The organism is Mycobacterium simulans, assembly GCF_900232995.1.
Taxonomy (GTDB): domain Bacteria; phylum Actinomycetota; class Actinomycetes; order Mycobacteriales; family Mycobacteriaceae; genus Mycobacterium; species Mycobacterium simulans.
In genome coordinates this window covers 1,950,932-2,008,602 of sequence record NZ_OCVX01000003.1, presented here as the reverse complement: position 1 = coordinate 2,008,602, position 57,671 = coordinate 1,950,932, and the positions used below count along the sequence as shown (strand labels likewise).

At 64.8% G+C, this 57,671-nt stretch carries 36 protein-coding genes and 2 pseudogenes (2 of these 38 running past the window's edge); 15 read left to right on the top strand and 23 right to left on the bottom strand.

Annotated elements, in window-relative coordinates:
* Window positions 1-2,506, top strand: partial view of an arylsulfatase gene (locus MSIMFI_RS09745; protein WP_191497052.1) — the 3' portion only. 404 nt of this gene lie to the left of the window's left edge; the window shows 2,506 of its 2,910 coding nt (coding positions 405-2,910); the start codon falls outside the window, past its left edge; it ends in the stop codon at window positions 2,504-2,506.
* A gap of 10 nt (window positions 2,507-2,516) precedes the next feature.
* On the opposite strand, the gene MSIMFI_RS09740 is transcribed toward MSIMFI_RS09745, so the two are convergent.
* On the bottom strand, window positions 2,517-2,828 hold the full coding sequence (locus tag MSIMFI_RS09740; RefSeq protein ID WP_191497051.1) for a DUF732 domain-containing protein: 312 nt from the start codon (window positions 2,826-2,828) through the stop codon (window positions 2,517-2,519).
* Window positions 2,829-2,978: 150 nt separating this feature from the next.
* Between MSIMFI_RS09740 and pstS the strand changes: the two genes are divergently transcribed.
* The 3 genes from pstS to MSIMFI_RS09725 all read left to right on the top strand — a co-directional run bounded on the left by pstS (window position 2,979) and on the right by MSIMFI_RS09725 (window position 6,242).
* Window positions 2,979-4,088 (top strand): phosphate ABC transporter substrate-binding protein PstS, encoded by a 1,110-nt coding sequence (pstS, locus tag MSIMFI_RS09735; protein WP_191497050.1) that lies wholly within the window; start codon window positions 2,979-2,981, stop codon window positions 4,086-4,088.
* Window positions 4,089-4,172: 84 nt separating this feature from the next.
* Window positions 4,173-5,291: a PPE family protein gene (locus MSIMFI_RS09730; protein ID WP_191497049.1), complete on the top strand. Its 1,119-nt coding sequence runs from the start codon at window positions 4,173-4,175 to the stop codon at window positions 5,289-5,291.
* 30 nt (window positions 5,292-5,321) lie between these two features.
* Window positions 5,322-6,242, top strand: a complete 921-nt coding sequence (locus tag MSIMFI_RS09725; protein WP_191497048.1) for an alpha/beta hydrolase family esterase — start codon at window positions 5,322-5,324, stop codon at window positions 6,240-6,242.
* Between the two features lie 15 nt (window positions 6,243-6,257).
* On the opposite strand, the gene nei2 is transcribed toward MSIMFI_RS09725, so the two are convergent.
* The 4 genes from nei2 to amaB all read right to left on the bottom strand — a co-directional run bounded on the left by nei2 (window position 6,258) and on the right by amaB (window position 13,943).
* Window positions 6,258-7,022, bottom strand: a complete 765-nt coding sequence (gene nei2, locus MSIMFI_RS09720; protein ID WP_191497047.1) for an endonuclease VIII Nei2 — start codon at window positions 7,020-7,022, stop codon at window positions 6,258-6,260.
* 3 nt (window positions 7,023-7,025) lie between these two features.
* Window positions 7,026-11,597, bottom strand: coding sequence for an ATP-dependent helicase (locus MSIMFI_RS09715; RefSeq protein ID WP_191497046.1), 4,572 nt, complete (start codon window positions 11,595-11,597; stop codon window positions 7,026-7,028).
* A 34-nt stretch (window positions 11,598-11,631) separates the two neighbouring features.
* Complete coding sequence (locus MSIMFI_RS09710; protein ID WP_186241919.1) at window positions 11,632-12,306, bottom strand: TetR/AcrR family transcriptional regulator; 675 nt, start codon at window positions 12,304-12,306, stop codon at window positions 11,632-11,634.
* Between the two features lie 116 nt (window positions 12,307-12,422).
* Window positions 12,423-13,943: an L-piperidine-6-carboxylate dehydrogenase gene (gene amaB, locus MSIMFI_RS09705; RefSeq protein ID WP_396819752.1), complete on the bottom strand. Its 1,521-nt coding sequence runs from the start codon at window positions 13,941-13,943 to the stop codon at window positions 12,423-12,425.
* Window positions 13,944-14,189: 246 nt separating this feature from the next.
* Between amaB and MSIMFI_RS09700 the strand changes: the two genes are divergently transcribed.
* From MSIMFI_RS09700 to usfY, 4 genes are all read left to right on the top strand, one after another.
* The gene (locus tag MSIMFI_RS09700; RefSeq protein ID WP_191497045.1) at window positions 14,190-14,642 is read left to right on the top strand and encodes an Lrp/AsnC family transcriptional regulator; all 453 of its coding nucleotides are present in this window, start codon (window positions 14,190-14,192) and stop codon (window positions 14,640-14,642) included.
* 52 nt (window positions 14,643-14,694) lie between these two features.
* Window positions 14,695-16,035 carry an L-lysine 6-transaminase gene (gene lat, locus MSIMFI_RS09695; RefSeq protein ID WP_191497044.1) on the top strand — a complete coding sequence of 447 codons (1,341 nt, stop codon included), beginning with the start codon at window positions 14,695-14,697 and terminating at the stop codon, window positions 16,033-16,035.
* Window positions 16,036-16,137: 102 nt separating this feature from the next.
* Window positions 16,138-16,518: a hypothetical protein gene (locus tag MSIMFI_RS09690; RefSeq protein ID WP_191497043.1), complete on the top strand. Its 381-nt coding sequence runs from the start codon at window positions 16,138-16,140 to the stop codon at window positions 16,516-16,518.
* A gap of 139 nt (window positions 16,519-16,657) precedes the next feature.
* Window positions 16,658-16,969 (top strand): protein UsfY, encoded by a 312-nt coding sequence (gene usfY, locus MSIMFI_RS09685; protein WP_191497042.1) that lies wholly within the window; start codon window positions 16,658-16,660, stop codon window positions 16,967-16,969.
* 88 nt (window positions 16,970-17,057) lie between these two features.
* Here the strand turns inward: usfY and MSIMFI_RS09680 are convergent, their stop codons facing one another.
* Window positions 17,058-17,207 (bottom strand): hypothetical protein, encoded by a 150-nt coding sequence (locus MSIMFI_RS09680; protein ID WP_186241924.1) that lies wholly within the window; start codon window positions 17,205-17,207, stop codon window positions 17,058-17,060.
* 107 nt (window positions 17,208-17,314) lie between these two features.
* On the opposite strand from MSIMFI_RS09680, the gene MSIMFI_RS09675 reads away from it, so the two are divergent.
* Window positions 17,315-17,752 carry an anti-sigma factor gene (locus tag MSIMFI_RS09675; RefSeq protein ID WP_186241925.1) on the top strand — a complete coding sequence of 146 codons (438 nt, stop codon included), beginning with the start codon at window positions 17,315-17,317 and terminating at the stop codon, window positions 17,750-17,752.
* A 7-nt stretch (window positions 17,753-17,759) separates the two neighbouring features.
* The gene (locus tag MSIMFI_RS09670; RefSeq protein WP_191497041.1) at window positions 17,760-18,548 is read left to right on the top strand and encodes an RNA polymerase sigma factor SigF; all 789 of its coding nucleotides are present in this window, start codon (window positions 17,760-17,762) and stop codon (window positions 18,546-18,548) included.
* On the opposite strand, the gene MSIMFI_RS09665 is transcribed toward MSIMFI_RS09670, so the two are convergent.
* The 8 genes and pseudogenes from MSIMFI_RS09665 to MSIMFI_RS09630 all read right to left on the bottom strand — a co-directional run bounded on the left by MSIMFI_RS09665 (window position 18,519) and on the right by MSIMFI_RS09630 (window position 25,311).
* Window positions 18,519-18,926: an STAS domain-containing protein gene (locus MSIMFI_RS09665; protein WP_191497040.1), complete on the bottom strand. Its 408-nt coding sequence runs from the start codon at window positions 18,924-18,926 to the stop codon at window positions 18,519-18,521. The two genes, MSIMFI_RS09670 and MSIMFI_RS09665, sit on opposite strands and share 30 nt — an antisense overlap.
* 106 nt (window positions 18,927-19,032) lie before the next feature.
* The gene (locus tag MSIMFI_RS09660) at window positions 19,033-20,829 is read right to left on the bottom strand and encodes an acetyl/propionyl/methylcrotonyl-CoA carboxylase subunit alpha (RefSeq protein ID WP_191497039.1); all 1,797 of its coding nucleotides are present in this window, start codon (window positions 20,827-20,829) and stop codon (window positions 19,033-19,035) included.
* A 112-nt stretch (window positions 20,830-20,941) separates the two neighbouring features.
* On the bottom strand, window positions 20,942-21,370 hold the full coding sequence (locus MSIMFI_RS09655; RefSeq protein ID WP_191497038.1) for a SufE family protein: 429 nt from the start codon (window positions 21,368-21,370) through the stop codon (window positions 20,942-20,944).
* Window positions 21,367-22,260, bottom strand: coding sequence for a sulfurtransferase (locus MSIMFI_RS09650; RefSeq protein WP_186241930.1), 894 nt, complete (start codon window positions 22,258-22,260; stop codon window positions 21,367-21,369). Before MSIMFI_RS09650 ends, MSIMFI_RS09655 begins: the two co-directional genes overlap by 4 nt.
* Window positions 22,261-22,286: 26 nt before the next feature.
* Complete coding sequence (locus MSIMFI_RS09645; protein ID WP_191497037.1) at window positions 22,287-22,775, bottom strand: pyridoxamine 5'-phosphate oxidase family protein; 489 nt, start codon at window positions 22,773-22,775, stop codon at window positions 22,287-22,289.
* 9 nt (window positions 22,776-22,784) lie between these two features.
* Window positions 22,785-23,447, bottom strand: a complete 663-nt coding sequence (locus MSIMFI_RS09640) for a Maf family protein (protein ID WP_191497036.1) — start codon at window positions 23,445-23,447, stop codon at window positions 22,785-22,787.
* Window positions 23,444-23,653: pseudogene (locus MSIMFI_RS09635) on the bottom strand (acyl-CoA carboxylase subunit epsilon); the annotation flags it as partial. The pseudogene MSIMFI_RS09635 and the gene MSIMFI_RS09640, both read right to left, overlap by 4 nt.
* An 8-nt stretch (window positions 23,654-23,661) precedes the next feature.
* A complete protein-coding gene (locus tag MSIMFI_RS09630) occupies window positions 23,662-25,311 on the bottom strand; it encodes an acyl-CoA carboxylase subunit beta (protein WP_191497035.1) in 1,650 nt (549 codons plus the stop codon).
* Window positions 25,312-25,363: 52 nt separating this feature from the next.
* On the opposite strand from MSIMFI_RS09630, the gene MSIMFI_RS09625 reads away from it, so the two are divergent.
* Window positions 25,364-26,185, top strand: coding sequence for a biotin--[acetyl-CoA-carboxylase] ligase (locus MSIMFI_RS09625; RefSeq protein ID WP_191497034.1), 822 nt, complete (start codon window positions 25,364-25,366; stop codon window positions 26,183-26,185).
* A 10-nt stretch (window positions 26,186-26,195) separates the two neighbouring features.
* On the top strand, window positions 26,196-26,714 hold the full coding sequence (locus MSIMFI_RS09620; protein WP_186241942.1) for a PH domain-containing protein: 519 nt from the start codon (window positions 26,196-26,198) through the stop codon (window positions 26,712-26,714).
* Here MSIMFI_RS09620 and MSIMFI_RS09615 read toward each other — a convergent pair.
* Window positions 26,669-27,340 carry a GtrA family protein gene (locus MSIMFI_RS09615; protein ID WP_191497033.1) on the bottom strand — a complete coding sequence of 224 codons (672 nt, stop codon included), beginning with the start codon at window positions 27,338-27,340 and terminating at the stop codon, window positions 26,669-26,671. The two genes, MSIMFI_RS09620 and MSIMFI_RS09615, sit on opposite strands and share 46 nt — an antisense overlap.
* Before the next feature lie 107 nt (window positions 27,341-27,447).
* Here MSIMFI_RS09615 and MSIMFI_RS09610 point away from each other — a divergent pair, with 107 nt between their 5' ends.
* From MSIMFI_RS09610 to MSIMFI_RS09600, 3 genes are read left to right on the top strand one after another with little or no spacing between them, the layout of a single operon-like run.
* Complete coding sequence (locus tag MSIMFI_RS09610) at window positions 27,448-28,683, top strand: 5-(carboxyamino)imidazole ribonucleotide synthase (RefSeq protein WP_263597365.1); 1,236 nt, start codon at window positions 27,448-27,450, stop codon at window positions 28,681-28,683.
* A 22-nt stretch (window positions 28,684-28,705) separates the two neighbouring features.
* Window positions 28,706-29,224 (top strand): 5-(carboxyamino)imidazole ribonucleotide mutase, encoded by a 519-nt coding sequence (purE, locus tag MSIMFI_RS09605; RefSeq protein ID WP_191497032.1) that lies wholly within the window; start codon window positions 28,706-28,708, stop codon window positions 29,222-29,224.
* A gap of 13 nt (window positions 29,225-29,237) precedes the next feature.
* Entirely contained in the window at window positions 29,238-30,407 is a 1,170-nt protein-coding gene (locus tag MSIMFI_RS09600) for an acyl-CoA dehydrogenase (RefSeq protein ID WP_186241945.1), read from the top strand.
* 274 nt (window positions 30,408-30,681) lie between these two features.
* Here MSIMFI_RS09600 and MSIMFI_RS09590 read toward each other — a convergent pair.
* The 8 genes and pseudogenes from MSIMFI_RS09590 to MSIMFI_RS09555 form a co-directional block, all read right to left on the bottom strand.
* A pseudogene (locus MSIMFI_RS09590) lies at window positions 30,682-39,846 on the bottom strand (amino acid adenylation domain-containing protein).
* A gap of 44 nt (window positions 39,847-39,890) precedes the next feature.
* Window positions 39,891-46,106, bottom strand: a complete 6,216-nt coding sequence (locus MSIMFI_RS09585; protein ID WP_191497030.1) for a beta-ketoacyl synthase N-terminal-like domain-containing protein — start codon at window positions 46,104-46,106, stop codon at window positions 39,891-39,893.
* The gene (locus MSIMFI_RS09580) at window positions 46,103-52,144 is read right to left on the bottom strand and encodes a type I polyketide synthase (RefSeq protein ID WP_191497029.1); all 6,042 of its coding nucleotides are present in this window, start codon (window positions 52,142-52,144) and stop codon (window positions 46,103-46,105) included. The genes MSIMFI_RS09585 and MSIMFI_RS09580 overlap by 4 nt, the downstream gene beginning before the upstream one ends.
* Window positions 52,141-53,712 (bottom strand): PfaD family polyunsaturated fatty acid/polyketide biosynthesis protein, encoded by a 1,572-nt coding sequence (locus MSIMFI_RS09575; RefSeq protein ID WP_263597364.1) that lies wholly within the window; start codon window positions 53,710-53,712, stop codon window positions 52,141-52,143. The genes MSIMFI_RS09580 and MSIMFI_RS09575 overlap by 4 nt, the downstream gene beginning before the upstream one ends.
* Window positions 53,712-53,939, bottom strand: a complete 228-nt coding sequence (locus MSIMFI_RS09570; RefSeq protein ID WP_191497028.1) for a hypothetical protein — start codon at window positions 53,937-53,939, stop codon at window positions 53,712-53,714. The genes MSIMFI_RS09575 and MSIMFI_RS09570 overlap by 1 nt, the downstream gene beginning before the upstream one ends.
* A 299-nt stretch (window positions 53,940-54,238) precedes the next feature.
* Window positions 54,239-54,949 (bottom strand): class I SAM-dependent methyltransferase, encoded by a 711-nt coding sequence (locus tag MSIMFI_RS09565; RefSeq protein ID WP_191497027.1) that lies wholly within the window; start codon window positions 54,947-54,949, stop codon window positions 54,239-54,241.
* A gap of 56 nt (window positions 54,950-55,005) precedes the next feature.
* Window positions 55,006-57,255: a SulP family inorganic anion transporter gene (locus MSIMFI_RS09560; RefSeq protein ID WP_191497026.1), complete on the bottom strand. Its 2,250-nt coding sequence runs from the start codon at window positions 57,253-57,255 to the stop codon at window positions 55,006-55,008.
* Window positions 57,256-57,518: 263 nt separating this feature from the next.
* Window positions 57,519-57,671: the final stretch of a CoA transferase gene (locus tag MSIMFI_RS09555; protein WP_191497025.1), read on the bottom strand. 1,041 nt of this gene lie beyond the right edge of the window; only the last 153 of its 1,194 coding nucleotides appear in the window; its start codon lies beyond the right edge, outside the window; the stop codon is at window positions 57,519-57,521.

Here is a 57,671-nt window from a genome sequence, read left to right as displayed (position 1 = left end):
GGAGCAGACCTTGGCCGGCTCACCGATGAAATCTGTTGCCGAAATGAGCCATTCGACGCTGCGCAGCTTCGGATCGGCGCTGCAGGAGGCGATGGGTAAGTTCAACCCGGACCGCACCAAGCTGCCGATACCGCAGCGCAGCTTCGGCGGCACGATCGGTCGCACAGCGGCGGACTCGGTGGGGGACTGGACGATTGTCCCCGGCGCCAACGCGCCCGACGGTGCACCCAATGTGCTGATCGTGCTGATCGACGACGCCGGGTTCGGCGGCCCGGATACCTTCGGTGGCGGCATCCGGACCCCGACGCTGTCTCGAGTGGCACAGAATGGGCTGGCGTACAACCGCTTCCACGTCACCGCCGTGTGCTCACCGACCCGTGCGGCGCTGCTGACCGGACGCAACCATCACCGCGTCGGCTTCGGATCGGTGTGCGAGTTCCCCGGGCCTTACCCGGGTTATTCGACGGTCAAGCCACGCAGTTGCGCCTCGTTGCCGCGCATCCTGCGCGACAACGGTTATGTCACAGGCGCTTTCGGTAAGTGGCATCTGACCCCGGACAACGTCCAGGGAGCCGCCGGGCCGTTCGACAACTGGCCGGTGGGCTGGGGCTTCGACCACTACTGGGGGTTCCCATCGGGCGCGGCGGGCCAGTACGACCCGATCATCAGCCAGGACAACTCCGTGCTTGGCATACCCGAAGGACAAGACGGCAAGCCCTATTTCTTCCCCGACGACCTCACCGACAAGGCCGTCGAGTGGCTGCACACCGTGCGTGCCCAGAACGCCACGAAGCCGTGGATGATGTACTACTCGACCGGCGCCACCCACGCGCCGCACCACGTGTTCAAGGAATGGGCCGACAAGTACCAGGGACAGTTCGACGAGGGTTGGGATGTCTACCGGCGCAATACTTTTGAACGGCAGAAGCGGCTGGGGATCATTCCGCCGGACGCCGAACTGACCGAGCGGCCCGACCTGTTCCCGGCGTGGGACAGCCTGTCGGACACCCAGAAGAAGCTCTTTGCGCGGCAGATGGAGGTGTTCGCGGGATTCTCCGAAAACGCCGACTGGAACGTCGGCCGTCTGCTTGACGCGATCGAGGAACTCGGCGAGTCGGACAACACGCTGGTCTTCTACATCTGGGGCGACAACGGCGCCAGCATGGAGGGCACCAACACCGGTTCGTTCAACGAGATGACGTTCCTGAACGGTCTGGATCTCGACGCCGACAAGCAGCTTGCGCTCATCGAACAGTACGGGGGGATCGAAGCGCTCGGCAACGAGTTCACCGCGCCGCATTTCGCGAGCGCGTGGGCACACGCGAACAACACCCCGTTCCAATGGGGCAAGCAGATGGCCAGCCACCTGGGCGGCACCCGCGATCCGATGGTGGTCGCCTGGCCGGCACGGATCCGGCCCGACGGTGTTAGGGCCCAGTTCACTCATTGCATTGACATCGCGCCAACGGTGTTGGCGGCCATCGGTTTACCGGAGCCGACCAGTGTCGACGGCTTCGAGCAGGAGCCCATGGACGGAACCAGTTTCGTGCACACCTTCGACCCGAGCATGGGGGCGGCCGCCGAAGAGCGCCACGCGGTGCAGTATTTCGAAAACTTCGGCAGCCGCGCCATGTACAAGGACGGCTGGTGGGCGTGTGCTCGCCTGGACAAGGCGCCGTGGGACTTGTCTCCGGAGACCATGCAGCGGTTCGCGCCCGGGAACTACGACCCCGACGACGATGTGTGGGAGCTGTACTACCTGCCCGACGACTTCTCGCAGGCCAAGAACCTGGCAGCCGAACATCCGGACAAGCTCGCCGAGCTCAAGGAACTGTGGTGGCAGGAAGCCGAACGAAACCGGGTGCTGCCGTTGCTCGGTGGGCTCGCGGTGATGTACGGGGATTTGCCGCCGCTTCCCACCACCACACGGTTCAGCTTCCAAGGAGACGTGCAAAACATCCAGCGGGGCATGGTCCCGCGCATCTTCGGCCGGTCGTATGCGATCGAGGCACGGCTGCATGTGCCCGACAGTGGTGCCGAAGGAGTCATCGTCGCCAACGCCGACTTCATGGGCGGTTTCGCCCTGTGGGTGGACGAGGGGCGTCTGCTGCATCACACCTATTCGTTCCTCGGTGTCGAGACCTATCGGCAGGTATCTAGCGAGCCGATCCCCACCGGCGATATCACCGTGCGGATGGTCTTCGAATCCGAGCAGCCCGTAGTCGGTTCGGGCGGCCGGGTGACGCTGTGGGCCGACGATCGGATGATCGGCGAGGGAGAGCTCCCGCAAACGGTGAGCCTGGCCTTTACGTCCTATGCCGGATTGGACGTCGGCCGCGACAACGGCCTGGTCGTCGACCGCGATTATGAGGACAAGGCGCCGTATGTGTTCACCGGAACGGTCAAGGAGGTCGTTTTCGACCTCAAGCCGCTGCCTCTTGACGCGGAGAAGGCGCTGCACGAGCATGCATCGGTGCAAGCGGTGGGGCAGGGTGCCGCGGGTTAGCCCGGCAGGTCTAGGTGTGGTGCCTTGGGCAATACGCGGCGATGCTGAGGCCGACGAAGAAACCGGCGCGATAGCCGTCCAGGTTGGTGCTACTCGTCATGTCCGTAGCGACGTCGGCCTTCTGCCTACCTTGATCGAGCTCATCGCAGACCTCGTGACCGGCAACGATCGCGGCTTTGGGTGACGCGAAGTTGATTCCCTTGGATTTCACGGCATTCAAGAATGCGTCATCGACCCCGTCGCCATGCGCGGTTGGGGTCGCTACCCCCGTGAGGCCAAGCAGCGCGACCACCAGGGCAAGGCCGGTCAATAGTGATCGCACGGATAGGACCTCCCTTCTCAGCTAACGGCAAGCCAAGCCGCTGGGATGAAACGGGAGGTGAACCCGCCGGAAACAATGGCTGAACCCGTCAAAGCCCTTGTTACTATGCCTCATGACTGCGAGGAAGAAATCGCCATTCGAGGAATTGAATTGAAACCCAATCGATTTGGCCCTGCGTTGAGCGTTTTGGCCACCGGTGCGGTTATGTTGTCGGCATGTGGCACTGACAACGCTACGGGGGGAAGTGCCACCACAGGTAGGTCGTCGGCGAACGCTGCCTGCGGCGGTAAGCGGACTCTGAAGGCCAGTGGTTCCACAGCGCAGGATAACGCAATGACCTTGTTTACCAAGGCTTTCGAACAGGCCTGCCCGGGGCAGTCATTGACATACAAGGCCAACGGTTCCGGCGCCGGAATTAGCGAATTTATCGACAACAAAACCGATTTCGGCGGTTCGGACTCGCCGCTGAGCAGGGACGAGCACGCCAGGGCGGAGCGGCGGTGCGGCTCGCCTGTGTGGAATCTGCCAATAGTGTTCGGCCCCATCGCGATCGCCTACAACATCAACGGTGTGACTTCGCTGAACCTCGACGGTCCGACTGCGGCCAGGATCTTCAACGGGGGCATTACGGCGTGGAACGATCCGGCGATCCATGAGCTGAACCCAGGCGTCACCTTGCCGTCTGCGCCAATTCGTGTCGTGTTCCGCAGCGACGAGTCCGGAACCACGGACAACTTCCAGAGATATCTCGATACCGCGTCGGGCGGCGCGTGGGGTAGGGGCGCCGGAAAGAAGTTCGGCGGCGGTGTCGGTGAGGGGGCCAGGGGCAACGGCGGCGCCGTCGCGGCCGTCAAAAGCACCGAAGGGTCCATAACCTACGTCGAGTGGTCATTCGCGCAGGCGCAACGCCTGAACATGGCCAGGGTAGTCACGTCGGCCGGGCCGGACCCGGTAGCGCTCAGCACGGAGTCGGTGGGGAAGACGATTTCGGCTGCCTGGTTTATCGGGGAGGGTAACGACCTCGCGCTCGATACGATCTCGTTCTATCGGCCGAACGAGCCCGGCTCCTACCCGATCGTGCTGGCGACGTACGAGATTGTGTGTTCGAAGTATCCCGATGCGCAGGTCGGCACGGCCGTAAGGGCATTCCTGCTAAGCACCATCGGCGCGGGCCAAAATGGTCTGGCGGACAACGGGTATGTCCCCGTTCCGGACCAGTTGAAGTCGCGGCTGTCGACCGCGGTCAACGCCATCTCGTAGCGACGCGCAATGTTCCAGGGCTTTTACCGCCGTAGTCAACGCAATGTTCCAAAGAATTTCCTTTCGTAGTCAAATAAATACGTTGTGGAGTTCACAACGTTGCCCCCCGAGCTGACATCGGCGCTGATCCACTCGGGACCCGGCGCGCAATCACTGATCGAGGCCTCCGGTGTGTGGCAGCGGCTCGGCACCGACTTGGAAGAAACCGTCGACGGCTATGTCGCCGTCTTGTCATCGCTGTCCGCGGACTGGCACGGTCCGTCCGCGTCTGCGATGCTTCAGGCCGCCGGGCCGTATCTCTCCTGGTTGCGCACTACCGCGCAGCAGTGCCGCGAGCTGGGCTCCTCGGCGCAGTCCGCTGCTGCGGCATACGGCTCCACACTCGCGGCGGTGGTTCATCCCGCACGGGTCAGCGCCAACCGGGTCCAATTGGCACACCTGCTGGCCACCAACGGATTCGGCAAAAACCTTGCGGCCATCGCCGAAACCGAGGCGCAGTACGAGAGCATGTGGGTGAACAATTCGGCGGCGATGTATCGCTATGAGGCGGCCACGACGCAAGCGCTTGCGCTTCCTGAGTTCTCGTCGCCGCCTTCGATTGTCGATCCGGCGGGGCCGGCGGCTCAAGCCAGTGCGGCGTCTGCCGCGGCCTCACCGGTGGATTCGGTATTGGAAGCGCTTGGCGTCACCTTTGACCCCAACAGCGGTTGGTTTGGACTGTTCAACACCTACGTGAACCAGTTCGTCTCGTCGGGATTCCCGATCAACCTCCTCAGTTACTTGGCGCAGAACACCTCGGCCCAGGCGCTGCAGTCCGTGGCGCCCGACATCGCCGCGGGCCTATCGGAAGGGGAAGAGGCTCTGGGCGCGTCGGCGGCTAGTTTGTCCGACGCCGCCAGTGCCCTTGGCGCGGCCGGAGCGCCTGCCGCAGCGGTAGGCGCCGGCGTTTCGCTGGGCAACCTCACTGCGCCGCCCGCCGCGGTGGGGCTGTTGACCACTGCGCAGACGCCGGTGCAACTTGCGTCGGCGGTGTCGCCGCTTCCTGCGGGGGAGTCCGGGTTCCCTATGCTCCCGCCGCTAATGCCGCCGCCTATCGGGGCCGGCAGTGGGTGGCGCAAGCGCAAGCCGCAGAAGTACGAAGATCTCGCGATGGGCCTGGAGCTCACGGGGACGTTTATGCCCAAACCGCCATCGGCGGGATGAGCCCGACGCGGCAGCGGTAACTTGACCGTCATGCCATGGGCGCGATTGCTGTCGGTTGCCGTTGTCGTGGCTTGCTTGGTCGGGTGCGGCGGGCGGCAAGTGGCGGCGGCGGCCCGCGCTCGGGATCAGCCTGGAACATTTCAATTCGGTGGCCTGAACCGGACCTATACGGTGCACGTGCCGCCGGGCCTGCCCGCCGGGCTGGTGCTAAACCTGCACGGTGGCGGTGGCACCGGCACCGGGCAGCAGGCACTGACAAACTTCAACGCCGTCGCCGACACCACCAACCTGGTCGTGTTGTATCCCGACGGCTACGACAAGAGCTGGGCCGACGGCAGAGGGGCGTCACCGGCGGACCGCCGTCATCTCGACGACGTTGGGTTCCTGGTAGCCCTGGTTGGCAAGATACGGAACGAATTTGGCGTTCCCGCCGGGCATGTCTTCGCGACCGGCATGTCCAACGGCGGCTTCATGTCCCACCGCCTGGCTTGCGACCGCGCCGATGTGTTCGCCGCTATTGCGCCCGTGTCCGGCACGCTGGGCGTGGGTGTGGCCTGCAATCCATCACGGCCGGTGTCGGTTCTGGACGCGCACGGTACCGCCGATCCGATCGTACCGTTCATCGGCGGGAAAGTCCGTGGAAGGGGCGGGGTCAGCCAGGCCGTCTCGGTCGCCAGCGTCGTCGATCGATGGCGGGCGATCGATGGCTGCCAGGGCGACCCGTCGGCAGCGGACCTACCAAGCGTGGGCGACGGAACCCTGGTCCGCCGGTTTGACTCCACGGTGTGTACGGCCGGCACCGAGGTTGCCCTCTACCAGATCGACAACGGCGGACACACCTGGCCGGGCAGCAAGCAGTATCTGCCGAAGGCGATCATCGGGTCCACCACCGGCGCGTTGGCTGGCTCCCAAGTCATTGCGCAGTTCTTTCTGGCGCACGGCCGGGAGTAGCCGGGGTTCCCAAGCTCAGCCCTGGCAGGTAGGGCACCAATAGGCAACCCGCTCGCCGGTGCCGTCGGGGTTTCGGTATTCGATCCGCGTACCGCAGCGCCGGCAGCGTTGCCCGGCGCGCCCGTAGACCCACAGCTGCCGACCTGCCCGGGTGTCGCCGGTGGTGCAGCGGTTCCAGCGGAAGCGGTTGGCCCACAACATATCTCGGGCTCGCGAAACCATACGCCGCGGATCGGCTATCGCGCTGACCGGTGCGGTCGGTAGCTGGCCGCTGACGAAACAGAGTTCGTTGCAATAGACGTTGCCGATCCCGGCCATCACACGCTGGTCCAGCAACGCGTCGGCGATCGGGCGATCCGGATCGGCCATCAGGTTGGCGGCGGCCAGCTTCGGATCCCAATCCTCGCCCAGCAGATCGGGCCCCAGGTGCGCGACGACGTCGCCGTCATGGTCCCGTTCGAGGATCTCCAACACACCTAGGTCGACACCGACGGCGCGGATGGTGCCGGCTTCCAAGATGATTCGCGCGCGGTGATCCACCCGCACCGGCCGGTCGCCGACGCGCCAACTGCCGTCCATCTTCAGATGGGAATGAATGCACGCCGCACCGATCCTGATGAACAGATGCTTACCCCGACTGAGCGCCTCGTCGACGACTCCCCCGGTGAGGTCAACGGTGGCAAACCGTGGTACGCGGATGTCGCAGCGCGTCAGCGTTCGGCCGGCCAAGTACTGCCGCAGGATAGCCGCGGTGTGCCAGACGGTGTCACCTTCGGGCATGGCCTACCGCAGCCGTAACCCACGTGGTGTGCGCACGAAGCCGGCGTCTATCAGCGCCTCCGTCGCGGGTGTCGGTCCGCCCGGTTGCAGGACCGGCACCCCGTCGACGCGCTCGACCAGGATCGACGCGAGGCGCCGGGCCGCGACCAACTCGGCCAGTCCGATGGCCGCCGCGTGATTGGCCCCGGCGTCGTCGGTGAACGTCAGCAGTGAGCGCCCGCCGCGTTCGGAGAACCAAGCCAGCTCGCCGTCTACCAGCACCACGAGCGCCCCCGCCTTGCGGCCCGGCCGGGCAGCCCCCCTGGAATCTTCGCCTTCGGAATTGGGCCAGGGTAGGGCGGCGCCGTAGGGGTTTGCTGGGTCGGCGGCGGCCAGCACCACGGCCCGGTACTCCGGCCGTTCGGGGTCGACGTTGTCGAGGTAGCCGCGCAGCCGGTCGACGGTCGACGCGACGGCGAACTGCGCGCCGCCCAACGACTCGACGAAGTAACCTCGCTGGCACCTGCCGGCGTCCTCGAATGCACTCAACACCTTGTAGAGCGTGGCGAACCCGCCCGGCACACCCTCGGCGGCAACGGCGCCCTTAGTTAGCACGCCGTGTCGGTTGAGCAGCAGCTCGGCTTGGTAATGGGCCCGCAGCGTGGAGTCCGGTTCGGGCGGCGGGAGCGCCGACCACCGACCGGCAACCGTCGGGTCAGCGGTGCGTGCCGTGGCGTGCGTGACGCTGTAACGGCTCAGCCGCGGTGGGCGGTGTGTCCGGTGCGCCGGCAGGGAGGGTCGGGAACGCTTGCGACCGCCTGAGCCGCCGCTGAGCATCGCTCGTACCGGCGCGAAGGTGTCGCCCGTGATCCAGCCGGCCCAAATCAATTCCCACAGACCGGCTTTCAGCTCTGCCTCGTCCGGCCAGGTCTGGGAGAGCTGCCGGAAGAAGTACGCGCCGCCGCCGGCTAGCGCGTCCAAGATCGCCCGATGGGCATCGGTGAGGTCGATCTCGACCGGTGCGATAAGCGTCATGGGCGCCGAGTCGGCCGGGTGCAGCGCTATCCAGCCGTCACTACCCGAGATTGACCCGGCGCCCGACCAGGTGACCTCGCCGGCGGCAAGCAGCTCGTCGAGCATGGCGGGGGTGTAGTCGCGGATCCGGGGCGCCAGTACCAGCGGTTCCAGCGCCGATGCGGGCAGCCGCACCCCGGCAAGCTGATCGATCACGGAAACCAGTCCGTCAACACCCGAGAGCGCCGGAGAACCAGAGGTGCCCACCTGGTGCCAGGCCGGCAGAAATCGGCCGGAAGCGGCGGTGCTCACCGGCTCGACCTGTGCCCGCAGCGCGGCCAGCGACCGGCGCCGCAGAATGCGCAATACCTCGGCGTCGCACCACTGCTCGCCGCCGACCGTCTCCACCGCGGCGACGAAGTCGCCACGTACCAGGCGACCGTCACTTGCCAACCGGCCCAGCACATCCGCGGTGACCCTCAGGCCAAGCCCGAACCGGCCGGCGGCCTCGGCCGTGGTGAACGGTGTGGGGGTGCGTGCATAACGCCCGATGAGTTCGCCGGGCGGGTCGGTGACTGCTTCGGTGAAGCTGGCCGGCACGCCACCCGGAACCGCCGCGCCGACGCCGTCACGCAGCCGGCCGATATCCTCGACGGCCACCCACCAGGTGTGGCCGGCGAACGACACCGTCAGCGCGCGCCTAGCGGCGCGCAAGCCTTCCAGCCAGCCCCCAAAGTCGGTGCCGTCCGGAGCGGTTGCTCGGGCGGTGACTTCTTCCTCGGTGAGCGGACCCAGCAGCCGCAGCAGATCCGCAACCCCTTCGGCATCGCGGGCGAGCCGGTCGGTCGACAAATGCTGCAACTGGCGGCCGGTCGCGGCGATGACCTCGGGATCGAGCAGCTCGCGTAGCTCGACGCGGCCCAGGAGCTCGGCCAGCAGGGTGCTGTCCAACGAGAGCGCCGCGGCGCGACGCTCCGCCAACGGGGCATCGCCCTCGTACATGAAAGCGCCGACATATCCAAACAACAGTGACGCGGCGAACGGGGACGGTCGCGCGGTTTCTGCCTCGAGCACGCGCACCTTGCGCTGGGCGATCTCGCTCATCAGCCGCACCAAGGTCGGGACGTCGTAGACGTCCTGCAGGCACTCGCGGACGGTCTCCAGCACGATGGGAAAGTCGGGATATTTGTGCGCCACTTCCAGCAACTGGGCGGCTCGCTGTCGCTGGTGCCACAACGGCGAGCGGCGGCCCGGATGCCGGCGCGGCAGCAGCAGCGCGCGGGCCGCCGCTTCCCGGAATCGCGAAGCGAACAGCGCGGAACCGCCCACTTCGGCGGTCACGATCGCGTCGATCTCCTCGGCGTCAAAGACGAACAACTCGGCGCCGGGCGGGGCGTCCGCCCCAGGAGACAAGCCGATGTCGGGCAACCGCACCACGATTCCGTCGTCGGAGGCGGTCGGCTTCTCGTCGAGGCCATAGCGTTCATGCAGCCGCCGGCTGACCGCAAGGGCAAGCGGTCCGTGCACCCGCAGCCCGTACGGCGAGTGGAGGATCACCCTCCAGTCGCCCAGCTCGTCGCGGAACCGCTCGACCAGCAGCGTGGTGTCGGTGGGTACGACCCCGGCCGCGGTGCGCTGATCGTCCAGCAGGGTCCACAGGTTGTCGGTGGCGTAATCGTCGAAACCTAAAGCCGTACAACGTTTTCCGAACGTATCGCGGTCCAGGGTGGCCAGTTCGCCGGTGAACGCGCCGAGTGCCCGGCCGAGTTCGGCGGGGCGCCCGACGTCGTCACCGCGCCAAAACGGCAACCGGGCCGGCTGGCCCGGCGCGGGAATCACCAGCACCCGGTCGTGGGTGATCTCGGTGATGCGCCAGCTGGTCGCGCCCAGCGAGATCACGTCACCAGGACGCGATTCGTAAACCATCTCTTCATCGAGTTCGCCTACCCGCGAAGGCTTTTCGCTAGCGAGGTAGACGGTGAACAGCCCGCGGTCCGGGATCGCGCCACCGGAGGTGACGGCCAGCCGCTGCGCACCGGGCCGGGCGGTCAGCGTGCCCGTATCGCGGTCGTAGACCAGCCGCGGCCGCAGCTCGGCGAACTCGGTGGACGGGTACTTGCCGGACAGCAGGTCCAGGGTGGCCTCGAATACGCTGCGCGGCAGCGTCGCAAACGGGGCGCTATGGCGCACGGTGTCGAACCACCGGTCGGCATCCAGCGGCTCCAGCGCGGCAGCGGCCACCGTGTGTTGCGCGAGGATGTCGAGCGGGTTGGCCGGCACCCGCATGGTCTCGATCTGACCGGAAAGCATGCGCTGCACGCTGACCGCGCAGCCCAGCAGATCGGTGCGGTGTTTGGGGAACAGCACACCCCGAGAAATCTCGCCGACCTGATGGCCGGCCCGCCCGATGCGCTGCAGGCCGCTGGCCACCGAGGGCGGCGCCTCCACCTGGATGACCAGATCGACCGCGCCCATGTCGATACCGAGCTCCAGGCTCGACGTCGCGACCACCGCTTTGAGGTGTCCGCGTTTGAGGTCCTCCTCGACGATGGCGCGCTGCTCCTTGCTGACCGAGCCGTGGTGGGCGCGCGCCAGCACGGTTGGCGCGCCGAAGGTCTGGCCGCTGGCCATGATGTAGGCCGGGGCGCCACCGGCAACGTGTGGGTTGGTTTCGGATGAAAGCGCGACACCGCTGCGCTCGGCGTGAATTTCGTTGAGCCGGGCGGTAAGTCGCTCGGCCAGTCGTCGCGAGTTGGCGAACACGATGGTCGAATTGTGCGATTCGATCAGGTCGACGAGCCGCCCCTCGACATCGGGCCAGATGCTGTTGTTGGCCAGATTGGCCATATCGGGCACCGGCACCTGCACCGACAGTTCGACGGTCTTCGCCGAGGGCGGCGCCACAATTGCTGTTGGAAGCTGTCCTGACAAAAATCGCGCGAGCTCCTCGGGCGGCCGCACGGTCGCCGACAGCCCGATGCGCTGGGCCCTCCGGCCGCCGGACAGGTCGTCGAGCCGCTCCAGCGACAGCGCCAGATGTGCGCCGCGCTTGGTGGCGGCGATGGCGTGAATCTCGTCGACAATGACGGTTTGCACACGGGCCAGCGTCTCCCGGGCGGCCGAAGTCAACATAAGAAACAGTGACTCCGGGGTGGTGATCAACACGTCGGGCGGCTGGGCGATGAGCTGGCGGCGCAGCGCGGGCGGGGTGTCACCGGATCGGACCCCCACGCTGATGGTCGGCGCGGGCAGACCGCGGCGTTCGGCGAGCCGGGTCAGCCCGGCCAGCGGGGTGCGCAGGTTGCGCTCGACGTCGACCGCCAGCGCCTTGAGCGGCGACACATAGAGCACGCGGGTTCCCGGCGGTCGATCCGCGTCGCGGGCCAGAGCGTCGATGGCCCACAGGAACGCGGCCAGGGTTTTCCCCGAACCGGTTGGGGCGATGACTAGGGTGTTGTCGCCGTCGGCGATGGCGGCCCAGGCCCTGGCCTGCGCCGGGGTGGGCTCGGCGAAGGTGCTGGTGAACCAATCGCGGGTGACCGCGCTAAACCTGGCTAGCGGGTCAGGGGGTACGGTGCTCACCTAAATCATCGTGCCAACGGGCACCGACAAAAAACTATTGCGGGCGTGTTCGCGCGGTCGCCATCGCCTCGGCCAGTTCTGCCGGAATCTCGGGCACCCGGGCTATCGAGTCCAGGAGCGTGTGCGCGCACGCGTCGGCGAGCCGGTCGGCATCGGTCGTGGGGTCCATGATCCGCTGACGACATATCTCGAAGGTGAACGCGATCCAGCCGTGAATGATCACCCGCAGGTCGCGCTCGACTTCGGGTGCCAGAGGATTGCTGCCGGGAATCCCGCTGACGACCTCGCCGATGCGGGTCATGATGTGTTCCATCTGCCGGTTCTTGGCTTCGTCATCGATGCCGAGTAGCACCGGGTCCGACCGACCGAGGCCGACGTATGCGGCCCACGCGGCCTCCGGATTCTGCTGGTGATACGCCATGTAGGCCAGCACGCCCATCCGAATCTCTTCGAACATCGTCATGCCCGGCGGAGGCTCGGTGTTGGTGGCTGCATACAGTCGGTCGGCCTCGTCCTTGACCACGGCGGCAAAGAACGCCCGCTTGTCCGGGAAGTAGTGGTACATCAGCGCGCGCGACACCCCGGCCCGCTCCGCAATCTCGTCGATGCGGACCTCGTCGTAGGGCCGCTTGCCGAAAACCTCTGCCCCCAGGGCGAGCAATTCAGCGCGTCGATCCTCAGGGGATAACCGCCTCCTGGCTGTCGCCATAAGCAGTGATACTACTCACGCAAAATATGGGCTCGGATCGGCCGGATGGTGGTGACCCGCTGCGCCCCGCTTCGCGGCGCCTGCGATCACCACGAGGCCGATGCTCACCCGAATGCTCACCCGAATTTCACGCCCTGGGCCAGCGGCAGCTCGTTGGAGTAATTGATCGTGTTGGTGGCGCGGCGCATGTAGGCCTTCCACGCGTCCGAACCGGATTCGCGGCCGCCGCCTGTTTGCTTCTCGCCGCCGAACGCGCCACCGATCTCCGCGCCCGACGTGCCGATATTGACGTTAGCGATACCGCAGTCGGATCGGTCGAGGAAGTGTTGTGCCTCGCGCAGGTCTGTGGTGAAGATGGCCGATGAAAGCCCCTGCGGCACAGCATTGTTGAGCGCAATAGCCTCGTCGAGATCGTCGTAGGTCAGCACGTAGAGGATCGGTGCGAACGTCTCGGTCGCCACAATGTCGGTTTGTGACGGCATCCGGGCCACCGCCGGCGCGACGTAGTAGGCGCTTGGGTAGGTGGCTGCGTGGCCGTCCTGGTGGCGTTCGCCGCCGAAGACCTCGCCGCCATCGGCGCGAGCCTGTTCCAGGGCTCCCACCATGTCGCGGTAGGCGGTTTCGTGAATGAGCGGCCCTACCAGCGTGGCCGGCGCTGACGGGTCGCCGATGGGTAGTTGCCGGAAGGTGGAGGCCACCCGCTCCACGACCAAGTTGGCCACCGAGCGGTGCACGATCAGCCGGCGCAGGCTGGTGCAGCGCTGACCGGCGGTGCCGGCGGCGGCGAACACGATGGCGCGCACCGCCAGCTCCAGATCCGCCGACGGCGTCACGATGGCTGCATTGTTGCCGCTCAACTCCAGCAGCACCCGCCCGAAGCGCTGGGCCACTCGGGGGCCGACCTGCGAACCCATGCGCACCGAACCGGTCGCCGACAACAACGCGATCCGCGGGTCGTCGACGAGCTGTTCGCCCAGGTCGCGCTCGCCCAGGAGCAGACCGCTCACCGTGGGCGGCGCACCGACATCGGCGGCGGCGCGGGCCAACAGCGCCTGGCAGGCCAGGCCGGTCAGCGGTGTCAGCTCCGAAGGTTTCCACACCACCGCGTCGCCGCACACTAGCGCGATCGCGGCGTTCCATGCCCAGACCGCCACCGGGAAGTTGAACGCGGTGATCACGCCGGTGACACCGAGCGGATGCCAGGTCTCCAGGAGCTGATGGCCTGGCCGCTCCGACGCGATGGTGCGTCCGTAGAGCTGGCGCGACAGGCCGACGGCGAACTGGCAGACGTCGATCATTTCCTGAACTTCGCCCAGCGCCTCGGAGGTTATCTTGCCGACCTCGACCGTCACCAGAGTCGCGAGGTCGTCCTTGTGTGCGGTGAGCAGCTCGCCGAGTCGGGCCACCAGAGCGCCGCGGATCGGGGCCGGCGTGCTGCGCCATTGCGAAAAAGCCTGGGCGGCAGCGGCGATCGTGTGGTCGGCCTGCGCAGACGTGGTGTGCGCGACGGTGCACAGAACTTCCCCGGTGATCGGCGTGCTCGCAGGCAGTCCCTCGGAGCCCGGCTGGCCCAGGTCAGCGGCCACGCCGATCGCTTCGAAGGCGTTGAGCACTCGGGCACGCAATTCGCCCGTCATCTGCGCCACTCCTCTCCCCCGCAAGCGGGAGGTGCCCCCACATCGCTCTTTTGCTCTGCATCGTTGTCGGCGCGGGTCAAGCGGCTGCCTCCTCGTTCAGGGCGTATGGGTCGTAAATATGGGCGGTCGATTGTGTCGGCCAGCCATTGCATGTCGGACAGCGGCTGCGAAGCGGGCACGCAGCGGCCAGTTAGTGAGCCTCATGTGCCGCCTTTTGAAGTGCCCTGATTGCGATAATCTCCGGCCATGGGTGAGACGCTCGACGATATCGACCGGATCCTGTTGCGCGAACTGGTCGCCGACGGGCGTGCCACGCTGTCGGAATTGGCTGCCAGTGCTGGGCTGTCCGTCTCGGCGGTCCAGTCGCGGGTGCGTAGGCTCGAGTCCCGCGGCGTGGTGGCGGGGTATTCGGCGCGGATCAATCCGGAAACGGTCGGGCACTTGCTGTCGGCGTTCGTGGCCATCACTCCTCTTGATCCGTCTCAACCCGATGATGCTCCTGCCCGCCTGGAACACATCCACGAGATTGAGTCATGCCATTCGGTGGCCGGCGAAGAGAGCTACATCCTGCTGGTGCGCGTCGCGTCTGCGCGGGCGCTCGAAGATCTGTTGCAGCGGATCCGGACAACCGCGAACGTGCGAACACGCAGCACCATCATCTTGAACACTTTTTACAGTGATCGGCAGTATATACCATAATTTTTCCTGTCAGCACGTCAGGATTCCGTAAAAATGCGGCTATCATGGCGACATGACCGCCGTCCTGAAGCCCGTTACGCTCACCGATCGGTGCACCCAACCCGATCAGGTCCATGCGGTGCTGGCGCGCAGCATGCTGGTCGACGGTTTTGATTTCGTGCTCGATCTGAGCCGCTCGGCCGGCTCCTATCTGGTCGACGCCCGAACCGGCCGGCGCTACCTCGACATGTTCACCTTCTTCGCCTCGTCAGCGCTGGGTATGAACCATCCGGCGCTTGCCGACGACGACGAGTTTCGTGCCGAACTCACTGAGGCGGCGCTGAACAAGCCCAGCAACTCCGACGTGTACTCGGTGGCGATGGCCCGCTTCGTGGAAGCCTTCGCTCGCGTCCTGGGCGACCCGGCGCTGCCGCACCTGTTCTTCGTCGACGGCGGCGCACTGGCCGTGGAAAACGCGCTCAAGGTTGCGTTCGACTGGAAGAGTCGCCACAACGAGGAGCACGGTATTGACCCCGAGCTGGGTACTCGGGTACTGCATCTGCGCGGGGCATTTCACGGCCGCAGCGGCTACACCCTGTCGCTGACCAACACCAATCCGGTCAGCGTGGCCCGCTTCCCGAAATTTGACTGGCCGCGCATTGACGCGCCGTACTTGCGGCCCGGTGTCAACATGGACGCGCTGGAAGCCGAGTCGCTTCGGCAGGCCCGTGCGGCATTCGAGATGTACCCGCACGACGTTGCTTGCTTCATCGCCGAGCCGGTTCAGGGGGAAGGCGGTGACCGGCACTTCCGACCGCAGTTCTTCGAGGCGATGCGCGAGCTATGCGACGAATACGATGCTCTGCTGATCCTCGACGAGGTGCAAACGGGCTGCGGTTCGACCGGAACTCCTTGGGCCTACCAGCAATTGGGGATCGAACCTGACGCCGTGGCTTTCGGCAAGAAGACGCAGGTGTGCGGGGTGATGGCGGGTCGCCGGGTCGACGAGGTCGTCGACAACGTGTTCGCGGTCGCCTCGCGTCTCAACTCGACGTGGGGCGGCAATCTCGCCGACATGGTGCGCGCGCGCCGCACCTTGGAGGTGATCGAAGCCGAGGGACTGTTCGAGCGGGCGGCCGAACAAGGTGCCTATTTGCGCGCCCGGCTCGACGAACTCGCCGACGAGTTCCCGGGCATGGTTCTTGACCCACGCGGGCGCGGGCTGATGTGTGCGTTCAGCTTGCCCACGACCGCCGACCGTGATGAGTTGATCCGTCAGGTCTGGCAACGGGGGGTTATCGTGCTGCCCACCGGAGAGGACGGTGTGCGATTCCGTCCCGCGCTGACCGTTTCGCGTGCTGAGATCGACGCGGCAATGGCGGGGGCGCGGGGTGCGCTGCTGGCTGTGAGCTGATAGACCGCAGGTGTTTGCCTGGGGTGGACGCCGGGTATTGCACCCAAATGGGCGCCAGATTGGTGAATAAACGCAGGGTAAATGCTAGATAGAGGTGCTCCGATGCAGAAGACGGATGAGCGATTACGCAGTGATGATCGTCTGGGGCAGGAAGACAGCGAGGTCCGCGCCGCCATCCGGTTTGCCGTCCTTGCCATGATCGCCGGTGTCGGCTTCGTGATCCTGGCGGCGTTGTGGGTCAGTACTTGTCCCGGGGTGAACATCGACACGGTGGCTTGTGGTCGACCCGAGCGGACCATGCTGGCGTTGGGCGGGCCCCTGATCCTGTTGATTGCTGGGCTCTGGGCGTTTTTGCGGACCTACCGGGTGTGGCGCAATCGAGGTACTTGGTGGGGATGGCACGGCGCCGGCTGGTTCTTGTTGACGCTGATGATGCTCACGATGGCCATGGGCGTTGGCCCGATCGCCAGCCCGATGCTGTGACGTCCCGGCGGCCCCGGTGGGCCTCGCTGGCAAATACTTGCCTCTGATCTCTCCCCAACGAGTTCCACGAGTTCTACCGTTGGTTGTGATGCCTCGTGTAGGCAGAAATCGCGGAATAGGACCGTAAAAGGAGGAAGCCATGGGGGACACATATCGTGACCCCGTCGACCACTTGCGGACGACGCGGCCACTCGCCGGCGAATCGCTGATCGACGTGCTGCACTGGCCTGGGTACCTCTTGATCGTCGCCGGCGTGATCGGCGGCGTCGGATCACTTGCGGCCTTCGGCAGCGGACATCACACCGAAGGCATGACGGCTGGCGTGGTGGCGATCGCCCTCGCCGTCGTTGGCCTGGTGTGGCTGGCGGTCGAGCACTGGCGGGGACGCAGACTCGCCAACCGGTGGTACGCCGAGCATCCCGATGTCCGGAGGCAGCGCCTGGCCAGCTAGCGCGAATATTGGGGTTTTGCCTTCGGCGGGAAGGGGGTATCAGGTCTAGACCATGATGAGTACCGGCGGTCTTATTGCCTCAGCGGTGTCACCCCATCATGGGGGACAAAATCACGAAAGCACCGACATAGATCCCAACTGCTATCAAGATCAACACGATCAACGTGATTCCGGCGATCACCGCGATGCGCTTAAGTCGGCGCGTCCGGACGGTGTCGGTCACGTCTGCCCCGTTCATAGCTGGTTGAATACCCGGTGGCGACCATGACCAACCGGCTCGAAGGCAAGGTCCAAGGAGGGCCCCAGGGGGGTAGTAGTGTCGGTCGAATACTGCCGGGAGGCCAAATGACCGATGGGGATCGGCGCACCAGCGGGCGCCAGCGAGGGCACCGCGCCGTCGAGCTCACCGTTGCTGCACGCCTGGAGAACCTGGCGATGTTGCGTACTCTGGTCGGCGCCATCGGCACCTTTGAGGATCTGGATTTCGACGCCGTGGCGGACCTGAGGCTGGCGGTAGACGAGGTGTGCACCCGGTTGATCCGCTCCGCGACGCCGGAGGCCATGCTCAGCCTGGTGGTCGATCCGCGGGACGACGAACTCGTGGTGGAGGCCTCTGCGGCCTGTGACACCCATGACGTGGTTGCTCCGGGAAGCTTCAGCTGGCATGTCCTGACATCGCTGGCCGACGACGTTCAGACGTTTCACGACGGTCGCGAACCCGATGCCAGCGGCAGCGTCTTCGGCATCACCCTGACAGCCCGGCGGGCGGCCTCTAGCAGGTGACTTCCACGTGACAGCTAGTGCTGCCGGCGGATCTACTTCGCGACCTAACGAATACGCCGATGTTCCGGACATGTTCCGCGAGATGGCGACCTTCCCTGCCGATTCGCCGGAAGTCCAGCGCCACCGGGACAAGATCGTCCAGCGGTGCCTGCCGCTAGCCGACCACATCGCGCGGCGGTTCGAGGGCCGCGGCGAGCCACGTGACGACCTGATTCAGGTCGCGCGGGTCGGGTTGGTCAACGCCGTAGTCCGCTACGACGTCGAGGCCGGCTCGGATTTTGTCTCGTTTGCGGTCCCTACCATCATGGGTGAGGTCCGTCGGCACTTCCGCGACAACAGTTGGTCGGTCAAGGTTCCCCGGCGTCTCAAGGAACTGCACCTGCGGCTCGGCGCCGCCACCGCCGATCTGTCGCAACGGCTGGGCCGCGCGCCCACGGCAACCGAACTCGCCATGGAACTCGGTATGGATCGGGGTGAGGTTGTTGAGGGCCTGGTTGCGGGGAGCTCCTACAACACCTTGTCCATCGACAGTGGGGGCGGCAGCGACGACGACGATGCCCGCGCCATCGCCGATACGCTGGGCGACGTCGACGCCGGTCTGGAGCGGATCGAAAATCGGGAGGCGCTTCGTCCGCTGCTCGAGGCGTTGCCCGAGCGGGAACGAACAGTGTTGATACTCAGGTTTTTTGAGGCCATGACACAAACGCAGATTGCCGAGCGGGTTGGCATCTCACAGATGCATGTCTCCAGGCTGCTAGCTAAGTCGCTAGCTCGATTGCGTGACCAGTTGGAGTAGCCGCGGTTCCCGGTCATTGGCAGCATCTTTCGACTCGACCGTCGGCTCCATAACAGGCACTGCGCCGTCGGGGTCGCAGATCCCCAGTAATCGGGACACCGCGCGGCTCGGCATCAACGCCCAGTGCACGCCAGCGGCTGAACACATGACGTTGATTCGGTGTAGCGCCGAAAAGCCGGCAGTGCCAATGAATTCCAGGCCGCGTAGGTCCAATGTCAGCCATCTGCAATGCATGACACAGCGCTGCGCATAATCGGCGAGCTGATCGGCATTGGCGGCGTCGAGTTCACCGCATGCAGTTACCACGCCGACCGTCGGCCCGCAGTTAGCGATGAAATCGGCGGTGCGCGTCTTTTGCCAGGATTGGGTCGCAGACATTGTTGACTCTGTCAGTCGACAAACACTCATTGTTTGGGCGGCTGTGAACTCAACCTCTTTCGAAGCTACCCGCGCTGCGCCGGGCCGACAAACGAAGCGACCCCGGCTATTTGATCTCGGCGAGCACCGTTCCCTGAGTGATGGCCGCGCCGGCCTCGACCGCCAGTCCGGTGATCGTGCCGTCCTTGTGCGCGGTGACCGGGTTCTCCATCTTCATCGCCTCAAGAACCACAACCAAGTCGCCGGCGACGACCTCTTGCCCCTCCTCGACCGCGACCTTGACCACGGTGCCCTGCATGGGCGCGGTAACCGCGTCGCCGGAAGCTGCCGCGCCGGTGTGTGCACCACGCTTGCGGGGCTTGGGCTTGCGCCGAATAACACCTGCCGACTCGGCGCCGGTGTCGTTCGACAGCGCCAGATCGGCGGGCAGTGACACCTCGACTCGGCGGCCGTCGATTTCGACGACCACCTTCTGCCGCGGCCGGGCGTCCTCTTCGTCGATTGATTCGCCGCCGGTGAATGGTTCGATGGTGTTGTTCCACTCGGTCTCGATCCAGCGGGTGTGGACCGAGAAGTTATTGTCGTCGCCGATGAAGGCCGGGTCGGACACCACCGCACGGTGGAACGGGATGACAGTGGCCAGGCCTTCGACGTGGAACTCGTCGAGCGCGCGTCGCGCCCGGGCCAGCGCCTCGGCGCGGTCGGCGCCGTGCACGATCAGCTTGGCCAGCATCGAGTCGAACTGGCCACCGATCACCGAGCCGGTCTCGACACCGGAGTCCACCCGAACACCCGGGCCGCTGGGCGGGTGGAACTTGGTCACGGGTCCCGGGGCGGGCAGGAAGTTGCGCCCGGCATCCTCGCCGTTGATCCGAAACTCGATGGCATGGCCGCGGGGCGTGGGGTCCTCGGTCAGGTCCAGCTTCTCGCCGTTGGCGATCTTGAACTGCTGCAGGACCAGGTCGATGCCCGCGGTTTCCTCGGTGACCGGGTGTTCCACCTGCAGGCGGGTGTTGACCTCCAGGAAGGAGATCAGGCCGTCCTGGCCGACCAGGTATTCAACGGTTCCGGCGCCGTGGTAGTGCGCCTCTTTGCAGATCCGCTTCGCGGACTCGTGGATTTCCTTGCGCTGCGCATCCGTCAGGAACGGTGCCGGCGCCTCTTCGACCAGCTTCTGGAACCGACGCTGCAGCGAGCAGTCTCGGGTGCCGGCGACGACGACGTTGCCGTGCTGGTCGGCAATCACCTGCGCCTCGACGTGGCGGGGCTTGTCCAGGTAGCGCTCGACGAAGCACTCGCCGCGGCCGAACGCGGCCGTCGCTTCGCGTACCGCTGACTCAAACAGTTCGGGAATCTCTTCGATGGTGCGGGCTACCTTCATGCCCTTGCCGCCGCCGCCGAACGCGGCCTTGATCGCGATCGGCACGCCGTACTCGTTGGCGAACGCCACCACCTCGTCGGCGTTCTTGACCGGGTCGGGCGTGCCGGGCACCAGCGGAGCCTGCGCGCGGGCGGCGATGTGGCGAGCGGTCACCTTGTCACCGAGGTCGCGAATCGACTGCGGGCTGGGGCCGATCCAGATCAAGCCGGCGTCGATGACGGCCTGGGCGAAGTCGGCGTTCTCCGCTAGGAAGCCATAGCCGGGGTGGATGGCGTTGGCGCCGGACTTCGCCGCCGCGTCGAGGATCTTTCCGAAGTCCAGGTAAGACTCGGCCGAGGTTTGACCGCCCAGCGCAAAGGCCTCGTCGGCGAGGCTGACGTGCGGGGCCTCGGCGTCGGGTTCGGCATACACCGCCACACTGGGCAGGCCGGCGTCGCGGGCGGCCCGGATCACTCGGACTGCGATCTCGCCGCGGTTGGCGACGAGAACTTTGGAGATCCTCGAGCTGGCGTGACTACCCACTGCGCCTCCTGTAGGGCTCGACGTTGCTGCGTCTTTAAGAGAATTTCTTACAAGACTTGTCGGGGGAAGTTTAGGCGCAGCGCTGTCGGCTCGGTCACGCGGTTCCCAAATTTCAGTGATCTTGGTGGTTCTCGCGAACGCGTCGCTTGATCCGTGCCAGCATCGCCGACATTCCGCGCAACCGCAGCGGGCTGATCAGCGCTGCCAGACCAAGATCGGTGTAGAAATCCTCTGGCACCGCCAGGATGTCGGCGGCGGGTTGTTCGTCCAGGCCGGCGGCCAGAATCGAGGCGAACCCGCGGGTGGTTGGCGCTTCGGCCGGCGCACTGAAGTACAGCCGCACTCGGTTCGGGTCGTGGGCGTCGACGTGCAGGAACAGCGGCGACTGGCACTCGGGCACCGGTTCCATCGCCGCCTCGACGAGGTCGGTGGGAAGGGCCGGCAGGTCGTCAGCAAATTCCAGCAGTAGCCTCAGCTTGTCCTGGCCCTGGACTTCAGCGAAATCGGACAGCACCTCGGCCAGTGGCGCGGGCAGACTCATAAGGCTGGTACTGCTCCCGGTTCTGCGCCAGCGACGATAGGCACCCGCACGGTGTTTCCCCACTCGGTCCACGAGCCGTCGTAATTGCGCACATCCGGCTTCCCCAGCAGGTGTGTCAGCACGAACCAGGTATGGCTGGACCGCTCGCCGATACGGCAATAGACGATGGTGTTGTCGTCCGGCATTAAGAAGTCATAGAGCCGTTCCAGCTCCTCGCGACTGCGGAACCGGCCGTTTTCGTCGGCCGCCTTCCCCCACGGGATCGACCGCGCGGTGGGGATGTGGCCCGCACGCAACGCGCCTTCCTCTGGATAGTCGGGCATATGGGTGCGCTTGCCGGTGTACTCGTCGGGGGAACGCACGTCGATCAGCGGTTCGGTGCCCAAGATGCCCAGCACGTCGTCTTTGAACGCGCGGATCGGGGCGTCGTTGCGCTGCACTACGGGATAGCCGGTCGATGTCTTGGTCGGTACATCCAGCGTGGTGTCTCGACGTTCGGCGAGCCAGAGATCGCGCCCACCGTTGAGCAGCCGCACATCAGGGTGGCCGAACAACGTGAAGACCCAGAGCGCGTAGGCCGCCCACCAATTGCTCTTGTCGCCGTAGATCACCACGGTGTCCTCGCGGGCGATGCCCTTGCTGTCCATCAAAGCGGCGAACTGCTCACCATTGATGTAGTCACGCACCCTCGGGTCGTTGAGGTCGGTATGCCAGTCGACCTTGACCGCGCCAGGAATATGGCCGACGTCGTAGAGCAAGACGTCCTCGTCGGATTCGACGATTACCAGCCCGGGTGCGCCCAGGTTGGCCGATAGCCAGTCGGCTGTTACCAGCCTTTCGGGATGGGCGTAGGCCGACAGGGTGGGGCTTGGATCTGGAGGTAATGGCACGTCATCGAGCCTACGCCGCTAGGCGGTCAGTGCTTGCGCACCACTTTCTCCGGCCCGCCCGGATTCCACACTGTGATGTCTAGGTGGTCGTCGTGGACTTCGACCGTCGACGCTCCGGTGATGTCGGTGCCAAAGAGCGCGAATTCCTGTTCGCGCAGATCGAATCCGGTCTCCTCGAACAGCTTGTTTGCAAAGCGTTGACGCAACGCGTTGTCCGACACGATGTGGGCGAGTCCCCACAGCTTCGCGTCGCCATCGCTCACCTCCGGGTCGGCAGTAGCGGTGTGCAGGCAGAACCGCGGGTCACGCTCCAGATCGGCGAACTTGGTGGTGGCCGGCATCCCCGGCAGCCACAGCTGCTCCTCGAAAATCAATGGCTCCATCGGGCTGATCCGGGGGAACCCGTCGCGGCGAAGGGTGGCCAGCAGGCACAGGTTGCCGGTGGCGCGATGACGACGCTTGAAGACGGTGGCGATGTTCGGTGCTTGGGCCGTGAACTCTTTCCAGGCGGTCATGGCATGACATTACGAGCTTGCGTTACTCGGCGGCGTTGCTGCCCACAACGCGGCGAGCGACAGTCCCACCCGGTGCAGGAGGGAGCGCAGCAGCGGCAGGCTCAGGCCGATCACATTCGACGGGTCGCCCTCGATACCGTCGATGAACCAGCCACCCAGGCCGTCCAGGGTGAACCCTCCGGCCATCCGCAACGGTTCCCCGGTGGCCAAGTATGCCTCCAGATCTCCTGCCGAAGGTGATCCGAAATGGACTGTGGTAATCGAGGTTTCAACCTCACGCTTGACGGTTCTGTTGTCCAGCAACCGGATAACGCAATGCCCGGTGTAGAGCTGCCCGGCGCGGCCGGCCATCGACCGCCATTGGTGGCGTGCGTCGTCGACCGACCGCGGCTTGCCACATAGGCGACCGTCGATGTAGAGCAACGAATCACAGCCAACGACTACGCAATCCGCGGCGACAATGCTCTGCGGACCGCTTAACGTTCCCGTCACCTGCACGGCCTTGGCCAGGGCCAGCGCCGACACCACCTCGGTGGGTGCAGCATCGGGCCCCACCCCGGCGGTGACCATATCTTCGTCGACGCCGGAGACGATCACCAGCGGGTCGATGCCCGCCTGGCGAAGTACTTTGAGCCGACCGGGGGAGGCTGACCCGAGCACCAGCCGGGTCATCGGCGCATATGCGTCAATTCCTGCAGGGTGATGCGCTGCCAGCTGAAGACGGGGTAGCGCAACTTGTCCACCGGCAACCCCCACCGCGCGGGCTCGGGCGCGGGGGGCGGGGGCGGGCCGCTGATGCTGCCCAACACCGCGATCAGCGCGGCCAACTCCTGATCGGTCGGGTGTCCCTTGAGGACCTCGATGTGCGGCTCGTGCGGCTGCTCGGTCATAAGGGAATGTTCCCGTGCTTCTTGGGCGGTGTCTGGGCGATCTTGCGTTCGAGCAAGCGCAGCGCAGTACCGATGTAGCCGCGGGTGTACGACGGCGGGATCACCGCGTCGACGTATCCGCGTTCGGCGGCGACGTACGGATTGACCAGCGTGTCCTCGTACTCCTGCTGCAGCTGCAGCCGGAGCGCGTCAACGTCCTCGCCGTTCTTGGCGGCCTCGGCCAGTTGTTGGCGGTAGACGAAACCGACGGCGCCGGAGGCGCCCATGACAGCGATCTGCGCGGTCGGCCAGGCCAGGTTGACGTCACAGCCCATGTCTTTGGAACCCATAACGCAGTACGCGCCGCCGTAGGCCTTGCGAGTGATGACGGTGATCTTGGGGACGGTGGCCTCGCCGTAGGCGTAGAGCAGCTTGGCGCCACGCCGGATGATGCCGTTGTACTCCTGCCCGGTGCCCGGCAAAAAGCCTGGAACGTCCACCAGCATCACGATCGGGATGCTGAAGCAGTCGCAGGTCCGCACAAACCGCGCCGCCTTCTCCGAGGCGTCGATGTCCAGGCAGCCGGCGAAGTGCGTCGGCTGGTTGGCGACGATGCCCACCGGGCGGCCCTCGATGCGGCCGAATCCCACCACGACGTTCTGGGCGTAACCCGCTTGTATTTCCAGGAATTCGTCCTCGTCGAGGATGCGGGTGATCACCTCGTGCATGTCGTAGGGCTGATTCGGCGAGTCCGGGATCAGTGTGTCGAGCTCGAGGTCTTCCTCGGTCAGGTTCTCCTCGATGGGCCCGGTAGGCGCTGTGGCCTGGTATCGCGGTGGGTCGGTGGCGTTGTTGGGCGGCAGGTAGCTCAGCAGCTCGCGAACGTAATCAAAAGCGTCCTGCTCACCGGACGCGACGTAGTGGGCCGTCCCCGACTTGGCCATGTGGGTGTGGGCACCGCCGAGCTCCTCCATGGTGACGTCCTCGCCGGTGACGGTCTTGATGACGTCGGGTCCGGTGATGAACATCTGGCTGGTCTGATCGACCATGATCACGAAGTCGGTCAACGCGGGTGAATAGACGTGACCACCGGCGGCGGCGCCCATGATCAACGAGATCTGCGGGATGACACCCGAGGCCAGGATGTTGTTGCGGAAGATCCGGCTGTAGAGGCCCAGCGAGACGACGCCCTCCTGGATGCGTGCGCCCGCGCCGTCGTTGATGCCGATGAGCGGTCGGCCGGTCTTGATCGCAAGTTCTTGAACCTTGACGATCTTCTCGCCATACACCTCACCCAGGCTGCCGCCGAACACTGTGGCGTCCTGGCTGAAGATGCACACGTCGCGGCCGTCGATGGTGCCGTAGCCGGTGACCACGCCATCGCCCAGCGGACGGTTGTTTTCCAGCCCGAAGTTGGTGCTGCGGTGCTTGGCCAGCGCGTCGAGTTCAACGAACGAGTCCTCGTCGAGCAGCGCATAGATGCGCTCGCGCGCCGTTAGCTTGCCCTTGGCGTGGACCTTGTCGACGGCGGCCTCACCGACCGGATGCAGCGACTCTTCCCTGCGCTTGTGCAGTTCCGCCAGCTTGCCCGCGGTGGTGTGGATATCGATGATGTGCTCGGTGGACCGCTCTGCGGTATGAGCCGACCGGTCGGTAACGCTTGTCATGGGAGTCGATGTTATCGGCCAGCTCCGGGCCCGCCCTCTTTAGGCTGGTGAGATGGACCGCAATCAGCTCAGGCTGCCCCTTGACGAGGCCGCATTGCGTGCCGAAGCGATTGACACCGGGTTTTGGCGGCAACTCGACGTCGTCGCCCAGACCGGCTCCACCAACGCCGATCTGCTGGCACGAGCGGCATCGGGCGGCGACATCGACGGGGCGGTGCTGATCGCCGAGCACCAGACCGCCGGGCGTGGCCGTCATGGCCGCAGCTGGTCGGCCGCTCCGAGGGCGCAGATCACCATGTCGGTCGGGGTGCGTGTGGACGATGTCCCCACGACCGCGTGGGGCTGGCTGTCGCTGGCCGCGGGTCTGGCGGTGGTCGACTCGGTAGCCGCGGTGACCACGGTCGAAGCGGGCCTGAAGTGGCCCAACGACGTGCTGGCCGGTGGCGGCAAGCTGGCGGGAATCCTCGCCGAGGTCGCGCAGCCGTTCGCGGTCGTCGGCATCGGGCTCAACGTCACGCAGGCCCCGGAGGAGGTTGGCGATCCCGGGGCAACCTCACTTCTCGACCAAGGCGTGACGGCACCCGATCGGGACGTCTTGGTCCGCAGGCTGCTGCGTGAGCTCGGGGAGCGGGTCGCGGACTGGCGGGCCGCGCGCGGGGCCCCCCAGGTGGCGATCCAGCTGGCAGCCGACTACCGGGCCCGCAGCCTGACCATCGGGTCACGCGTGTGTGCTCAGCTTCCCGGCGGACAGGATGTTGTCGGGATCGCGCGTGACATCGACGAGCAGGGCCGGCTCTGCCTTGAGACCTGGGAGGGCGATCAGGCTCGAACCGTCGTGGTTTCCGCCGGTGACGTCGTGCATTTGCGGGGCTAAGGTCGCGATCATGAGGTATCCCGACAATGCCCTGGCCGCCGGCGAGCAGGTGGTCCTGCATCGTCATCCGCACTGGAAGCGCCTGATCTGGCCGGTGGTCGTGTTGATCCTGGTGACTGGGCTGGCCGCGTTGGGCTCTGGGTTCGTCAACTCGACGCACTGGCAGCAGCTCGCCAAGAACATCATCTACGGCGTGATCTGGGGCATCTGGTTGGTGATAGTCGGCTGGCTCACACTGTGGCCGTTCTTGAGCTGGGTGACCACACATTTCGTGGTGACCAACCGGCGGGTGATGTATCGGCACGGGGTACTGACCCGAAGCGGGATCGACATCCCGCTGGCGCGGATCAACAGTGTGGAGTTCCGGGACAAGATTCTCGAACGGATGTTCCGCACCGGAACGCTGATCATCGAGTCCGCGTCACAAGATCCGTTGGAGTTCTACAACATTCCGCGCCTGCGCGAAGTGCACGCGCTGCTTTATCACGAAGTCTTCGACACTCTGGGCTCAGAGGAGTCGCCCAGCTGAGAATATCGACTCGCCCGGCTGTGCCAAGCCCGCAACAGCGTGACGTTGCCGTCTTCTAAGCCGCCCTCTAAGACGTCCTCGAAGACTTCGGCAATGCCGCCGGCGGTGAGGGCAGATTCCAGCGCCTTGTCGGGATTGCGGGCGAACTGGTCAGGGAAAACCCAGCGCCGAAACGCCCAGAAGCGGAACGCCATCTGCAGCAGGTTGCCGATGATGTAGGCCGAAAGGAAGTCGGCGAGGTTCTCCACGGTCAGTGACACCGTCGGCACCCGCAGCTGCAGGACGTAGCTGGAGAACCACAGCGGCGCCATGCTCAGCAGCACTCCGACACCGCTGAAAGCGAAGAACAGCAGCGCCTCGTGATGGCGCTCGCGGCCGCCACGATCCCGGAAGCTCCACTCCCGGTTCAGCACGTAGGACGCGATGACCGCGACGATGCCGGCGATCACCTTGGCGGTCACCGGTTTGGGCTCGAGAATTGTGAGCTTCAGCGTGTAGAAAATTGCCGAGTCGATGATGAATGTGGTGCCGCCGACAATGGCAAACTTGATCAGTTCGTGATGGCGCAGCGCAAAGGGTTGGACCACCCCGGGAAGACGCGCAATCGTGGCATCGGCAAAGGACACAACCACTCAGTGTACGGACGTACGCAAAATCGACGCAAAATGGTAGATAACGAATGCGTCGCATAGCCGCTAAACACGCCGGTCAGGCGCCATGACAACATGAGGGCGTGCCGAGTTCTCGCACCCCGCTGGTCGCCATGATTGGCGGCGGTCAACTTGCCCGGATGACTCATCAAGCCGCGATCGCGCTCGGGCAGAACCTGCGCGTGTTGGCTAATGCGCCCGATGACGCCGCCGCACAGGTCACTCCCAACGTCGTGATCGGCTCGCATACCGACCTCGAGGACTTGCGTCGAGTTGCGGCCGGAGCCGACGCGCTGACCTTCGACCATGAGCATGTCCCAACCGAGCTGCTGGAGAAGCTGGTCGCAGAGGGCGTCAACGTGGCGCCGGCGCCGCAGGCACTGATGCACGCTCAGGACAAGCTCCACATGCGCCGACGGCTGGAGGCCCTGGGTGCCGCGGTACCCCGCTACGCCGGGATCCATAGCATCGACGAACTCGATGCCTTCGCGCAGCGCATAGCCGGCCCCGTGGTCGTGAAAGCTGTCCGCGGCGGTTACGACGGGCGCGGGGTGAGGATGGCCCGCGATCCTTTGCACGCCCGCGAAATCGCGGCCACCTTCCTGGCCGATGGGGTGCCGGTGATGGCCGAGGAACAGGTGAACCTGCGCCGCGAATTGTCGGCGCTGGTGGCGCGCTCGCCGTTCGGCCAGGGTGCCGTCTGGCCGGTGGTGGAGACGGTGCAGCGCGACGGCATCTGTGTGCTGGTGATCGCGCCGGCGCCGGAGCTGCCCGACGAGACGGCGTCGGCGGCGCAGCAGCTGGCGTTGCGCGTGGCGGCCGAACTCGGGGTCGTCGGTGTGCTTGCCGTTGAGCTGTTCGAGACGACCGATGGCGCATTGCTGGTCAACGAACTGGCGATGCGGCCGCACAACTCCGGGCACTGGACCATGGACGGCGCCCGTACCAGCCAGTTCGAGCAGCATCTGCGCGCGGTGCTCGATTACCCGCTGGGTGGTACCGACGCCATCGCGCCGGTGACGGTCATGGCCAATGTGCTGGGCGCCCCGCAACCGCCGGCGATGACCCTGGACGAGCGGTTGCACCACCTGTTCGCGCGGATGCCCGACGCTCGTGTTCATCTCTACGGCAAGGCCGAACGCCCCGGTCGCAAGGTGGGGCACATCAACTTCCTCGGCGACGGTGTTGGCAAGCTGCGAGAACGTGCTGAGCTGGCCGCACACTGGATGTCGCACGCGCAGTGGCGCGCCGGCGACGATGCAGAGCAAAAGAGCGATGTGGGGGCACCTCCCGCTTGCGGGGGAGAGGAGCGGCGCTAAATGCCGGACGGATGGGATCCACATGACTAAACAGGCCGCTCGGGTCGGCGTGATCATGGGCAGCGACAGCGACTGGTCGGTGATGCAGGACGCGGCCGCCGCGTTGGCCGAGTTCGATATCCCGATGGAGGTTCGGGTGGTTTCGGCGCATCGCACGCCCGCGGTCATGTTCGACTACGCCCGCGGCGCGGCCGACCGCGGCATCGAGGTGATCATTGCCGGAGCCGGCGGTGCTGCGCACCTGCCCGGCATGGTGGCCTCGGCCACGCCGCTGCCGGTGATCGGCGTGCCGGTGCCGCGGGCCCGCCTCGACGGCCTCGACTCACTGTTGTCAATCGTGCAGATGCCGGCGGGTGTTCCGGTGGCCACAGTGTCCATCGGCGGCGCCCGCAACGCCGGCTTGCTGGCCGTGCGGATGTTGGGGTCGTCGGACCCGGAACTGCGTGCCCGAATAGTGGCGTTTCAGGACCAGCTGGCCGAGACGGTCCGCGCCAAGGATGCGGCGCTGCAGCAGCTTCAAGGTAAAGTTACCGGCGCTTAGCAAGGAGACCAACATGGCTGGATGGGCCGGAAACCCGTCATTCGATTTGTTCCAACTGCCCGAGGAGCACCAAGAGTTGCGGGCGGCGATTCGTGCGTTGGCGGAAAAGGAGATCGCTCCACACGCCGCCGATGTCGACGAGAACTCCCGGTTCCCGCAGGAGGCCTTGGACGCGCTGAACGCCTCGGGCTTCAACGCGGTGCACGTGCCCGAGGAGTACGGCGGCCAGGGTGCGGACTCGGTGGCGGCGTGCATCGTGATCGAGGAGGTTGCCCGTGTCGATGCGTCGGCCTCGTTGATCCCCGCGGTGAACAAGCTGGGCACCATGGGCCTGATCCTGCGCGGCTCCGAGGAGTTGAAGAAGCAGGTGCTGCCGCAGCTCGCCGACGGCACCGCGATGGCCTCGTACGCTCTCAGCGAGCGGGAGGCGGGCTCGGACGCGGCGTCGATGCGGACCCGGGCCAAGGCGGACGGTGACGACTGGATTCTCAACGGCGCCAAGTGCTGGATCACCAACGGCGGCAAGTCATCCTGGTACACCGTGATGGCCGTGACCGACCCCGACCTGGGCGCCAATGGCATTTCGGCGTTCATGGTGCACAAGGACGACGAGGGCTTCGTCGTGGGCCCCAAGGAACGCAAGCTGGGTATCAAGGGCTCACCCACCACGGAGCTGTACTTCGAAAACTGCCGGATTCCCGGCGACCGGATCATCGGCGAGCCGGGCACCGGGTTCAAGACGGCGCTGGCCACCCTGGACCACACCCGCCCGACCATCGGTGCACAGGCGGTCGGCATCGCCCAGGGCGCATTGGATGCCGCGATCGCCTACACCAAGGACCGCAAGCAATTCGCGCAAGCGATCAGCGATTTCCAGGCCGTGCAGTTCATGCTCGCGGATATGGCGATGAAGGTGGAAGCCGCCCGGTTGATGGTCTACTTCGCCGCCGCCCGCGCCGAGCGCGGCGAGGGCAACCTCGGATTTATCTCCGCGGCGTCGAAGTGCCTGGCCTCTGACGTGGCCATGGAGGTCACCACCGACGCGGTGCAGCTGTTTGGCGGTGCCGGCTACACCGTTGACTTCCCGGTCGAGCGGATGATGCGCGACGCCAAGATCACCCAGATCTACGAGGGCACCAATCAGATTCAACGCGTGGTGATGTCGCGGGCACTGCTGCGCTGATCCTTATCGCGCTCGCCCGTGACTGGCCAGGGTCGATCGTCAGGTTTAGTTGCTGCAGCAACATGGGTGTGACGGGTTGACGGTGGACGCAGTCGCGGCGACCGCCAGGGCTCTCCCACAACCCCAGGCCACCCTCGATGAGCAAGACCGCCAGGCTCACCCAGGCCAGCCGCCGCGCCCGAGGACGTTCCGCTGCCACTCGGCGTCCCGAGTGAACGATATCGGCCAAGCATGCAGGGACCTCTCACGGCAGGCCAGCAACACCACAGGTTCGCTAGAGAAGTCCGAGTAGCCGCAAGTCCGTGATGTACTTGACGATGATCGGCGCCGAGATATGCGGGATGTCTTTGTCGGGGCCAATTTTGGCTTGTCGCACCGCGTCGCGGAACCGGTCTGTCGGTGCGGTGGACCCGCGGATCGGCTGTGCGGGCTTTCGCTTCAGATAGTTGTGCAACAGCGGCAACAGCCACAGCAGCGAGTGGTGGCGCTGTCGATCCGGCAGTGTGCGCATCGCGGTTTCGAACCGCTGCAACCACTCGTCGTAGTCAGCGATCCGCTGGATCGGGCAACCTGCGTCGATTAGCCAGTCGACATATTCGTCGAGTCCGATGCCGTCGTCGTGGGGGTTCATCACGTGGTAAGTGTGGAACCCGTCGGTCGCCTGTGCTCCCAGCGTGGCAATCGCCTCGGCGATGAACTCGACCGGCAGACCATCGTAGTGCGCCCGTTGCCGCTTGCCGTCGGCGTCGAGCTGGTAAAACGAGGTGGGCGCGATGCCGGAGGCTACCAGGCTAAGTATCCCCCGGGTGAAGGTGTCGGTCGGGTTGAGCTGGCCCGCATACGTGGTGTCGGCCAGGATCATGTCGCAACGGAAGACCGCGACCGGCAGGCCACACAGGTCGTGAGCCTCTCGCAGCAGCACCTCGCCGGCCCACTTGCTGCTCGCATAGCCGTTGGCCAAGCTGTCGTCGATCTTGCGGACCGGGCTGATAACGCGGATGTCGGCGTCTTCGGTGAACGCCGTCGGCTCGATTTGATCGCCCACGCTGGCCGTCGATGCATACGCGTAGCGCTTGAGCTTCGCGGTAAGCGCAAGCCGGATCAGCTCGGCCGTGCCCAGCACATTGGGGCCGAACAGCTGGCTGTACGGCAGCATGTGGTTGACCACCGCGGCGGGGTCAACGATCAGGTCGACCGTATTGGCCAGCCGCTGCCAGGTTCGCGGGTCTAGGCCCAGGTCTGCTTCACTCTTGTCGCCGGCGACGACTTCTAGGTGCTCAGCGGCCAGTTCTCGGTAATGCGCCAGCAGCTCTGCGTCGCCGCTGTCGAAGGTGCGTTCGAGGCGGTGCCGCGCATCCTCGGTGTTCTTGGCTCGGATCAGGCAGATCAGCGTGCCACCGGCCTGTTCCGCCCGCCGTAGCCATTCCAGGGCCAGGTAACGCCCGAGAAAACCGGTCGCCCCGGTCAGCAGAACCGTCCGGTTCTCGGTGCTGGCGGAAGACAGCATCGGAGCGGCGGCCAACGTTGTGGCGTCGATGAACTTGTCCAGCCTGAGGTCACCCGCATGCACTTTCGTGGCGTCGCGGCCATGCACCGACACGAAGCTGGGCCGCCTTGCGCTGGCCGTCCGTTCGGCGTCCGGCGCAGCGTTCACATCGAAGACTTCTCGCACCAGGTTGCCGCACGATAGCACCGACACCTCAGCCACACCCTCATCAACCAGATGACCCTCGCCGTCGGTGATCCCGGCGACTCGGGCCAGCCCGGCTACGGTCTGCTCAGTGAAAATGTCGCGCGGCCTACACGCGATACCGGCAGCACGGGCCCGCGCCGCCACCTGCATCGACAAAACACTGTCCCCGCCCAAGTCGAAAAACGACTCATTCACCCCGACGCGCTCCACACCCAGCACCTGGGCGTAGATGCTGGCCAGGATCTCCTCGGTGGGGGTTCCCGGAGCGCGATAACACTCGGTGTTGCTGTAGTCGGGTGCCGGCAAGGCCCGGACGTCGAGTTTGCCGTTGACCGTCAACGGCAACTGTGGCAATGCCACCACCGCGACCGGCACCATATACGCAGGCAGTCGGGTGGCCAACTGCGCGCGCACGACGCTCGGGTCGACTGTCCCGGTGACATAGCCGACGAGACGTTTGTCGCCGGGACGGTCCTCGCGGGCGATCACGACCGCCTGATCCACCCCGTCCAGCTCGGCCAACGCTGCGCGCACCTCACCGAGCTCGATGCGGTAGCCGCGGATCTTGACCTGCTCATCCGCACGCCCGACATACTCCAATTCCCCATCAGCACCCCAACGCACCAAATCCCCGGTCCGATACATCCGCCCCCCCGGCGCTCCGAAGGGGCAAGCCAAAAAGCGTGATGCCGTCAGCCCGGGCCGCCGCAAATACCCATACCCCAAGCCCGCACCAGCCACATACAACTCCCCAACCACCCCGGCAGGCACCGGCCGCAACCAGCCATCCAGCACAAACAACCCGAGGTTGGCCAGCGGCACCCCGATCGGGATCACAGTGCTGTGGATGTCTTGCTCAGCGATCTCACGGAACGAAACATGCACCGTCGTTTCGGTGATGCCGTACATGTTGATCAGCCGCGGACGTTCCCGATGGTTGGTGAACCAACCCCGAAGACGTTGCGGCTCCAGGGCCTCGCCGCCAAACACCACCGCCTCAAGCTGCAGCTGGCGTCCCAGCTCCGGGTCCGCCGCGTCGGCGGCTGCCAATCCGTAAAACCCCGAAGGGGTTTCGCTGAGCACGCTGACCTGTTCGGCGACCAGTAAGGCCAACAACTCCGCGGGGGCGCGGGTGACCGCTTCGGGCACCACCACCAACCGGCCACCACGGAGCAGCGGCCCCCATATTTCCCACACCGAGTAATCGAACGCAGTCGAATGACACTGGCTCCAGACCTGTCCCGGCCCCGCGGGAACCTTTTCGGCATCCAGCGAGTCCAGCAGCTGGGTGACATTGCGATGGCTGATTGCCACGCCCTTCGGAGTTCCGGTTGTGCCCGAGGTGTAGATGATGTAGGCGATATCGGCGGCAGCCGGTGCCGGCAGCGCGGTGCTGGGCTAGGTGTCGATCGCGGGATCGTCTATATCGATCACCACGACGTCATGGCCGGCCAGCCGGCCCGCCAGCGCCGCGGTGGTGATCGCGGCCACCGGACCGGCATCACCGACCATGAAGTCGATCCGCGCCTGCGGGTGCGCGGGATCGATGGGCAGATACGCCGCCCCGGTTTTGAGTGCCGCCAAGATCGCAATGACGGCCCGGGCCGAACGCTGCACCAGCAGCCCCACCACATCCCCAGCACCCAGCCCATGGCTGATCAACAAGTGCGCCAACCGGTTCGACGCCTCATCAAGCTCGCGGTAGGTCCACGACTGCCCCTCAAAGACCAGCGCGGTGGCCAGCGGGGTCCGCTGCACCTGCGCGGCAAACAATTCCGGAACCGACACCGACACCGCGGCGGGGGTGATCAAGGCGGTCCTGTTACCCCACGCGTCGAGACCGGCGTGCTCGGCCTCATCGAGCAGATCGACAGACGACAACCGCCGGTGGGGATCCGCCGTCATCGCCACCAACACCCGCTCCAACCGCCCGACCAGTGCCTCAACACTGGCCGCGTCAAACACATCGGTGCGAAACTCCACGCGGAAACCCAGTTCCCGGCCCGGCATCACTTGCACCGTGAGCGGGTAGTGGGTGGATTCCCGGATGGTGATATCGGCGATGGAGAGCTCGTCAGCACTCTGGGTTGCCGCAGCGTCGATTGGGTAGTTTTCGAAAACGAAAAGGGTGTCGAACAGCCTTTCTTGACCGGTGATGTGCTGGATCTCGCTGAGCGCCATGTGCTGGTCCTCGACCGTGTCGTTGTGGAAGCGCTGCAGCTGACCAACCAGGTCAACGGCGGTAGTCGCGGGCTCGATTAGGGCGCGTACCGGCAGCGTGTTGATCATTAGGCCCACGATCGATTCCGCGCCGGCCACCTCGGCCGGCCTGCCGGAGACCGTGATGCCGAATGTGACGTCGTGCTGGTCGGTCAGCCCGACCAGCACCTGCGCCCAGGCGGCTTGCAGAACAGTGCTGACGGTGGTGTGGCAGGAGCGGGCCAACCTGGTCACCGCGTCGGCGGTCCCGGCGGGAGCTTGGAACCACTCAATGCCTCGACCGCCCAGCCCTAATCGGTCCGGTGGGCCAACCAGTGTGGGGGCCTCGAAGCCGTCGAACGCCGAACGCCAGACTGTGCGGACGGCGTCGAGGTCGCGTCCGGCAAGCCAGGTCACGAACTTGCGATATGGGACGGGTGTGGGCAACGAGTGTCCGTTATAGGCGGCGAAGATTTCTTTCAGCAGAATCGGCACCGACCAGCCGTCGAGCACGATGTGGTGGTTCGTCAGCACCAACTGGTGGCGATCTTCTCCGGTGCGGATGAGGGCGGCGCGAAACGGTAGCTGGTTGCTGATGTCGCACACGGCGGCGCGTTCGGCAGCACATACCTGCTGGATATTCTTCTCGACGGCGCTACTGTCGACGGCTGCGCTGAGATCCAATTCTTGCCACGGCAGCTCGGGGTCGCGCGGGATGATCTGGACCGGTTGGTCGTCCTGTTGCCACACGAATCGGGCCGCCAGGTTCGGGTGTCGGGTTAGCGCTGTTTGGACGGCGCCGCGAAGGCGGTGGCGGTTGAGCCGACCGGTGAGGGCGATATCGAGCTGCACCGCATAGGGATCACTCGCGTCACCCTGCACGCTGGTGGCTGCGTGGAAGAGCAGTCCCTCCTGCAGGGGGGTCAGCGGCAGAACGTCAGCGACCTGGTATTTCCGCTCGAGTGCGTCGATCTGCTGTTGGTTGAGCCGGGCGGGCGCGATGTCGGAAGGGGTCAACCCGCCCCCGCCCTCGGCGACATGTTTAACAATGCCGTAGAGCGCGTCGAACCACAGCTGACTGACCCGGGAGATCTGGTCGCGATCGAGTTTTGAGGACGCCCACGTCCAGTTGGCGTGCAGTCGTGGGCCCCCCCGGGCTGCTGAGCCGGGGTCGACAGTGACCGCGTTGAGCTCCACCGTGTGCAGCAGCGGCATCGGCAAGCCGCCGTTGCTGTTGTCGGTGAACACCGAGTCCCACGGGCTCATCCGCCAGATGTCATCGGCGGCCGAAGCCTGCGCCGCGGGTCCGCCCAGGCGTCCCAAGTAGTTGAATCCGATCGCCGGATCCTCACTGGCGAGGTCCACATCGGGATTGAGGTAGCGCAGCAAACCGTAGGTCAGGCCGTCCGGGAGGGCTCGAAGTTGCTCCTTGGCGTTCTTGATCACCGGTCCTAGCTCATCCTCGCCCGCCGCGATCTGCGTCCAGGACAGCTCGCCCACCGCTAGCGACACGGGGTATTTGGTGGTGAACCAACCGACGGTGTGCGACAGGTCGATGCCGGGGTTCAGTTCTTCGTGGCGCCCGTGGCCCTCCACGTCTATGCCGATCGGCGCACCCGACGTGCCCAAGAATTCCGACCACGCCAGACCAAAGGCGATGAGCAGGATGTCTTGGACGCCGGCATGAAACGCCGCCGGTACCTCCCCGAGCAGCATGCGGGTTGTCTCGACATCCAGGGATGCCGACAGGTGCGTGGCGGTAGCAAATGTGTCCACCGATGGCGACACCGCGGGCAACGCGGCGGGCGCCGCCGCCACCTGCCGCCAGGCGCCCGCCTGGTCGTTGACCGCGGTACTGCGAGCGTGCTCGGCCAGCACCGACGCCCACCGCCGAAATGACGGGCCCCGCGCCGCCAATTCCACCCGCTCGCCGCGGCGGTGTTGGTCCCAGGCGCTATTGAGGTCGTCCAGCAAAATCCGCCAGGACACTCCGTCAACCGCCAGGTGATGGATCATCAACACCAGTTGAGCCGTGGCGGCAACCCACAACGCGCTTAGCATTACTCCGGCACCTGGATCCAGCCGGGTTCGGGCCGCCACGAGCGCCTCATCGGACAACGCCGCTACCGACTGCACACACTCGGCCGCATCGACGGAGCCGGGTTCGGGCACCGACAGCGACCAACCCCCGGCGCCGTCGTCATCGACCCGCAACCGCAGCATGGGATGGCGGTCGAGCAAAGCCTGCAGCAACATCACGACATCGTCATCGCTCACCCCCGCGGGAGCCTGCAACAGCGACGACTGATTGAACTGCCCGACTGGGCCGTCAACGCTTTGCAGCCAACGGATGATCGGTGTTGCCAGCACCTGGCACGCCGCACCATCGCCGTCGTCAATCCAGCCATCCCCGTCGTCACCGGCAACACCGGTTACTCGGGCTAGCCCGGCCACGGTTTGCTCAGCGAAGAGATCCCGGGGACGGCACACCACCCCCGCAGCGCGCGCACGTGCGACCACCTGGATCGTCAGGATGCTGTCTCCGCCCAGGTCAAAGAACGATTCCTCGACCCCGACCCGTTCCACCCCGAGCACCTGGGCATAAATGCCGGCCAGGATCTCCTCGACCGCGTTGGATGGGGCCCGGTACAAATCCACTTCCCCGTAGTCGGGGGCGGGCAGGGCGCGGATGTCCAGCTTGCCGTTCACGGTCAACGGCAACTCGTCCAACACCACCACCGCCGCGGGCACCAGATAGCTCGGCAACCGATCCGCGAGCACTGCACGGATGGGGCTGGCCTGGACGCTGCCGGTGACATAGCCCACCAACCGCTTGTCGCCGGGACGGTCTTCACGGGCGATCACGACCGCCTGATCCACCCCGTCCAGCTCGGCCAACGCTGCGCGCACTTCACCAAGCTCGATGCGGTAGCCGCGGATCTTGACCTGCTCATCCGCCCGCCCGACATACTCCAATTGCCCGTCAGCACCCCAACGCACCAAATCCCCGGTCCGATACATGCGTATTCCCGGCGCCTCGGCACCACCGAACGGACACGCCACAAACCGCGACGCCGTTAGCCCAGGCCGACCGAGATATCCATAGCTGACCCCCCGACCCGCCACATACAATTCACCCACTACACCCACCGGTACCGCCCGCAACCAAGCGTCGAGCACAAAGAAGGCAAGGTTTGCCAACGGAACCCCGACGGGGCTAGCACTGCTATCGGTGTCCCTTTGGACGATCTCCCGAACCGAGGCATGCACCGTCGTCTCGGTGGTGCCATACATGTTGATCATCCGCGGCAGTCCCGGATGGTTACGCAACCAAGTCCGAAGACGTTGTGGTTCAAGGGCTTCACCGGCAAAAACCACAGCCTGCAGCTTCAGCCGAGGTGCCAACTCGGGCTGCATCGCGTCGGCAATTTGCAGTGCCGCAAAGGCCGACGGTGTTTGACTCAAGACGGTGACTTCTTCAGAGACCAGCAGGGCATGAAAGTCCATCGCAGAGCGAACCACTGCATCGGGCACCACGACCAGCCGCCCGCCATGCAACAGCACACCCCACATCTCCCAGACCGAGACGTCGAAAGCATACGAATGCCACTGCGTCCACACCTGTGTCGACGTCGGCGCCAGACCCGCAGGTAGCCGCTCGAACAGCTGGATCGCATTCTCGTGGGTGACGGCCACACCTTTGGGAATACCGGTGGTGCCCGACGTATAGATGATGTAGGCGATGTTGTCCGAGGCCGGCGCCGGCAAGGCGGAGCATGGAAGGGTTCGGATACGGGGGTCTTCAACGTCGATGACAACCATGTCGCGGCCACCCAACCGCGGGCGCAGCTCAGCTGTGGAGATAGCGGCTACCGGAGCGGCGTCCTCAACCACGAACGCGATCCGCGCCTGCGGGTGCGCCACGTCGATTGGCAAGTAAGCCGCCCCGGTTTTCAACACCGCCAAAATCGCCATAATGGCCTGTGCCGAACGCTCCAGCAGCAGCGCCACGCACCGACCCGGGCCGACTCCCTGATCAGCCAGCAGGTGTGCCAGTCGATTGGCGGCCTTGTCGAGCTCCTGGTAACTCCACGAGCACCCGCCGCACACCAGCGCCACTGCTGCCGGGGTGCGTGCCACCTGCGCGGCAAACAACTCCGGAATCGACACCGCCGGGCGTGTGAACCGGCTCAAGGCCGCGCGGTTCCCCCACCTATCCAGGCAGGCATGCTCAGCCTCATCGAGCAGATCGATCGACGACAACCGCCGACCCGGATCAACGGTCAACTCCAACAACACCCGCTCCACCCCGCGAGCCAAAACAGAGACGTCGAAATTGGAAAACGGTTGGCCAGCGCCCGCCGTGCTCAGAAAGAGTTCGTCAGCGCGCCGCGAGAACAACATCGCAAAGTGACCAACGTAGCCAAGAGTGGTATATACCGCTGATGCTTTAGCACCGGCGAAGGCGAAGGTTATTGTCGACGGCATGAAATTAACGGTCACCCGGCCCGGCGCCCGTCCTGAGCCGCCGGAGCGAGCCTTGCGCTGCCAGGCTTGCACCGGGAACCTCTGATGTTGCAGCGCTTCTCGCAACCGTGAGTCGACATGCTCGCAAAATCCGGCGACCGTAGACCCGGGTGAGGCCTGCAAAACCAGTGGCACCACGCCGGCAATCATTCCGGGAATCGTCATCGCCGCTGGACCTAGTCGCCTGCTGACCGGGATATCGAGCACCACCTCGTTGGACTGGTCACCACACCATGCGTGTACAAACAGTGCGCACGCTGCGGTGATGACCGAAGACCGCCGCATCTTCAATGACTTGGATAGCGCCAGAACTCGGCGGAGGACGAAAGGATTCAATCGAACCGGCTCGGAAATCCAGCACGGGTCACGCTTGCTCTGCACTTGTTGCGGCCGGTAGTCCGGCGTCCCACCTGACGGGAGATTATTCGTCCAATAGGCCAGATCTTCTCGATATTTGTCAGCAGCTTCATAGTTTGACTCATAGGAAATTAAATCGCGTAGTGAACCAAAGGAAACTGGGGGGACTGATGCGCGCGATACCAAGGCGGAGTAGACGGCAGAGAGACGGTTGGCGAAAAGTGCACTGCCGAATCCGTCAATGACAAGATGGTGGCAGCAGGCGAACCCATAGGATTTATTCTGCCGCGTCTGAAACAAGGCAAACTTGAACAACGGGCCGGTCAATGGCATCGGTGTGCGCCAGATCGCTTCCGCTAACCGGCGGACTTCCTGCAGGGAGTCCACGGAATAGCTAACGTCGTAGCAGGCAACATCGACTTGCGGATAATCGACGGCCCTTTGGCGAACTTGGCCATCGATCTCAAAGAAAGCAGCCCTGACGGGTTCGGCCTCGCTAACTACCCGACCGACTGCCAATTCAAGCAAATCATGCTCAACCGCTCCCTCGATTTCGATTAACAAACTAATCTGCCATTGCCGGTCCGACTGGCCGGTCTGCTGCGCCAGCCATATGTCGAGCTGCCCTGGCGTCAGCGGAAATTCAGGCTCATTGCCATCCATTTGACCATTCCCATCCGCTAGCTAGGCTGGGGATTGTCTTTCCGTCACAGCTCAACAATGCGAACACCCATTCCGCTCGCTTCATAGATACGTAGCTTGTCGACCCAGAAAGCGCCCTCGAAAAGGATCAGGACACCGCGGCTATCTTCTGTCACTGAGAGGATCTCGATTTCGGTTCGGGTTCGCGTGTTGGTGGGCAGCATCTGGCCACGAAATTTCCAGCTGAACGGCTGACGTACGGCGACGGGCTCGAATTCTGATACGGCAAACCCGTCCGCGAATCCCGAAAGTCGTACCGCCGCGCGAGCCGCCTGCTGCATTGCCTCCAAGCCCAGGGAGCCAGGCTGGACAGGGTCCTGGAAGAAATGCGCCCGGAAAAACCATGCCTCGGGATCAACATCGGCCTCCCCGATCAGCCTTCCGAGACCACGCGCCCCTCCGCTGGGCCAAAAGCTCACCCGGTCCATCAACCGCAGCCTCCCCTGTCCAAGCCATGGGTCGCCAGACAAAGCACTGGCTTCGTATGGCACGCAGACCGCCGCGGGTGCAGGCGCCGCGTTCGTCCCCGGCTTCGCGGGTAAGCCGACTTGGGTCGCGAGTGCAGCTGGGCTGAAGAATCCGAACGCCGTCTTCATCGACATGACGTCGTCGCCGTCTTGCGCACAGACGACGTCGAAGAAAACGATCGTCGATCCGCTGGCGTGTGCGAACCGTTCCAAACGCGCTGTCACCCGCAGCACCCCGATGCTTGCTGGCTTATGCAGCACCACATCAGTGCCGTCAAGGTTTCGAAATGCCACATCGTCGGCGCGATTGGCGGCGAAACCCATGTACGAGGCAAGCCAGCCACAAGGCTGCAACAGAATTTCGACCAGCACCGACAACGGCACAGCTGCCGACCCGGCGTCCGTGAAGTACCACGCATCGGCGGGGACGTCGTATTCCGCGACGACCGTACCGCCTTCGGTCGGTTCCCCCGGCACGCCGTCCACGCTTACGATCCGCGAAACGAAATGGTACGGCTCGCCGGGAAGCCGGGGCGCGCGACGCACGCCGTCGAATGAGGCGTACAGAGCGCCAAACGCGTCGGACGGCTTGCCGCGGGCGCAGGCGAGCAGCGCGCCGTGATCGCCACGGACGTCACGCGAGTTCCCGACGATTTGCACCGGCCCGGGCGCGCCTGGCGGCATCGGCCAGTCCGGAACAAGACGCAACCCGAAGCGGCGGCAATGGAACACTTTGAATCCGTCGCTGCTACATATCAGTGCGGCAAAGACCGTCGGCGTCGGTCCGTTGATGATTTCTTCCACGAACACCTCGTACGTGAGCTCATGGTCTGAGTCCGGCGTCACTTGTCCCCTGCAGACAAAGCGCGCCGTCTCTTCCGGGACCGGTTCGAACCGCCAGCCGTCGCGATCGATCGTGAAGCCAAAGGCCGCAATCGTGAACGACAATGCCTGGGTGGCCGCATCCGCCATCAGCGTCCCGGGCATGCAGGGATCGTTCTTGAAGTGCCCGTCGTAGAACCAGGCGTTCTGCGGCACTATCGCCCTGGCGCGAAGATAACCCCGGCCCCACGGACCGCCCTCGGGATCGAATGCGACGACATCGTCGATCAGCCGCAGTTGTCCGCCTGGAATCGTTGGGGTGCGCACGTGCGCGGCCGTCATTTCAAAACCGGTGCCAAAGCACGCGAACGCGCGCCCCTGAGAAAACGCGTCGAGATCTTCGCAGCCGAATGAGCGCTTTCGCGTCACACCAGGGGGCTCGTCGAAAGCTGCATCGTCGCGCGGGGTGTCGGACGCGGCATCCCACAAGACCCCCGCCGATTGGCTCAGTTCCTCGTCGGAGAAGAACCCGGCCTGCCCGTTTCGTACCGAGATCATCAGTCGGTCGCCGACATAGGAGTCGTAGTGGAAGAAGAACAGCCGAGTTTCACCGGTTTGGGCATGGCCATCGATGTGGATGTCGTAGCGCAGCGTTTCCCCGCCGCGCGGCAGTTCGCCCATGAACGTCAGATCGCAACCCAGCAGACGGTAAACGCGCTCGCCACGATTGGCGAAGTCAGCACCCAGCCACGACGCGAGCAGCAGGTCGGCTTGGCCGGACTCGATCACGACGCCGGGCGACATCCGTCCTGCGTGCATGTACCAGGCGCTGGGGTCCACGTCTGTCTCGGTGACTATCCGGCCCGTGCCCATCGAACCGGCTTCCCCTTCAATGCTCATCACACGGTCGGCCAACAGCAGCGGTGGTTGCGGCATGCGCACCTGGCGCGGGTACCCGTCCTGCTGGGCAAAAAGAGGCCCGAACACTTCCGAAATACGCCCACCGGCAAGGGTTTCGAGCTGGGCGCGCGAGTACAGCGGCCGTTGCATCGACGGCGCTGCCGCGGTGAGAGCATCTGCAGGCAGCATCGACCGCCAGCTGGATGCCGCAGCGAAAAGCGCACTGCGCGTTTGCAGGAACGATGCATGCGCCTGTGCCGCCCGTACGATGAACGCCTTATGAGCTGCGCTCACTGACGTGACGAGACCGATCGCAGCCCCGGTGTTGCCGTGCGGCGCGCTCGAGTGGGTTTCGACGTGCGCGAATACCAGCGGCGTGGGCTGCTGCGGTGCCGGTGGCATCAGTTGGAAGCCTTCAGCGTCCGATTCTGCCATCGGAACATCCACGGCACCAGACGATTTCGTTGCTGAGACGATGTCCGGCCGGTGAGCGGTCAACGTCAGCTTCCGCACGCTTCTCGCTGCTGCTGGGGCAGCTTGCTCGCGCAGCTGTTGCAATCGCGCATCGAAGGCTTCGGTATGCACCGGCAGCCCGTGGACCCAAAGCTTGGATACGGTTTCGGCGAGCGCGCCAATCCCGCGCCGCTCCCGCGGGTCCAGCGCCACCGCCAGATGCGCGCGATCACCAAGGATCTTCGTAATCGCTCCGGTCAGAATGCCGCGAGGCCCGTGCTCGACGAAGGTCCGAACGCCGTCTTCCCATGCGTTGAGCACCGTCTTGGGAAAATCGATCGGCTCTAGCGCCTGTCTGGTGAGCGCTTCGGCGGCTGAGTCCCGCGTCGGCAAGTAAGCACTGTTATCGGCGTTGGTATAGAAGCGTACGTTGGGAACCTCGTGGGTCTCCCGGGTGTGGATGCGCCGCCACGCTTGGGCGAACGGAGCCATTGCGCGGCAATGGATCACCATATCGAGACCGAGTGCCATCGCACGTGCACCGCCGATCGCGTCGATTACGCGTCGACACGCCGCTGGGTCACCGCCAATCACACAATCGTCGGGTGCCTGAACGATCGTCAGGTACGCGCGTGGTTCCGCCGCCAACGCCGCCTCGAGCGCAGCTCTAGGCGCCGTGATTCGCCAGCACTTCCACAGTGCCGGTTCATGATCCGCGAGCCCCCATTCTGACGCTACGGCTCGACACCTGCCGGTGAGCTGCTCGTCGTAGAGACCTGACGCGTCGATCTCGTCAAGCATTGCCCCCAGGTCGCGCCAGACCCCGAACGCCAGCAACGCGTTGGTCTCTCCGGAAGACAGGCCAATGGCCGCGCTCGGCACAAGTCTCAGGACCGTGCGAGAAAACTCTGAATGCGCCTGACAAACGAGAGTGCATCCGGTGAGTTGCGCACGCGGCTGCAGTGTCGCAATACCGGCGCCATACAGCGCGTGCGCGTCCGCGCCGAAACTGGAATGACGCGAGACCAGCGCATCGCCGATTTCCGGCCAGGCCAACAACAGATCGGGCGCCGCGCCGGGGTACGCTGCTGCGGCCCCGGTGAACGCGAAGGCGATTTCTCCGCCGATCGGCGCGTCGGTGAACGCGACGCCAGGGCCACCCGGGGTCCGGCCGCGATCCAGCTTGCCCACTGCCTCGCATAGAAGTGCGTCCAACGCGGAATCGCTGTCGGCAACCAAAGCGCAACGCACGGGCCCATTTCCGCCCGGTTCACGCCGCGCCATGCGGCGCAGCAGATCGTTCCTGCTGTCGCCGGCGTAGCGTTCCGAGAGAGGTATGGCGCCGATGGCCAAGGCCTCGGGCGGATCGTTGACCGCAGCTAGGACCACACCATCGGCGCAGCCTCCCAACGATTTCAGCCACACTGCCGCGCGATTGCGGCCGGGCGACGGCTTCGCCCCGCTTTGGTCCACTCGGACCCGCGCGCGCAACGCCGCGGTGAGCGCAGCGATTTCAGTGGCCGCGCTCGCCGCGTGGGTTCGGCCGAACCTGCCCTCGGCAATGTTCTCAGCCGACGCGCTGTCGACACAATCGGTATCGATGAGGGCGATGACTTCCTCGCCCGCTGCTTCCGCGTCTGCGCGCCGCTTGAGAACGAACGCGACGGCCGCGTCCCCGTGCGGCAGAGCCGTACCGGCCGAGAGAGCGTCGGTAGCCCGTGTATGTGCCGGCTCGCAACACATGTCGACAGCACCGGCGACGACGGCATCAAGTTCTCTCCGGCGCAATGCCCGCGCTGCGAGCCGCAGTGCGGTGATGCCCGAGACCTGCTCACTAGAGACGGTGAAGCCGAACCCGCGAAAGTCTCGCTGCGCATGGATGCGATTAGCCGGAATGTTCGGCATGGCTCCGAGCACGCCGTCGGCTGTCAGCCGCGGAGCCGCTTGCTCGTTGGCGGCCAGCCATTCGTCGTCGGCGGCATGCTGCACCCGCAGGCGCTGGCGCGCGATCGTGGCGTCACAGCCCATGCCGACGATCACCCCGGTCCGGTCCGGATCGGTACCGACTTGCTCCAGCGCCTGTGTCGCAGCCGCCAGCATCGCTGTTTGCTGACTGAGACAGGCCTTTAACTCGCTGGGCGGAAAGCCAAGTCCTGCAAAATCGAGTTCAACGGTGTCCATCGGCGTAGGAGTCCCAGGGGGGCCGAGAACCCGACGACGAAACGACGCCGTGTCCGGCGCGTCACCGGTTACCACGCCCAGACCACAAATGGCAATCTCATCCGATGGCGGGGGCTGCCGGGTCGCGCAGCGGATTGAAGGCCGGTAATTCTGGACGATCAGGTGTGCATTGTTTCCGCCGAACCCAAAGTTGCTGACCGCCGCACGTTTAGTCTCCTTCGGCCAAGGCACGGACGCATTTGGCAAGGTGAACGGTGTGTCCTTCAGCGCCGCTGTCGGCGCGTCACATAACGTCGGCGGAATCAGCGATTCCTCCATAGCGGACAACATATTCAGCAGGCTCGCGGCACCTGATGCGGTGATCGAATGCCCGAGATTGCCTTTGAGCGCACCCAGCATTAACGGTGTGTCTCCGTAGGCTGCCAGCAAGCTCTCAAGCTCCGTAGCGTCGCCAAGAGCTGTGCCGGTTGCGTGACAGTCCACGAAGTCAACCTCCGTGGGTTTGAGGTCCGCTTGCTCCAACGCCGTCTTCATTGCTCGTATCTGCCCAGCCGGCGCGGGTGCCAGAAAGCCGCTCTGGCGGCCATCGTTGGACAACCCAATTCCCACGATCACTCCGAAGATGCGGTCACCCATCCGCTCAGCGTCCTCAAGGCGCTTCAATACGACGAGCGCAGCGCCTTGTGCTGGCACCAATCCATCGGCCTCCGCGTGAAACGGACGAGACCGGCCCGTGGGGCTAAGTGCTTGCAGTGCAGTAAAACCCAGATGCAAGAACAGATCATCAGCGCCGTTGACTCCGCCTGCGAGCATCGTGTCCGCCTCGCCATCCTGCAAGGCGTCGCAAGCGAACTTGATCGCGTAAAGCGACGATGCACAGGCCGCGTCAAGCGCGAAGGCCGGTCCAGTCATATGCATGGCCTGGGCGACTAAGTGCACCGGCAGTCCCGAAGAAAAGCGGTTGCGCGGGTCCACCTCGCCGTGACCGGTCCAGATGCTTTCCACGAACGCGGTAGCCAGCGTCGTCGGGTAGGAAAGATTGCCGACGATAACCCCTGTGCGCGACGGCGCGGCCGGGGTGCCCAGCGCCTGCCGTGCGCAGTGAGCCAGCCAATGAACAATTGGGTCAAGGCGCTCGAAATCGGCGATATTTGAGGCAATGTCGGCCAGGTCATAATCGACGTCGGCTACGTAGCCTCCGGTCGCCGATGCCACCCGCAGACCCGGTTCTCCGCTATTGAGCAGCAACTCAGGATCCACCCCACCCCAACGATCGCGTGGGGTGGGAGAAATAAGGCAGCGCCCGTGCAGGGCTGCATCGAACAGCGTCTGTGGTGTGGTTGCACCTGGCAACACGCAACCGCGTCCGACAATCGCGATGGGATCGAAGCCGCTCACCAGGCCACACCCGCAGCGCTGACGGCATAACATTCCACACCTTCAAGCGCCGCGACCAGCCCGCCAGTTGTCGTTTCGAACTCGAAGTCGAAGTCGACACGTTTGTCTCCGAGCGGGCGCGCGGCGAAACGACAATGGAGCAAGCCATTTTCGGGGAACGAGCGGTCGACTATCACACGCCCGATGCGTTGCGGCAGAATCAGCGAGCGCCCCAACGCGCTCGCCCAGAGCAGACCTAGCTGCAGCCCGCCATCCACGGCGGCGGGATCGATCGCCCAATCGCTTTCCGGCCACCCGAGATTCCTGAGACCTTTGAGCTGCCCGGTGCCGCCGGCCGCTGCGAAGGCGTCGAGCTGTTCGATGGCAGCGAAGCTCGGTCCGTGGAACAGCGGACCAGCGTACGCGTCGTCGACCCTCATCGGCCATGGCGACTCCGGCATTTCCGGGACTAGCGGGCCGGTTCGCTCATCGGATTCCGTTTCCAGCAATGCGCTATAGCGTTGGCGGCCCTCCCTGTCGCGAATGGTCGCGGTGTACGACGAACCCGAGGGCTCAAACTCGAGCGTCAAGACGATAGGCTGTTGCTCGAACGCCGCGAATGTGACTCCGGAAAGCACCCGAAAGTCGCGCACCACGGGGCGTTCTTCCCCGACCAGACCGCGTGCGGCGCGCAGCATGGCGTCGAGCACGATCACCACCGGCACCACAACGCGGCCACGGATCTGATGGTCGGCCAACACCGGCAAGGACTCGGTCGACACCTCCCATTCCAAACGCGTGCCGCGCCGACGACGCGCCGCGGGTGCGGACACGACGATTGCGGGCGTCGGTGACTGACGCAACGCATGCTCTGCGAAGAACTCCGCGCCCTCGTCGATCGCGATGACGCCCACCCCGGCGTTCAAAAACCGGCTCTTGAGCATGTCGTCGACCATGCCGCCGTCCCATGGGCCCCAGCCGAACGCGCGCACCACGCACGCACTGCCGCGGCGCGCAGACTCCCGCGCCGCGATAGCCTCCAACGCCGCGTTGGACGCCGCGTAGGCGCTTTGCCCGACATTGCCTGCTCGCGCCGCGACAGAGGAGAACAATGAGATGAACCGCAGATCATCGCAAGACGTCGCATCCAGCAAGGTCTCGGCGCCAATCACTTTGGTGTTGAACACCCTGACAAACTGGTCGTCGTCGAGGTCAACCAGACGTTTGTCGGCTAGCACGCCTGCACCGTGCACAACTCCGACGATCGGCCCCAGGCTTCGCCGCACCTCGTCCAGGGTGCTGCGTAGCTGTTCCCGATCCGTGATATCGGCCGCGAAGTATCTCGCCGCAATGCCTTGCTGTTCAGCGGCCGAGAGCGTTTGACGGATTTCTCGTTCCGCGAGCAGGCTTTCCGCCAGCGCGCGCGCCTGCGGCAAGCAGATTACCTCTCCGCGGGCACGCGCAGATGCCACCAACGCGGCTGCGGCTTCGGCGACGGTTGCACCGCCAGGTTTCTCCGGCGCCGCCGTACTCAGCGCGGTGCGGCCGAGCAAAGCCAACCGCAGGCCGTGCCGCGCGGCGAGCGCTAGAGCCGACGCCGCCGTCACCCCGCGCCCACCGCCGCTGACCACGACGACACCGTGCTTGGTAGCGCAGATCGTTTCACTTGCCACGGGCGCGGTTTCGACGTCCTCGATCACCATCCGTGTGCCGTCATCGCGTAAGGCGACCTCAAGGCCGCTGCCTCCCGCGAGCAGTTCGTCCGTGAGTCGTTCCGCGTCAGGGCTTTCGATGTCGACCGCCCGCACAGAGGCGTTCGGCCACTCGCATGCGGCGGTTTTCACGATGCTCGCCACGCCGACAGGCACATCCGATCCGGCGAATCCAGCGCCTGTCGACTGTACGGTGACGAAAAGTCGTGACGGCGAACTGCTGTTGGCCACGCTGCGCGCCGCATGAAATGTACGCACATGCATCTTGACGCAGTCCATCGGCGAGCCGGCCGTCGCCAGAGCGGCAAGACAAATCACGGCACCCGCTTCCTCAGGCACCTCGTCGACAGTTCTCGCCTTGAGCCCGCGGGTGGTCATCGCACGCTCAAGAGCGTCCGCGAAACGCGGGTCTTCGCGCGTGATGAGGATTTCGCCGTCGCGCAAGCCCGCCATCGCAAAGCCGTTTGGCGGCAACGCCCGAAGCGAGGCCTCGGTGCAGCACAGGCCTGTCGAAGAGGGATGTGGCTGAGGCGAATGACGTTGTGCCGAAAGACGTTCGTCATCATCGCTCGATGCCAAGCCGGCAATGGCATCGGCCACGTCTTGCAGTGTCCGCAGCGATGCCAGTTCGGACGCGGGGATTTCGGGTGCGTTGGGGAATCGGGCCTGTAGCGCGGAGAGGATCTCCACTTGCTTGATGGAGTCGATGCCGAGCTCGGCCTCCATCTCCATGTCCAGACCGAGCATGTCAGCGGGGTAGCCGGTCTTCTCCGACACGACAGCGAGAACCACGTCCGCCGCCGCGTCACCGGCCCAAGGTGCACGTCGCGCATCCGAATGTTGTTGCACCGACAAATTTTCCACGCAAGTGCTCGGCGCCGGACCGGCAACGGAGTCGGCCACGTCTTGCAGCGTCCGCAGCGATGCCAGTTCGGACGCGGGGATTTCGGGTGCGTTGGGGAATCGGGCCTGTAGCGCGGAGAGGATCTCCACTTGCTTGATGGAGTCGATGCCGAGCTCGGCCTCCATCTCCATGTCCAGACCGAGCATGTCGGCGGGGTAGCCGGTCTTCTCCGACACGATTTCCAACACGATCTCCGCCGCCGCGGGCACCGGCAGATGTTCGGCGACCCCGGCCGACGGCCGTGGATACGCCGTCGTCGGAGGCGAGAGTGATTCCGGCGCCGTTGGCATCCCGGTCATGTCCGGTGCCTGCAACAGCGGCGGCTGCGGCAAAACGGCGGGCGCCGGCACGGATACTTGCGGCGCGTTTGCGGGGTCGCCGACGATCTGCGCCAACATCTGCGCGGACATGTCCAAAAACGCCTGATGGCTTTGCGTCATCACGTCCAGATAGTGTTGGTGCTGCTCCGCGGTCTCCTTTTGGACGCTGTCGATCAGTGTCCATGCTTGCGCAGAAGGCAGCGCCACAGGGATGTCGATGCGCTGCGGGACCGGAGTCGGCGCTGGTTCTTCTGCACCGAGCCGCGACGCAGCGGATAAGTCCACGCGCTGGCGCTTCGGCGTTATCGGCGACTTCCCACTTGCCTGCGGATACGGTTTGCCAAGGTTGGCGCCTCCGACCATGACAGCATGCGCTGGGGTCGGTGCGTGCTTAGCCGGCACCTCGTAGTCGTCGAACAGGGCCGAGATATGAAGCGGTACGCCGTCGGCGGCCAACTTTGCCAGCCCCCGATGCCAGCCGCGCAAACCGCCGGCCTTCGGGTCGTCAAGGGCCACCGCGAGATGCGGTGCCTCACTCAGGATTTTCCCGACAAGTCCGGTCAGGATCCGACCCGGCCCCACCTCGATGAACCGAGTGACTCCGTCGCGAGCCATTGCTTCGATCATCTCGCGGAACCGCACCGGCTTTTGCAGCTGATCGGCGAGTTGATCGGCGACCTGCTGGCCGTACGGTTGTGCCGTCGCATTGGCATAAACCGGAAAATCCGCAGCGGCAAACTTAATCGTATTCAGGTATGCCGCGAACGGGTCCCTGCCGGCGGCTACGACCGGTGAATGGAACGCCGTTGCCACCGGCAGACGGAACGACGTCCAGCCAGCCGATTTTGCCATCACTTCCGCCCGCGCGATGTCGGATGTGCGTCCTGCCAATACCACTTGGTCAGGTGCGTTATCGTTGGCGACGACCAGTCTTGCAGCGAGCTCCGGTTGGGTATCGAGCAGCGCAAGTACGTTCTTGGCGCTGGCCGCGACGGCCAGCATCGCGCCATCCTGATCTCTCGCCGCTTCGGTCATCAGTACGCCGCGTTGGTGCGCCGTTTCGACAAGTTGGTCCCGCGGAAGGACACCCGCCGCTGCGAGCGCAGTGACCTCTCCGAAGCTGTGACCGGCCGCGGCGTCGGCCGTCACGCCCAGTACGTCAAGAAGCGCAAGTTGCGCGAGGCTTGTCGCAGCGATGGCCGGCTGGGCGTTGGCCATCGCGGTCAGCTCAGCTTGCTGAGTATCCAGCGATGCCGCGTCGAATACCGGCTCAGGGAACACAACACGTTGAACATCTGCGAGATCACGCCCTAGCTCATCCCAAACCCCGAGCGACTCAGGGAAGGCAAGTGCGAGGTCGGCGCCCATCCCGACGTATTGACTACCCTGGCCGGGGAAGAGGAACGCCGTCTTTCCCGGACGGGCCGGCCCGAAGCCAAGGGCGATGTTGGCGTCCTTGAGGTCTGTTGCAGTGCCTTCGGCAAGCGCGTTGCGCAACTGCTCAACCAGTTTCTCAAGTGAGGTGTTATCTGCTGCCACCAAACCCGTCCGGGCGGCGTGCGACGCATCAAACACGTGCGCCGACTCGAATGCGATTCGAGCAAGGCTCTCTCCCGCACGCACTGCGGCAGCGATTGCCGCGCAACGCTTCTCAAGATCAGCTTCGCACGACCCGCTGAGCACCACCAGTTCACTGGGTAGTGCGCGCAGCCGCTTCGCGCGCTGCGTGCCGCGATACTCTTCCAGCGCCACATGAAAATTGCTGCCGCCGAAGCCAAAGGAGCTGACGGATGCGCGCCGAGGCCCATCGGCGTTTCGTACCCATGGCCGGGTCGCGGCATTGACGTAGAACGGCGATTGCGCCAACCCCAAGGCTGGGTTGGGACGTTCTACCTTCAATGTGGCGGGCAATGTCGAATGTTGCAGTGCTAGCACAGCCTTGATAAGTCCTGCAGCACCTGCCGCCGCTTTGGTGTGGCCGATCTGGGATTTAACCGAGCCAATTGCGCATCGCCCGTCGGCACCGGCGAACACAGACTTTAGAGCGGCGAATTCGGCGACGTCGCCGGCCTTCGTCGCGGTGCCGTGGGCCTCGAGAAGTTCGACGGTCGACGGCGAATAGCCGGCACGTTCGTAGGCACGTCGCAACGCCTTGGCCTGGCCTTCAGGGCGCGGCGCATAGACACTGGACGCGCGTCCATCCGACGACGAGCCCAGGCCACGTATGACCGCATGGATCGGATCCCCGTCTCGCTCAGCGTCGCTGAGGCGCTTGAGGGCCAGCATGCCCACGCCCTCGCCGATGATAGTGCCGTCCGCGGCATCCGAGAAAGGTCGGCAGTCGCCAGTCGGTGAAAAGGCCGGTGTCTTGGAAAAGCACATGTACATCATCACGTCATTGAGCGCGTCGACGCCTCCCGTCAACACCAAATCGGCTTCGTCGAGATACAGTCTGTGCAGTGCCACCTGCAGTGCCGAAAGCGAACTCGCGCAAGCGGCATCGGTGACATAGTTGCTGCCGCCGAGGTTGAGGCGGTTAGCGATGCGTCCGGCGACCACGTTGCCCAAAAGACCGGGAAAGGTGCTTTCCTGCCACGGCGCGTAGTGTTCTGCGATGTCGTGACAGATCTGGTCCGTTTCGTCCTCCGGCAATCCGTTTTCCAGCATTGCCTTGCGCCAGATCGGCCGCTGCAGCCGCGCATTCATATGGCAAACAAGTTCGGTCGTGGAGGCGACCCCAAGCACCACGTCCACGCGGTCGAGATCGACTGCGGCACCGGGGTGCATCGCCTGGTCAAGTAGCTGCTTGGCGGTGATGAGCGCGAGCAGCTGCGCGGAATCCGTGGCCGGTAGCGCATTTGGCGGCAGCCCGAACTGGACCGGATCGAAGGGCACCGGGTCGATGAATCCGCCACGCTTGCAGTAGGTCTTGTCTGGCGCGTTGGGATCGGGATCGAAATAATCCTCGATCAACCAGTGCGAGGGCGGCACCTCGCTGATTGCGTCACGACCGCCGGCGACTGTGCGCCAATATCCCGCAAGCCCAGGCTCGCCGGGATAGATAGCGCTCATGCCGACGACGGCAACCGGGATAGCTGTGGAGTTCTGCTTGTTCGAGTTCAAGGCGCTCTCCAGTCGAGGGGACGAGGACGGAAATCGAATTTGGAAACCGGTGTCATGACGCCTGCCGCACGTAAATGCCCGGCGCGCACCACGGTTGCCGCTCCCTCAAGCAGATTGAGCGCGATCTGGCGAACCGTGCGCGTTTCCACCGGTTCGAGAAAGCTTCCCCGCACCCATTCGTTGAAGGCGCCCATCGCCGGTCCGCACCAGATCTGATAATCGGTCCGTCGCGCGGTATGGCCTTGGCGTGCCCATTGCGAGCCCATGAATAAATACCAGCGAAACACCAGCGCCATACGGTGTTTGGCGTCCACGCGTGCGCGTTCCAGCTGTTGTGGGTCGCTTTTCGAGAAGTGTGATTCGGTATCGGCCCAGATCGCTGCCACGCTGCGTCCGAGTACTGCCGTCTCGAGGTTTTTCACCTCGTGTGCCGGAGCGTCCTCCAACGACTCATAGCGCCGATAGAAGTCAGCGAGCCGTTGGCCGCGCTGGGCAAACATCGTGCCGCGCTTGAGCACCTGCACTTTCACGCCCATCTCGAACATGTCGGCGGCTGGTGCCATCGCTACGTCGGTGGATTCGGCCAGTGCCAGCAGATTTCGTGCGTCCGTTGACAGGCCGCTCTCCACCGCCGACTGATTGATTGAGCCGGTCAGGACATAGGCTGCGCCCGCAGCAAACGCGGCAGCCACGGCTGCCGGAGTTCCAAGGCCACCTGCGGCGCCGATACGCGGTAAAACTGTATAGCCATGAGTGGCAGCGATCGCATCACGCAGTCCGATCAGGAGCGGCAGGAGCACGGTCAACGGGCGATTATCGGTGTGGCCGCCTGAGTCTGCTTCGGCGGTGACATCCTCGGCTACCGGGATTTGGCTGGCCAGGTCGGCTTCTGTTGCGGTGATCCGGCCTTCGGCGACCAATGCGCGCAGCATGGCTTCGGGAGCGGGTGAAAGAAACTGCCGCGCAACCCCTTCGCGAGAGACCTTGGCGACAACGCGCCCGGCGCGAATGATCCGCCCATCCGCGCCGCGACGAAGGCCTTTAGCCGCATAGAGCACAATCGCGGGCACAAGCCGCATGAACGCCGAGGCTGAGATGCAACGCACGCCGAGGCGAAGGAAAAGATCGACGGTCGCCAATTCGAGACTCTCATCGTGGACGTTATGAATCAGATTGGCACCCCAACCACCAGCCTCGGGTCCGAGGGCGGCCTGAATTTCCCGCACGCCTGCTTCGGTGGCGCGCAGATCCAGTCCCGCGCTGCCGAAGAACGCCATCACGCCGGCCCGCACGCCCTCGATCGTCATCCGCGATGTCGCAATGCCGCGGGCCATCTCGCCAATCACGTACGGAAATCTCACGCCGTGCGCGGCGGTGAAGCCACGATCGCCTAGCCATTCGGGGTATATCGCTGGCAAGACGGCCAGCAGGTCTTGGCGCAGGGTCTCGGGCGGGAATCGGCCCGTGTCGTCAAGAACAAGGGCACGCGGCCCCTGGGCTGACCCCACAACGGCAACGGGATTGCGAACGGCCGTCAAAGCATCTCGGGTGTCCGACAGAACGGCCACTACGGCAATCCCTCTTGGTGCGTCTCCAGCGCGGCTAGCCGTTTCTCGGTCACGTTTTGGAATTGCGCGCCGCGCAGCCCGCCAACTCCCAGAGCAAGATCGGCGAAGTCGTTAATCTCACCCGCGCCCCATCGTTCGAGGAGAAGTGGATCGACGTGGCGGGGCACTACCGCGGCCCGCCGGCCGTCCCCGGTCGTGCCAAGGCGATTACCCACGACAAATGCCATGGCACCACCACCTTGCATGTCGCCCCAGTTGTGCTCACCCGGGACCGCCAGGAAGTCCTGACGTTGCGTTCCGGCGAATCACTGACCGGCCGGGTACCCAAAAGGCCTTGCCAGAGGCCGTCGGCCTTCCATGCATTGGCTATCGATGAGACACAGACTGAGATTGTTGACCTAGCCATGCTGCCGAGCGGGCTTTCGGCAAGTGTGTGGAAATGATGAAATGCGCAGTTCGCAGGGGATTTGCCATGCCGCGATCGCCAACGCGTGGTGATGTCGCGAGCGCTGCTGCGCTGACGCGACTACCCAACTGGTTCGGGCGCGCCAACTGGTTCGGGCGCGCGGCGCCCGGAAATCATGATCAGCGGTGAATTGACGATGCGACTGGCGTCCTTGTCGATGAGATCAACGCAGTCGACGAGGTCGCGCGCGTCGGCGAGATCGATGGAGCGACCGGCGATCCAGGTGCGGAAGATTGCCAGGTTGACGCCGCGTAGGAATCGCGGCATCGCATACCTTCCGACAAACTCCTGCGCGTCTTCGAAAATGGCGCTGCGATCTGCGTCGGTGACCAGCAGCGGCCCGCCTGGTTTGAGCACTCGGAAGCACTCGGCCAGCCCGGCTTCGCGCGATGTCCAGTGCTTGATCGAGCCATAGCTGATCACGCCGTCGAAAGTGTGGTCGCCGAACGGGAGCCGGGTTGCGTCACCCAGTTGGAAGCGGACGCGATCGGTGTAGTTGCGCATGCGTTTCGTGGCGCGTTCAATCTGTGGCTGCGAGAGATCAAGGCCGACGATGTGCAAATCGGGCCGCTGATCGGCGATGTAATTCGTGAATAGACCGCCGCCCGATCCCACGTCCAGGACATGGGCGCCCGTCGGCAAGTGCGCTAGAAAGCGCTCGTCGATGACGGGGTGTGACGGGAAGACGGCCGGTGCCACGAATGTCTCGTACATCCACGCATGAAGCCGCGTGTAGGTCGCGGTGATGTCGTTGAATGGCGCAATCGGCATGGAGGCGATGTTAACGGGTGTCAAGTTGCTTTGGCGCCGGTTTGCCCGGTTTGGCTCTAATGGGCTTCGGCGTCAACAGGGGGAATGAGGCCGTCCTGAGTCACCTCTAGCACATGAGCCGTCTCGAAATCGAAGAACATACCGACGACGTATAACGCGCCGGACGCCACTCCAGGGGCCAGGATCTCGTGGTTGGTGAGCCTTTCCACCTGTACGGCCACATTCACGATCGCCAGCCGGTCCACTTCGCTGAAGCCGTTGATGGCGGCGCTCGCGCGCGCCGGATGGTCATCGTGGTAGGCGGCCAGACTGTCGGTCGCATGCTCAAGCCAACGGTCCATCGGGGTCGCCGCTTGGTCCGTCGTCTTCTCCAGCAGCGCCCTCATGGCGTCGCACGACGAATGGCCGCAGACGACGACGGAAGTCACGCCGAGCTGGTTGACCGCGAAGTCGAGCGCGGCATCCACCGAACGTTCGGTCGGATCGACCGGTACTAGGTTGCCGACGTTGCGGACGATGTATAGGTCACCTGGCCTACTGGCGGTGATGACGTCGGGCAGAATCCGGGAGTCGGCACACGTCAGGAACAACGTGTCCGGATTGGGCGAATCGGCCAGGCCGGAGACGTGGCGGTGCAGCGCGTCGACACCGTTGCGGTGGTATTCGGCAATGCCGTGGCGAATCGGGGATTCGGTGTCGTCGCGAGCATGGTCACGCCGGGATGGCCAGGGCACCGCTCGCAGCGACCGGGGCGTGTAGTGGCGCTTCGGCGGACCACTGTGCGCGCTATGCAGGTTCGCGGGCGACGTTTCAACGATGGCTACTGAGCCGCCGGTCGCCTCGTGGCCGGTCTTCCAGTCCGAAATCGCTTCGGAAATGGAGTGATCGATGTAGTCCGCGTTCAGGCTCAGCGTCACGTCCGTGCCTCGCGGAAGCGTCGAGAGCACGTGGGTCAGTCGGGGCAGGAGCAGGAAGCTGAGCGTGCCGTCAATGTCGACCCGCCAATGCTTTGCCTCGTCGCTCACTGGCTTGGCCTCGATCGGCGCGCGAACCACCCGGACCAATAGGATGGCTACCGCGACTGCAAGCCCGATAGCCACGCCCTCCAGCAGATTGAGGAACACCACGCACACGATGGTGATGGCGTAGATCGCGAAATTGCCGGTGCGCCAGGCAAGTTGGATGTGGGCCAGCGTGACGAGCTGTATACCGATCACGATGAGCAGGCCGGCCAGCGCCGCCTTGGGGATCAGTTCGACCAAGTTGGTGAACATCGACGCGAACAGCAGAACCCATACGCCGTGCAGTATCGCCGACATCCGGGTGCGCGCGCCGGCGGCAACATTGGCCGAGCTGCGCACGATGACGCCGGTGATCGGCAACCCGCCGAGGAGCCCGGACACCATGTTCGCGCTGCCCTGTCCGATCATCTCCCTGTTGAAGTTGGTGCGCGGGCCGCTGTGCAGCTTGTCGACACCCACCGCGCACAGCAGCGATTCGACACTGGCGATCAGCGCGATCGTAAAGACACCAATGACAATGGCGCTAATCTCGTGAGTCCAGGGCTGTCCGTCGGGGGCAGCTTGGGCAAGATGCGGCAAGCCGATCGCGTCGAAGAAGTTGCCTGAGAGGTCGATCCGCTCGACGTGTAGGTCCACCACCAACGACAGTGCGGTCGCCGCCGCGATCGCCACGAGCGGGCCGGGAATCATGCGCACCTTGGGTGGCAGCCTCGTCCACAGCAACAGAATGACAATGACCGTCCCGCCGACGATCACTTCGTGCAATTCGTGATTGAGGAGGCCGTTGGGCAACGCCACAATGTTCTGCCAGGCCGAGCTTCGCGACGTACCACCTACCAGGACATGAATTTGCTGCAGCGCGATGGTGATACCGATGCCTGCCAGCATGGCATGCACCACGACTGGCGCGATCGCGAGCGCAGCGCGCGCCATCCGACTCACGCCGAACAGGATCTGCAATGCGCCTGCCGCGATGGTCATCAGGCACAACATTTGCCAACCGAGCTGCTCGATCAGATCGGCGACCACCACGGTGAGGCCCGCGGCCGGGCCACTTACCTGAACCGCTGATCCGCCGAATGTTCCGGCGACAATGCCGCCTACCACCGCGGCGATCAAACCGGCGACCAGCGGGGCCCCGGAGGCGATCGCGATACCTAGCGAAAGCGGCAGTGCGACAAGGAACACGACAAGCGATGCGGGAAAGTCGTGTCGCAAATTCGCCAGGATCCACCGAGCTCCGGATTGGGGCTCATCCGCGTTGGTCTTGGCAGCGGTGCTCATATTGACTCCTCGGAACCGGTCAGAAGGTTGTCGGCGGGGTCCGCTACGAGCTGACGACCCTTCATGACCGGGGTGAATGTCGTCTTTCAAAGAGGTGTCCAGCGGGCGTCGGAAGCTAGATCGGGTCAAACTGCGGGCAGCAAACGTACGCAACCCGCGAGAGCCACTAAAAGAAATCCTCCTCGATCGCCCCGCCGGTTCGGTGAACCGACAGCGCTTTCATGGTTAATTCAAAGAAAGGCCATGCCTGGTGATTGAAGAATTCAGGGTTTGCCTAGAAAGAGAATGTTGTGTTCACCTGCGGCGGGAGGGGGATCGGTGACCGTGGCGTCGAACGTGGAGTAACGCGCCGGGGTGCGGATCACCGTGATGGCGTCGGCGCCGCTGCCGACTTCGACGGCGAGGTCATTCTCGGC

What these genes read in the sequence shown, in the direction of transcription:
- usfY (WP_191497042.1), top strand. Translation starts at nt 16,658, where the DNA reads ATGGGGGACACATATCGTGACCCCGTCGACCACTTGCGGACGACGCGG.
- nei2 (WP_191497047.1), bottom strand. Translation starts at nt 7,022, where the DNA reads ATGCCCGAAGGTGACACCGTCTGGCACACCGCGGCTATCCTGCGGCAG.
- MSIMFI_RS09700 (WP_191497045.1), top strand. Translation starts at nt 14,190, where the DNA reads ATGGGTGAGACGCTCGACGATATCGACCGGATCCTGTTGCGCGAACTG.
- purE (WP_191497032.1), top strand. Translation starts at nt 28,706, where the DNA reads ATGACTAAACAGGCCGCTCGGGTCGGCGTGATCATGGGCAGCGACAGC.
- MSIMFI_RS09675 (WP_186241925.1), top strand. Translation starts at nt 17,315, where the DNA reads ATGACCGATGGGGATCGGCGCACCAGCGGGCGCCAGCGAGGGCACCGC.
- MSIMFI_RS09725 (WP_191497048.1), top strand. Translation starts at nt 5,322, where the DNA reads ATGCCATGGGCGCGATTGCTGTCGGTTGCCGTTGTCGTGGCTTGCTTG.
- MSIMFI_RS09600 (WP_186241945.1), top strand. Translation starts at nt 29,238, where the DNA reads ATGGCTGGATGGGCCGGAAACCCGTCATTCGATTTGTTCCAACTGCCC.
- lat (WP_191497044.1), top strand. Translation starts at nt 14,695, where the DNA reads ATGACCGCCGTCCTGAAGCCCGTTACGCTCACCGATCGGTGCACCCAA.
- MSIMFI_RS09680 (WP_186241924.1), bottom strand. Translation starts at nt 17,207, where the DNA reads ATGAACGGGGCAGACGTGACCGACACCGTCCGGACGCGCCGACTTAAG.
- MSIMFI_RS09560 (WP_191497026.1), bottom strand. Translation starts at nt 57,255, where the DNA reads ATGAGCACCGCTGCCAAGACCAACGCGGATGAGCCCCAATCCGGAGCT.
- MSIMFI_RS09710 (WP_186241919.1), bottom strand. Translation starts at nt 12,306, where the DNA reads ATGGCGACAGCCAGGAGGCGGTTATCCCCTGAGGATCGACGCGCTGAA.
- MSIMFI_RS09665 (WP_191497040.1), bottom strand. Translation starts at nt 18,926, where the DNA reads ATGTCTGCGACCCAATCCTGGCAAAAGACGCGCACCGCCGATTTCATC.
- MSIMFI_RS09570 (WP_191497028.1), bottom strand. Translation starts at nt 53,939, where the DNA reads ATGGCATTTGTCGTGGGTAATCGCCTTGGCACGACCGGGGACGGCCGG.
- MSIMFI_RS09640 (WP_191497036.1), bottom strand. Translation starts at nt 23,447, where the DNA reads ATGACCCGGCTGGTGCTCGGGTCAGCCTCCCCCGGTCGGCTCAAAGTA.
- MSIMFI_RS09630 (WP_191497035.1), bottom strand. Translation starts at nt 25,311, where the DNA reads ATGACAAGCGTTACCGACCGGTCGGCTCATACCGCAGAGCGGTCCACC.
- MSIMFI_RS09620 (WP_186241942.1), top strand. Translation starts at nt 26,196, where the DNA reads ATGAGGTATCCCGACAATGCCCTGGCCGCCGGCGAGCAGGTGGTCCTG.
- MSIMFI_RS09625 (WP_191497034.1), top strand. Translation starts at nt 25,364, where the DNA reads ATGGACCGCAATCAGCTCAGGCTGCCCCTTGACGAGGCCGCATTGCGT.
- amaB (WP_396819752.1), bottom strand. Translation starts at nt 13,943, where the DNA reads ATGACGGGCGAATTGCGTGCCCGAGTGCTCAACGCCTTCGAAGCGATC.
- MSIMFI_RS09645 (WP_191497037.1), bottom strand. Translation starts at nt 22,775, where the DNA reads ATGACCGCCTGGAAAGAGTTCACGGCCCAAGCACCGAACATCGCCACC.
- MSIMFI_RS09655 (WP_191497038.1), bottom strand. Translation starts at nt 21,370, where the DNA reads ATGAGTCTGCCCGCGCCACTGGCCGAGGTGCTGTCCGATTTCGCTGAA.
- MSIMFI_RS09690 (WP_191497043.1), top strand. Translation starts at nt 16,138, where the DNA reads ATGCAGAAGACGGATGAGCGATTACGCAGTGATGATCGTCTGGGGCAG.
- MSIMFI_RS09565 (WP_191497027.1), bottom strand. Translation starts at nt 54,949, where the DNA reads ATGCCGATTGCGCCATTCAACGACATCACCGCGACCTACACGCGGCTT.